Raw genomic sequence first — 57,671 nt, 5'->3', positions numbered from 1 at the left:
TTGATCGCCCTGGGTTACACCATGGTGTACGGCATTCTGCGTATTATCAATTTTGCCCACGGCGATGTGCTGATGGTCGGCGCGCTGAGCGCCCTGTCCACCCTCGGCGTGTTGCAACATCATTTCCCTGGCCTGTCACCCTACATCATGCTGTTGCTGGCGGCGCTGGTTGCCATGACGGTCTGCGCGCTGGTGTCGATGAGCATTGAACGGCTGGCCTACCGCCGCCTGCGGAATGCCCCGCGTCTGGCACCGCTGATCAGCGGGATTGGCGTATCGCTACTGCTGCAAACACTGGCGATGCTGATCTGGTCGCGTAACCCGTTAATGTTCCCGCAACTGCTGCCAATGTCACCTATCGCCCTGACCCAGGGTAGCGCCGAACACGCGCCCGCTGTGATCACCGGTACCGGTATCGCCACGCTGGTGGTCGCGGTGCTGGTGATGGCCGGGTTGCTGTTGCTGGTCGAGCACTCGCGCTTTGGCCGCGCCATGCGTGCCACGGCAGAAAACCCGCAGGTCGCCGGCCTGATGGGCATCGATCCCAACCGTATCATCATTCTGACCTTTGCCCTTGGTGGCGCGCTGGCGGCCGTGGCGGGCATCATGATGGCCAGCAACTATGGCAATGCCGGTTTCTCCATGGGCTTCTTGCCGGGCATCAAGGCCTTTACTGCTGCTGTGCTGGGCGGTATCGGCAACCTGCGCGGTGCAATGCTCGGCGGATTATTACTGGGGCTGTTTGAGGCGCTGGGCACCGGTTATCTCGGCGAACTGACCGGCGGCACCTTCGGCAGTAACTATCAGGACGTATTTGCCTTCCTGATATTGATTGCCGTGTTGGTATTGCGCCCATCCGGGCTGTTGGGCGAACGCGTCGCCACTCGCGCCTGAGGACACAAGATGACTATTCTGACCGAGACTCTGCACACCGCCTCCCCGCACCGCGCCAGACTTGGTGTGGCTCTGTTTATGCTCGGCCTGCTGCTGGCCCCCTGGGTGGCCGGGTCCGTCGGCGGTAACTATTGGGTACGGGTGATCGACTTCGCGCTCCTGTATCTGATGCTGGCACTGGGTCTGAACATTGTGGTCGGCCTCACCGGCCTGCTGGACATGGGATTTATCGCTTTTTACGCGGTCGGCGCCTATCTGACCGCACTGCTTTCATCACCGCACCTCACTCAGCAATTTCCGCTGCTGTTGCAGTGGTTCCCGGAGGGGCTGCATCTGTCGATTCTGTTGTTGATCCCACTGGCCGCGTTGCTGGCCGCGTTGTGCGGCATTCTGCTGGGAGCGCCCACGCTGCGGCTGCGTGGGGACTATCTGGCGATCGTCACGCTGGGCTTCGGTGAGATCGTGCGTATTTTGATGCGTAACCTGGACCGCCCGCTCAACATCACCAACGGCCCAAAGGGGATTTCCGCTATCGATCCGGTCACGCTGTTCGGCCTGAAGTTTTCCGGTATGCATTCGTGGTTCGGCATCCGTTTTTCATCCCTGTATCTCTATTACTACCTGTTCGCCGCCCTGCTGTTGCTGATCCTGTTTATCTGCCTGCGCCTGCAGCATTCGCGGGTTGGCCGCGCCTGGACCGCTATCCGCGAAGATGAAGACGCGGCACGGGCGATGGGCATCAACACCCGTAACTTCAAACTGCTGGCTTTCGCCATCGGTGCCACCTTTGGCGGTGTCGCCGGTGCACTGTTTGCGGCGTTTCAGGGCTTTGTCTCACCGGAATCCTTCACCCTGCAAGAGTCGATTGCCGTATTGGCGATGGTGGTGTTGGGCGGTATGGGCCACATACCCGGCGTGATCCTCGGCGCATTGCTGCTGGCTGCCCTGCCAGAACTGCTGCGCAGCACCATGGGCCCCCTGCAACAGGCGCTATTCGGTCAGGTGTGGATTGACCCCGAGATTATTCGCCAACTGTTCTATGGGCTGGCACTGATCCTGGTGATGCTGTATCGCCCGGCGGGCCTGTGGCCGGCACGTCATCAACCGGGAGCCGCCTCATGACGCCACTTCTCACACTCAGTCACGTCAGTAAAAACTTTGGTGGGCTAACCGCGGTGGATGACGTCAGCATCAGTATTCGTCAGGGCGAGATCTACGGGTTGATCGGCCCAAATGGTGCGGGCAAAACCACCTGTTTCAACCTGATCACCGGCCTGTATCGCGCCGACAGCGGCGAGTTTCGCCTGCAGGATCGTCGCTACAAGCCGCAGGCCATCGACAAGGTGGCACAGGCCGGTATCGCCCGCACCTTCCAGAACCTGCGGTTGTTTAATGAAATGAGCGTCCTGGAAAACGTGATGGTCGGTTGCCATCTGCGCACCCGCAACGGTCTGTGGGCGGCAATTTCACGCCATCGGCGCGCCCGCGAGGAAGAACACGCCACGAGGGAGAAATCTCACGCGCTGCTGGAATACGTCGGCATTAGTCAGTTCGCCCATTACCGCGCCGGCGATCTTTCCTATGGCCACCAGCGCCGGTTGGAAATCGCCCGAGCCTTGGCCACCGAACCTAAATTGCTGGCGCTGGATGAACCGGCAGCCGGCATGAACGCCGCCGAGAAGGTGGCGCTACGCGAGCTACTGCAACGTATCCGCGAGAGTGGCAAAACCCTGTTGTTGATCGAACACGACGTCAAGCTGGTGATGGGACTGTGCGATCGCCTGACGGTGCTCGACTACGGCAAGGTGATCGCCGAAGGCGAACCGGCACAGGTACGGCGTGAACCGGCGGTGATCCGCGCTTATCTGGGAGGGTCGGCTCATGTCTGAACCCTTATTGACAGTCAAACAGTTAAAAGTGTCTTACGGTGGTATTCATGCGGTTAAAGGCATCGATTTCACGGTAAACAGCGGCGAACAGGTGACCTTGATCGGTGCCAACGGTGCAGGCAAAACTTCCAGCCTGCGTGCGCTAACCGGCCTGCAACCGTTCGAAGGGGAAATCCTGTTCGACGGGCGCTCTATTCGCGGTATGCCACCGCATCGCTTATTGCAACAGGGCCTGGTGATGGTCCCGGAAGGACGCGGTATTTTCGCCCGTATGACAGTGCGGGAAAACCTGCAGCTTGGTGCTTATTCACGCCATGACAAACCGGCTGTACGCCAGGATCTGGAACAGGTTTGTACTCTTTTTCCGCGTCTGCGTGAACGGCTGCAACAGCAGGCCGGGCTGCTCTCCGGCGGTGAACAGCAGATGGTGGCCATCGGTCGGGCGTTACTCAGCCGTCCGCGCCTGTTGGTGCTGGATGAGCCTTCGATGGGGTTGGCACCGATCGTGGTTGAAGCCATTTTTGAGGTCATCAAAAACCTTTCTCGTGACGGTGTCACGCTATTATTGGTGGAACAAAATGCCCGACTGGCACTGGCATCCACTGACCGTGCCTATGTATTGGACAGCGGCAGTCTGAGCCACTGTGGCCGCTCTGCCGACATGCTGGATGATGAAAAAATCAAACAAGCCTATTTGGGCGAATAACCGTTTTTACTTTTAATCACACCGGGAGTTTTACATGAACAAGATAACTCGCTTGAAGCCGTTGGCGCTGGCCGCCGCCGTTCTGGCCAGCCTGGGCGCGGCATCGCCGGTTCTGGCCGATGAAACTATTCTGATCGGGCTGGCAGGTCCGCTGACCGGCCCTTCCGCCCGTATTGGCAAGGATTTGGAGAATGGCGCGCAATTGGCGATCGCCGATGCCAATGCCCAGAAACCGATGCTGAAAGGCAAGCTGGTCACCTTTAAACTGCTGTCCGAGGACGATCAGTCCGATCCGCGTACCGCCGTTGCGGTAGCCCAACGCCTGGTGGACGAAGGTGTCGCCGGCGTGGTCGGGCACTGGAATACCGGCACCAGCATTCCGGCGGCCCGCATTTACCACGACGCCGGTATTGCTCAGGTCGCCCCGGTCGCCACCGGCCACGGCTATACTCAACAAGGGTTCGATACCAGCTTCCGCGTGATGGGCCATGATGACGACGGCGGTAATTATGCCGGTGAATATGCGGTCAATGTACTGAAAGCCAAACGCATTGCGGTGATTGACGATCGCACCGCGTTCGGCCAGGGGCTGGCAGATGAGTTTATCAAGTCACTGGCGGCTCAGGGCGTCCAACCGGTAGCGCGGGAGTATGTCGACGACAAAACCGTTGATTTCAGTGCGGTGCTGACCACCCTGCGCAGCAAGAACGCTGATCTGATCTTCTTCGGCGGTGTGGACTCGCAGGCCGCCCCGCTGGCCCGCCGCATCAAACAACTGGGGATGAACACTCAACTGATGGGCGCAGGCGGTTTTGTCAGCCAGACTTTCCTGACGCTGGCACAGAAAGAAGGTGAAGGCGTGGTGGCACTGGAGCCGGGCCTGCCGCTGGAACAGATGCCGGGCGGCAAAGCCTTTGGGCAGGCCTACCGTGACCGCTATAAAACCCATATCGAACTGCATGCGCCGTTCGCCTACGACGCCACCCGGGTATTGATTGCCGCCATCGAGCAGGCGGGGTCCGCCGATCCGGCCGATTATCTGCCGAAGCTGCGCGCCATTCATTATCAGGGCGTCACCGGCAGCATTGCATTCGACGCACAGGGCAACCTGCAACAGCCGAGCTTCACCCTTTACCGGGTGGTTGACGGCAAATGGCAGCCGCAAAGCGTACTGGGCGGCGCAAAAGCACCATAACCATCCGCAAGGCAATGAGGAGCAAGGCAATGAGCGAAGCAAAAAACGAATTGGGTATTCTGGCCCGGCGCCGCATAGAGGCGGAAATCATCAAGCCAATCTACCAAATCCTGGTGCGTGAGATCGGCAAAGAGCGAGCGCAGGCGGTGATAGGCGAAGCCATCGAAAACGCGGCCATTGAGGCCGGTAAAAACTTTGCCGCGCAGGAGCCGAATGGCGCTGATTTGCAGAGTTTCGCCGCCTTGCAATACCTGTGGGAAAAAGACGATGCGCTGCAGGTGAAGGTGATCAACCAGGACCCGCAGCATTTCGACTATAACGTCACCCGCTGCCGTTATGCCGAGATGTACCACCAGATGGGACTGGGCGAAATCGGCCACCTGCTGTCCTGTGCCCGCGACAGCCAGTTTATCGTCGGCTATGCGCCGGATGTCGAGCTGCAGCGCACCCAGACCATTATGTCCGGCGCGTCCTGCTGCGATTTCCGCTACACCGCCAAATCGCAGGGAGAGAAAAAATGACGCCTCAGGTACCTCAGGTAAATGGCGAACGCCTGTGGCAAAGCCTGCTCGACATGGCCCGGTTCGGCGCCATCCCGAAAGACGGCGTCACCCGCCTGGCGTTGAGCGAAGAAGACCGTCAGGCACGCGACCAATTGCGTGACTGGGCGAAGGAAGCCGGTTGCAGCGTGCGGGTTGATCGCATGGGCAATATGTTTCTGCGCCGTGAGGGGACTCGCCCGGAGTTGGCACCGGTGATCACCGGTTCTCACGTTGACTCCCAACCCAACGGCGGCCGTTTCGACGGGATTTATGGCGTGCTGGCCGGTCTGGAAGTGATCCGCACCCTTAACGATCGCCAGATCGCCACCGAGCGAGCGATGGAAGTGGTCAACTGGACCAACGAGGAAGGCGCACGTTTCGCCCCGGCGATGATTTCCTCCGGGGTGTTTGCCGGAGTGTTCGACCTGGCTTACGGCCTGTCGCGCAGCGATGCACAAGGCATCAGTCTCGGTGAGGCGTTGCAGCACATTGGCTACGCCGGGGAACACCCGGTGGGTGGCATGCCGATCCACGCCGCCTTTGAGCTGCATATTGAGCAAGGCCCGATCCTCGAGGCGGAAAACATTGAGATTGGCGTAGTGACTACCGCACAAGGTCAACGCTGGTATGAACTGGAAATCACCGGTTTTAGCGCCCATGCCGGCACAACGCCGATGGATCGCCGTCGTGACGCCCTGCTCGGTTTCGCCACTCTGGTTATGGCAGTCAATACCATCGGCAAGAATTTCATGCCGGACGCACGAGCCACCGTGGGTATGGCTCAAATTACGCCCAATTCACGCAACGTGGTCCCAGGCAAAGTGTTCTTCAGCATTGAGTTCCGTCACCCGCAAGAGGTGGTGCTGGAACAGATGGAACAACAGCTGTTGGCGGCGGTGGCCGAGGTCGGCACCCAGGGGCTGAGCGCCAGTGCCGAGCGCATCTTCCAGTATCAACCCATACGCTTTGATCAGGGCTGTATCGACAGTGTCCGCCAGGCAGCACTGGCGCTGGGCTATTCGCACCGCGATATGGTTTCCGGTGCCGGGCACGACGCCTGCTACCTGAGTCGGGTGGCACCCACGGCGATGATTTTCATTCCCTGCGTGGAGGGTATCAGCCACAACGAACTGGAAAATATCTCGCCTGCGTGGGCGACCGCCGGGGCCAACGTGTTGCTTAACGCGTTGCTGGCGCAAACCCGCGCCTGATCCCGCAGCCCCGGTGTATCGGCCGGGGCCTGGAAAAAAATATTCAACAAACTGGTTGAATATTAGCCCACCTGTTCTATATTCAACCATATGGTTAAATTATCTTCCTCACAGCTGGACGCCATTTTTCGTGCACTTTCCGACCCGACGCGGCGCGCGATACTGCGTACCCTGGCCGGTGGTGAGCACAGCATTGGTGAACTGGCTGCGCCGCTGCAAATGTCATTTGCCGGCGCTTCCAAGCATATCAAGGCACTGGAGCTTGCTGGGCTGGTGCAGCGTACCGTGCAAGGAAGAAACCATATCTGCCGGCTTGAACCCGAGCCAATGGCACAGGCCATGCAATGGCTGAAAACCTACGAGCATTTCTGGACAGAGCGGCTGGACGCGTTGGAAATAGCGCTGCTGCAGCCCGAACCGCATCCTCCCAAGGAGTGAACTATGAACGACTACGGCATGATTATTGAAACCGGCACGCTGCGCATTCAGCGGCTGCTGCCCGGCCCGATCGAACGGGTCTGGGCCTATCTGACGGAATCCGACAAACGCGCCACCTGGCTGGCCGCCGGCGACATGAAGCTGGAGAACGGTGCCCAGGTTGAGCTGGTGTTTCGCAATTCCGATCTGACCGGCGAGCATGAAGCCACACCGGCCAAATATAAAAACCTTGGCTGCAGCGTCAGCAATATCGGACATATCACCTGCCTGTTCCCGCCGCGGCTGCTGAGTTTTACCTGGGCAGAACAGGGGCAGAACCGTCCTTCCGAGGTGACCTTCGAGCTGACCGAACAGGGTAACGCCGTACTGCTGACGGTCACCCACCGTCGCCTGGCCAACCGTGACGAAATGCTCAGCGTGGCCGGTGGCTGGCACACCCATCTGGATATCCTGGTCGATCGCCTGCACGATCGTCAGCCACAGCCGTTCTGGAGCACCCACGCCAAGCTGGAGGAAGAGTACCGGGCCAGACTGTAATCAGCCCTCATCCCGGCGTCTGAAGGCCAGATAGCCGGTCACCAGCGTAAAGCCACCGACCAGCAACACCAACAGGATAAAACCGTGGTGATTGCTGGCCAGTGGGATCCCGCCCACGTTCATCCCGAAGAAACCGGCAACGATATTGATCGGCAGCGCCAGGACGGTGATCACCGTCAGGGTGTACAGCGTGCGGTTGTTCTGCTCCATCTGCTTGGCGCCGATCTCCTCTTGTAACAGACGAATGCGCTCGGTCAGGCTGGCAAGGTCGTTCAACACCACGGTGAACTCTTCAGTGAACTGGCGCAGATCCTGAACGACGTCGCGGCTCAACCAGGTCGGCGGGCGATTCAACAGGCGAAACAGTGCCGCCGGTTCCGGTGCCAGCAGGCGTTGAAAGCGCAACAACATACGCCGCATGCGCCCCAGTTCGGTACGGTTACGCTTCACATGGCTGCTCAACAGGCGATCTTCAATGGTGTCGACATACTGGTTGGCCTGCCGCACTACCTGCTCCAGAACTTCTTCCTGTTCTTCCAGCAAATGTGCCAGCAACTCGGTAGACGACGCCAGTTGCAACGGCCCCAGCCGCCCCAACAGCCGTTCAATCAAACGCAGCGGCTTGTGCCGTGCCGTGACCACCAACCCGCTGCGACAATATAGCCACAGCGTCGCGATCTCCGGGCTGTTCTCTTTGGGATGAAAAATCACGTCGTTGAGAACGGCGAACAGGTCATCTCCCTGACGCTCAATGCGGGTGGTATGGGAACCGTGGCGGATCTCGTCGAAGAAAAAGTCGGAAATTGCAAAGTGGTTTTTCAGCCATTTTTCCGCGGCCGCATGGTTCAAATTGAGATGCAACCAGATAAAACCCTCACCCGGCAACAGCGCCTGACAGGCCTGGCAAGCCTGCTGCGAAGACACCCGCTGCGGCGGCTCGGCCGTACGGAACACGTGGCCGTAAATCAGCCCGGTAACCTCATCATCAAAATCAAGTTTGTGTAATTTTTCCGCAACCGTTTGAGCCATAAACCTTTATCCTGAATAACCACACCCATTAATTAATCGGCTTCCGCCTTTATATCAACCTTTAAATGCCAATGTTAATTATTTTCACTTTTCCCGATGATTAATATTAGCGTCATAAAAAAGTCACATTATTTCCCAATACTTTGATGGCAACAGCGTACCGCAGCGTCAGTATTCTAATGAAGTCTATCGGGAAGGTCCTTTATGAGCGATAACAGCGCCGTTCAGGCGGGTGTGCCATCCGCGTCCAGTCTGCCAAAGATCTACCAAAAGAACAGTCGACTCACTGTTCTTTTTTTTGTTTTTTTATTAGTTCTGGGGATAGCTTTTGCCGGAGTGAATTTATTTAACGACGTCAGCGATGCCGGTGCGGTATATACCAGTTATCTGCCGTTCCTGTTATTGGGGTTAGCGTTATTGATTGCGTTGGGCTTTGAATTTGTTAATGGTTTTCACGATACCGCCAATGCGGTGGCCACCGTTATTTATACCCATTCATTGTCGCCGATGGTGGCCGTAGTCTGGTCAGGGTTCTTTAACTTTCTCGGCGTATTGCTCTCCAGCGGCGTGGTCGCATTCGGTATCATTTCGCTGCTGCCCGTCGAGTTGATCTTACAGGCCGGCACCGGCAACGGTTTCGCCATGGTCTACGCCCTGCTGTTTTCGGCGATTATCTGGAACCTCGGCACCTGGTGGCTCGGGTTGCCTGCGTCGTCGTCTCATACTCTGATTGGATCAATCATCGGCGTTGGCGTGGCCAATGCCCTGATCCACGGGCGCACCGGCACCAGCGGTGTCGACTGGGGCCAGGCGATTAAGGTGGGTTACGCACTGCTGCTTTCACCGGTGATCGGCTTTGTGTTTGCCGCCCTGCTGTTACTGGCGCTGAAAGTCTTTGTCAAAAATCGCCAGTTGTATACCGCCCCCAAGAATGACTCGCCGCCGCCGCTGTGGATCCGCGGTTTGCTGATCCTCACCTGTACCGGAGTTTCCTTTGCCCATGGCTCCAACGACGGACAAAAAGGCATGGGGCTGATCATGCTGATCCTGGTCGGCACCATGCCCATCGCCTACGCGCTCAACCGTTCAATGCCGCCAGAACAAATCCCACGTGTAGCGGCGTTGGCGGAAGTCACCAAAAACCAATTGCTAAGCCAGTTCCCGGCGGTCAGCCAGGCACAGCCCCGTGAGGTGCTGACCGGGTATGTACGCACCAATGAACTGACGCCAGAAGTGGTGCCCGCGCTGGCGCAACTGACCGGTGCCATCGGTGACCAGGTTCGTCAGTACGGTTCGGTCGATAAAATCCCCGCGCAGGCGGTTTCCAACACCCGTAACGATATGTATCTGGCATCGGAAGTCATTAAACACCTGAAGTCTGAAAAACAGCTGCAAATATCCGCTGACTCGCAGCGCAATCTGGATGCCCTGAAAAGCGATCTGGACAGCGCCACCCGCTTTATCCCGTTCTGGGTCAAGGTGGTGGTGGCGATTGCTCTCGGGCTGGGCACCATGGTCGGTTGGCGGCGCATCGTGGTCACCGTCGGTGAGAAGATCGGCAAAAGTCACCTGACCTATGCCCAGGGCGCCAGCGCCGAACTGGTGGCAATGACCACTATTGGCGCCGCGGACATCTTCGGATTACCGGTCTCCACCACTCACGTTCTGTCATCCGGTATCGCCGGCACCATGGCGGCCAACCGCTCCGGTCTGCAAATGTCTACCCTGCGTAATCTGCTGATGGCCTGGGTATTGACGCTGCCGGCCTCGGTGCTGCTTTCCACCGGGCTGTACTGGATCTTCAACCATTTCTAAAACCGGGCTAACACGGAGAATTAATTATGGCTATGCATGAATTTGACCGCGACGAGAGTTTCAATCAGCGTCTGTTGCAGGAGTTCTACGACAGTTACGACGAAGAGCTGGAGATGGAACTGGACGACCTGCGCTTTGACGACAGCGAAGTGGACAGCGACCAGAAGAAAGCCTGGCGCAAACAGTATTTCCGCGAGCTACTGCGGCTGCAGGGTGAGCTGGTCAAACTACAGGACTGGGTGATGCGCACCGGCCACCGGCTGGTGATCATTTTTGAAGGTCGTGACGCCGCCGGCAAAGGTGGCGTGATCAAACGTATCACTCAACGCCTGAACCCACGCACCTGCCGCGTGGCCGCGTTGCCGGCACCGAACGATCGCGAACGCACCCAGTGGTATTTTCAACGCTTTATCGCCCACCTGCCGGCGGCGGGTGAAATGGTGCTGTTCGATCGCAGCTGGTACAACCGCGCCGGGGTGGAAAAAGTGATGGGCTTTTGCAATGACGAGGAATATGAAGAGTTTTTCCGTAGCGTGCCTGAGTTCGAGAAAATGCTGACGCGCAGCGGCATTCAAATCGTCAAATACTGGTTCTCGATCACCGACGATGAGCAGGAGCTGCGTTTTCTCAGCCGCATCCACGATCCGTTAAAGCAATGGAAGCTCAGCCCGATGGATTTGGAGAGCCGCCGCCGCTGGGAAGACTACACGGAAGCCAAGGAAATCATGTTAGCGCGCACTAACATTCCGGAAGCGCCATGGTGGGTGGTTCAGGGGGTCGACAAGAAAAAGGCGCGTTTGAACTGCATCAGCCATCTGCTGGAACAGCTGCCCTATGAAGAGGCGGAAGGCAATGTGATCACCCTGCCACCGCGCAAACGCAGCCCGGATTACAACCGCCATCCGGTGCCAGACACCATGGTAGTACCTGAAGTGTATTGATTTACCCAGGGAGGCGGAACACCGCTTCCCTGCCTTTTGCCCGCAATAACGTCACCGCTGGATTCTCATCCCGTTACAACGCCACCCTATTTTCTCCACATTTGCTGTGCAGACTCTTGCTGATATTCATTCACCTGTCAGGACACAGTCACGGTCGCCATGTCTTTATTTAATGCCCTTATTCGTCGCCTCCACCCCCGTCGCTTCGGCGCCATTCTGGTTCTCTTTCTGTTGTTGGTTACGTCTGCCGCGCAGGCCACTGCACCGCTGGCGCTGCACTCGACATCGGTGTTGGTAGTCAATCAACGCACCGGCAAAACGCTGTATCAGAAACAGGCCAATCGCGTGCAACCCATCGCCTCGCTAACCAAGCTGATGACCGCCATGGTCGCTCTGGACAGCAAACGCCCATTGGGCAACAGGATGCAGGTCACCCCCGCCGACCGGGATTTACTGAAAAAAACTCACTCACGTCTGACCATCGGTTCCACCCTTAGCCGTCGCGATATGCTGCACATCGCACTGATGTCGTCGGAGAATCGCGCCGCGTCGGCACTGAGCCGCAACTATCCCGGTGGTCGCAAAGCCTTTGTGGCGAAAATGAATCAGAAAGCGCGGGCTATCGGCATGAAACATGCGCGCTTCTACGATCCGACCGGGCTGACACCACGCAACGTCGCCAGTGCCAATGACCTGCTGAAAATGGTTAACCACGCCTACCGCTATCAGACCATCCGTCGTTTCAGTACCGACAAACAGCAAATCGTGCGTCCTGGCCGCGGTCAATTGGTCTACCGTAGCTCCAACGGTCTGATCAATAATCCCGCCTGGAAAATCCAGTTGCAAAAAACCGGTTTCACCGACGAAGCCGGCCACTGTCTGGTGATGCGTACCCTGATCAACGGGCAACCGGTGGTGATGATCCTGCTCGGATCAAAGCAGCGTTATGGCCACTATAAAGACGCCATTCGCCTGAAGGCCTGGCTGGAATCCTGATCTGATTCGGGCGCGTCAATCACGCGCCCGTTTACCATTCTGAGCATATCTAAATCCGTTTTTTATCAATGGAATATCCTATCCAAAATCAGTATTAAGCCTGTTGGATTGGGCATGCTATTTGTCATGGATAATTGATGATAAAGGAGCAGGAAAATGGCTTATGCCCTGAGCGTGTTGGAAAAAAGTCCGATTGCCGAAGGAGAAACTGCCGCCCAGGCGCTGACGCGTACGCTGCATTTGGCGCAGCAGGCGGAAATTTGGGGCTATCGTCGTTTCTGGCTGGCCGAGCATCACAATACCGTGCAGTTGGCTTGCCCTTCGCCCGAAGTGTTGATCGCCTATTTGCTCGGACAAACCTCCCGTATTCGCATAGGCTCTGGTGGCGTCATGCTGCAACACTACAGTGCTTACAAGGTGGCGGAAAACTTCAATCTGCTGGCGACCCTGGCACCGGGTCGGGTCGATCTGGGGGTGGGCAAAGCGCCCGGCGGGCTACCGCTCTCCACCCAGGCACTGCAGGCCGCCCACGATCAACAGAATAAGCCGGACTTCCCGCAACAGCTGGCTCAGCTCAGTGCCTACCTGAATGATGACGCGCAACCCGGCCTGAGTGCCACACCGCAACCAGTCCAGCCCGCACAGCGCTTCCTGCTGGGGGCCAGCAGCGAAAGTGCCCAACTGGCTGCCGAACACGGCTGGGCCTTTGTGTTTGCCGCACAGCTCAATGGCAATCCGGACGATATTCAGCGCGCGTTGGCACATTACGCTGAGCAGAGCGGTGGACGTAAAGCTCTGCTGGCGGTCGCAGTGATCGTCGCCGATACGACCGAACAGGCCCAGGCTTTGGCGGCCGGGATCCAGCAATACCGGGTGCATGTGGCCGGAGGACAAAGCGTGACGGTCGGCAGCCTGGAGCAGGCAGAGAGTTATGTTCAGCAGGCCGGGGCTACCGATTACCGCATCGAACCACGTGAAAGCCATATTTTGCTTGGTACCGCGCAGCAGGTGCGCAGTCAGTTAGACCAATTACACCGGCAATATGGCGTGGAAGAGTTTGTGATCGATACGCCGATCAGCGCTCCCGCTGCCCGCCTGGCCTCTTTGCAACTGCTGGCGCAGGCCTGATCAGTTCACTACCGCGCCCGAGCCTATAGCGACCGCCAGATCCTGCGCCAGTGTCTCCAACTGTGCCGGGATCAGGTTAGCCAGACTGACACGGATCGCCGGGCCGCTTTTCAGGCGGAACGGCTCGCCGCCCTGCACCAGCCAGCCGCGCTGTGCCATGATTTGGCCGGCGGCGGCTTCCGAACGCACCGGCAGCCAGATATGTACCCCTTCCCCCGCTGGCAATGGCGCACCGGTCAACGCCTGCAACCGTTCCGCCAACGCATCGCGCCGCTGTTGATAAGCTTGCTGCGCGCGAACCAGCAAACCCTCACGCTGCGCCTGCGTCCATAATTTGACGGCAATTTGCTGCAGGATATGACTGACCCAGCGTTCACGAATGTATTGATCGGCACGCATCGCCTGTAGCAATTGCGGCTTGCCGCAGGCCAGCGCAATACGTAGATCCGGGCTGAGGAATTTACTCAGCGACAGCACATACAGGCCATTGTCGGCAGTACAGGGCAAATGCAGCGGTTGTTGCGACAGCGGCCCCCAGAAGTCATCGACGATCGCCAGACAGCCCGGGTTTTGCGCCAGAAACTCACGCCAGTGATTGGCGCGGGCTGCGCTAAGCGACATGCCGGTTGGGTTCTGCGCACGCGGTGTCAGGATCACTGCGCAACCCTGCGGGCCGGCGTCTTTCTCCGGCAATCGGCACCCTTGCTCATCCACCAGCAACGGCAAGGGTTTGAGACGAAGATGCCGCAGCAGCGTCAGTAACGGCGGCCAGCAGGGATCTTCCACCCACACCGACGCCCCCGGTGCCGCATGGCTGCGCAACGCCTTTTCGATGGCGTCCAGCGCACCCGAAAACACCGCTGTCTCACCCAGAACCGCACCCTGTTGGCTCAACCAGTCACCGGCAAGCTGACACAAAGCCGGTAAATCACCGCTAACGTCATAGCCATTCTGCTGCGGGAAGATGTCATCCACACTCATTGACAGTGCCGGTAGCAAAGCCCCATCCAGGTTGCCGCTGGCCAAATCACGCATGCCCTCGGGCACTTGACGGATATGGCGCGCCGCCATCAGGGGTTGCTCAAGCACCTGCGTACCGGCACGCCCGCGGGTGGCGACCAAACCGGCATCCCGCAGCTTGGCATACGCACTGGCGACGGTATTGGGATTCACCCTCAGTTGGCCCGCCAGTTGACGCACCGGTGGCAACAGGTCACCCGGCTGCAAATCCCCCTGTTTGATCTGCGTGCTGATCTGCTCAGCAATCTGGACAGCGCTGCCGCCTTTTGCATACAATGAACCCATACATAAGACCTTTTTGTATTAGTTCAAAATAGATTACCTGTTTCGAATGGAAAAGTTAAGGGGTAAAAATGGAAAAACATTACGTGCTCGATATTCAACACGGCGGAAAAGCGTTTGCCCGTTTGCAAATGTTCACCCCCTGGGCTGCCGACCAACTGCAGCAGGCTCAGGCGCTGTTCCCTGCCGAGCAGGGCTACCAATTGCACATCAGCCAGGTCAAAGAGCGTCGGATAGTTTATCAAAGCGGCATCAACGGCATCACCATCCTTGGCGATACGCTGGAACTGGAAGCTTATCCCCACAGCACAGAGGTACAGCAATGAAAAAAGTTGTCGCTATCAGGCATGTGAATTTTGAAAACCTCGGTATTCTGGGTTCACTGCTTTCACTGCGGGGCTATCAGATTGATTACTACGATGCCGGCCGTGACGATATCCGGGCCATCGATAATGAGGAGACCGACCTGCTGGTGGTGCTCGGCGGACCAATCAGCGCTGCGCAGCATTTTGCCGGCCAGCAGCATTACCCGTTTCTCAACGACGAATTAGCACTGGTGACACAACGACTCCAGCAAAAACGGCCTACGCTAGGCATCTGTCTTGGCGCACAGGTGATGGCTCAGGCTTTGGGTGCCGATGTTATTTCGCTGGGTGTCAAAGAGATCGGTTTCGAACCCTTGACGTTGGCAGCGCATGAAGACTCCGTGTTGGCGCCCCTGGGGACAACGCCGGTACTGCATTGGCACGGCGATATGTTTATGATCCCAGAGGGCGCGACCTGCCTGGCCGGTACCGAAGTGTGCCCTAATCAGGCATTTGAATATCAGGATTTCGCGCTTGGGCTACAGTTCCATCTGGAAGCCGATCATCACGATCTGGAACGCTGGCTGGTTGGCCATTCCTGCGAGCTGGAGTTGGCCGGTATCCTGCCGCAGCGCCTGCGTCAACAGGCCGCTCGCTACGGCACAGAATTAGAACAGCGCGCCCGCCAGGTATTTGCGCGGTGGCTGGATAAAATCGAACCAAGGAAGTTATAGATGCAGCAAGTTTCTCAATTACAGCCACCGCAGATTGATGTGATCAGCATTCAATCGCAGGTGGTTTACGGCAGCGTCGGCAATGGTATCGCCTATCGCACCCTGTTGAAAAAGGGGCTGGAAGTGCTACAGGTACCCAGCGTCCTGTTCGGTTGCCCGCCCTATTACGGCGCCCCCAGCGGCGGTGTGATCCCTGCCGAGTGGTTCAGCGGCTTTCTGGAAGATTTACTGACTCGCGGCGTGATGAAACGCACCCGGGCGGTGATCATCGGTTATCTGGGCGATGTCGGCCAGTGCCACATGCTGGACAGCTGGCTGCGACGCGTACGTGCTATCAACCCGCAAATAAAAATCTATATCGATCCGGTAATGGGCGATTACGGCGAAGGCGTGTATGTGGATAAGCGCATCGTCAGTTGCTATCGCTCCCCCTTCCTGCAGTTGGCCAATGGTCTGACCCCTAACGGTTTCGAACTGGAGCAGCTGTGCGGGCACCCACTGACCAGCCTGGAACAAACACAGCATGCCGCACAGGCATTATTGAATGACACCACCGAGTGGGTCCTGGTGACCAGTGCACCTGGCGTGGCAGAAAACGACGATCAGGTTGGGCTACTGCTGGTCAGTCGCAGTCAGGTGCAAAGCTATACCCATCCTAAAATTCAATCGAAGGTTAAAGGCACCGGGGACATGTTTGCCGCGTTGCTGGTCAGCCACCTGCTGCACGGTGAAAGCCTCAATGACGCGATTGTCTCGGCTAGCGGCGAGGTCTGCGATGTGCTGACTGAAGCGGAGCATTTCGGTTGGGAGGAAATTGGCAGCCTGCGTGCCTTGAAATAGGCCGGGATGATGGGGCAGCCTGCTGCCCCTCTGGTGACTATTTAACGTTTTTTCTTTTTATTAAAATCCAATTCGAAAGCAAACACCGCGCTCTGAATTTTTCTTTCCATCGCCAGGCCCAGTTTCATAAAGCGGCACGACAGACGCGAGAAACGCACCAGTTGGTCGTCGTCATCCAGTTCCTGGTCTTCGTTGATCACCACCAGTTCCATATTAACCTTGAAACTGCCGTAGCTGCCAAAATCCAACAACGCCTTTTTGAACTGGAATCCAGGCTGAAGGTTTTCCGGCAGCGGACCGTCAACGCGCAAACCAACACCCCCCGCAGAAAGATCGTGGATCCTCAACTGATACTCGCTACCGTCGGCGTATTCGCCGCTGCAGAGAAACTCACGCCAGTGGGGGGTTGTCACGCGAAACTGACGGCGGCGCTGGATGTACACCAGTTCCTTTGGCAGGCGGGTTGAACAGGCATTAACGCCCTGATGGTTGGTAAATTCAGCCTGGCCTACGGAGAATTCGATCTTTGCGTCATGGCTTTCAATCACAATGGTACATTCACCGTCGACCGTCGTGTCCGCCTCATCGCCGCTGAACACAATATTATCCGGCCCGACGCTCAACAGCAGACTTTGAAACTGCTGTTGGTCATTGACAACCTTCAGTGGCGTGCGCTGTTTACAAATCTCACGCAGTATCGCCAGTACCTCAAAACGCTCCTGCTTGATAAACAATCCGTTATCATTCTGCTCCACTCGTCGCTCCTGACTCTTCCCAATGACGCTTTACACGTTCCTTACAGTTATCATCACTGGGAATATTCCTAAAGTCAAATTTGCCAACGATGCCAGGCCTGTGGCAGCAGTCTGGCGAAGCGTTCCGCCCAGGCTTGCTGACCCTGTTGATCGGCGATCAAATCCTGGCGGATCTCAATGCCAACGTAGGGAAGCTCCCGCCGCTCGGCGTGCACCGGCAGGGTGTAATCCGTTGCATCGGTCATGGCGTAAGGCTCGTTAACGCCGACCTGTAAATCCCCTTCCTCCCGCAGCAGCTCTGCCAGCAGCAATGCAAACTCCGGCTGGCGGTTAAACAGCAGCCCCACCTGCCACGGCCGCTCGTTGCCTTTGAATACCGGGGTGAAACTGTGCATGGCGATAATCGCCGTCGGCAGCCCGTTGCGCTGGCGTTGATCCAGATTGTCGGTTATCGCCTGGTGATAAGGCCTAAAAATCTCATGCTCGCGCGCCTGCGCATGTCTGGCATCAATACCGACATTCCCGGGGATCGGGGTCAATTCTGACAGTGACGGGATCGAACTGGCGATGCCGGGCGTGCGGTTACAGTCAATGACCAAACGTGAGTAACGCTGATGAATCAGCGTAGTGTCCAACTGACGGCTGAGATGGCGCGAAACGTTTAATGCGCCGATGTCTCAACCAATGTGACGGTCGATTTCACCGGGTGGCAGACCCAAATTGCCCAACTGCTGCGGTATCGCCTGACCGGCGTGATCGCACAGCAATAAAAAGGGCGCGACGCCCCTGGGCGTTTCAATCGCCACGGCGGCGGGATCTTCGGCGGATAATAAAGACGAGACAAACGACTGTGGCATGCAAGACTCCGGCGGAGGAACAAAGCCTTATCTTAGGCTAAATCCCACCGCCGACGCCAAGCTTCGGGTTAGATCAAAAATGCATGAATGAGAAGTCGATCATTCTATGCAGGCATCCTGCGGCTGGTGCACCGCAATATACCGTTGGAACCGTGCGGGTTTAAGCCGGGTGAGATCAACCAGCACCAAGCCGTCAATGCAGTTATTGAAGGCCGGATCGGTGCCGAAATCAATAAACTGCACCCCGCCCGGCTCACACAGCTCGGTATATTGTTTATACAGCGTCGGGATCGAGCAGCCGATGTTGCTCAACAGGCTTTTCAGCCGAACCAGATCTTCCTGATAGTTATCGCCGGCAAACTGCGCCAACACCTGCGGCAGCGAGGCCGGATAAGGCTGGCGCGACTGCGCCAACGCATGATTTGGCGAGAAATACAGCCGGTAGAAGGCAATCAACAGGTCACGCGCCGTCACCGGCATACCGCCGGAAATGGAAACCGGACCAAACAGATAGCGATACTGCGGGTATTTTGCCAGATATGCGCCAATGCCTAACCACAGATAGTCCAGCCCACGCTTGCCCCAGTAAGCCGGTTGAATAAAACTGCGTCCCAGTTCGATACCCTGCGCCAGGATCGGGGCCATCTCGCGGTCATAATGGAACAGGCTGTTACTGTAGATACTTTCCAGCCCCTTGCGCTCCAACTGCTCGGCGGTAGGAATAAAACGATAGGCACCGACAATTTCCAGTTCCTCGGCATCCCACAGTACCAGGTGGTAATAGTCGTCGTCATAGCTGTCCAAATCACGACGGCGGCCAGATCCTTCACCCACCGCACGGAAGGCAATCTCACGCAGGCGACCGAGTTCACGCAGGATAGGCGCACGCGCCTCGCCCTGACGGCGATACAGGAAGATAATTTTACCGTCCGGAGTGACCCCAAGACGTTCACAGTTTGCCAGCGCCTTTTTCAGTTCCAATCGGTCCTCTGGCAGAGCGATAGGCGATTCACTGGCGAACAGCCCTTCCTTACCCTGGCCCAGACGATAAACATGGCGACGGAAGCGTTCGGCCAGATCTTTGGCGCTGGTATGGCCGTCATGCCAGTTAGTAAAGGGAATACGGCCACCCACGCGGATTTTGATGCGTCCGCCCTGCTGCTGGAACATTTCGCGTACCAGCAATAACGTAGAAAGCGGTCGGTAAACCAGCGAGGTGAAATAGAACAGGTTGCTGTTACGCGCACTTATGTGGATCGGCACAATCGGCGCTCGCGCCTTGGCCGCCAGACGTAAAAATCCGGTATGCCAGTGGCCGTCACGAATGCCTTTCGGGCTCATGCGTGACACCTCCCCGGCGGGGAACAGGATCAGCGCGCCCTGCTTATCCAACTGTGCCTGCATGCCTTCAATTTGCTTGCGGTTGGTCTTGTTGCCCACGTTGTCCACCGGTACAAACAGGTTGCGCAGCGGTTCTATGTAGGTCAACAGTTGGCTGGCGACCACTTTGACATCCGGTCTTACCGCCGCCACCGCACGCAGCAGCACCAGGCCGTCCAGCGAACCGATCGGGTGGTTAGCCACCAGCACCACCGGCCCCTGGCTCGGGATGTTTTCCAAATCGCCATCGACCAATTCACAGCTGAGGTTGAAGTAGTCCACCACTTGCTCGATCAGATCCAGCCCCTTCAGGTGCGGATAATCGGCGGCAAACTGTTTGAATTCTTTTTCGAAGAGTAAAGTTCTCAGCAGGCTACGCTGCCAGGCAGGGGTCTTGCGGTGTGGAAATGCATCATGCAACAGAGAGTCCAAGCTAAACATCGCGTTATCTCCTGGCTTAGTCGCTGCAAACTTAAGCCAGCGCCATGACCCTAACATGTCAGTAACATGACAAAAAAATGAATCCCTCAGCTATCAGTTATAGCAAATTATTGAAAAATTGGTGGCGAAGGGACCCCCATCGCCACGCCGCCGCATTTTATGCCGCCGAAGTTAAGGCTTCGATGCGCTGATTCACCACTTCACGTAACCGCAGAAGCGGCTCCGCCTGATGGGGATAGCGTTTAAAAGTGATGTGCATCCCCAGTTGTTGTTCAATCAAAGCTTCTACCGTCGCACGATCGGTCAGGCTTTCCAGCAGTTGCAGGGCTCGCATGTCCTGCAGGCCCTGATGCAGTACCCGTAAACGCAGTGACTCCACCGGCGTCAGATTTTCTCCGGGATAAACCACAAAGGCATCCCCTGAGGGGAACGCATTGCGGCAATCCGTCACCGCGTAGGGATTGAGCTTCTCCCGCGAATGCCCGCTGTTATAGAAATTGAAGCCCCAATGCAGAAAACCGGCGATGTTGTACCGGTAAAGCTGGATACCCAAAATGCGGTTGCGCGCCGAGGGCTGGGCAAAGAAACGGTTGGCCACCTCGGTTTTTTGCACGCAGCAATAATAAGCCCACAGGCCAGGTACCCGGTTTTCGATAAAAGGTTCGATATGGTCGGTGGCGGCCACCGGCGTTTCCACCAGCCCCTGTTGGTAAAAAGCATAATCTGACAAGGCATCAAAAGTATGGAACCCGGCCAATAGCGGCTGCAAGGTAGCGCTGGCAGCTTGGTAAACAGCGATATTTTCCAGCGTCGGCTCATCCGAGATGTGAAACCACACCCGTTGTTGTAACTGCCGCTCGCGGAACCAGCCGGTCAGTGCCGGCAACAAGGCTTGCAGGAACTGTTGATACTCTTCGGCATGGGCATCGGTATGCCAGCCGAACAGCGGGCTAAGCGTGCCGTCTGTCTCCACCATGATTTTTGGCGCATGGGCGGCCCCCCACTGGGTAAACAACGGGGCAATTTCAAAGTGTTCAATGCCCTCCTCCTGCGCCATATCCACCCATTGGGCCAGACGCTGGAAATCAAACCGGTAGCCCTGCGCAGACCGCTGCACACCCACCAGTTGCACCGTGGTACGCTCACCGCCGACGGCAGTATCCAGCGGTGGCGTGAAGATCGGCGTCAACAGCATATTTACCCCACTGTTAACCGCGGTACGGACAAAGTTGCGCGTCGCCAGCCAGTATTCGGGGCTGAATACCGCAAAATGGTAATAATCTGCCAGGCAATCGGAATGCAGCCATTCGGTGTGCAACAGGGTTTGCGGTGGCAGTGCGGCCGCCACGATATGCAGCGTCAACTCAGCACTGGCCAGTACGTCCTCGCTGGCCACATCAAACAACGTCAGTGTCAGGGGATAATCGCCGCCCGCCACCGGTATCGTCGGTGGGGTTAAGGTCAACCACAGGCTGCCGTAATAATTGCAGGCGGCAAAGAAACGCCGATCGACCAGCGGTACCAGCGGATCGGGAAATAACCCTGGTTCGGTACGCAGATAGTTTTCATCGGTCTCGGCATAACAGGGAAAGTGGCTGGGTACCAACTGCACCTGACGCACGCTGATATACTCCGACAATGGTCCCTCAATACGGTAGCCTAATTCACGTCGCGTTTCGTTATCGGCCCGCTGCAGGTAATAAACCCCCTGCCAACACATCATTTCGTTATTCAGCCCGCTGAGTTTATTTATCTGTGTGATCTGCGGAGCATTATGGCTGTGAAATATTTTTTCCAGGCAATGAGTAAAGGTCAATGAAAGACGCATAACAGTAATCTCGCTTTAATTAGAAAATACCGAGGGGCGATTTTCAGGCTAAACCCTTTTATCGATTCAAACAATAGCCCTCTTTCAAAAACCGACTGCAAGAGGCTTCGAATGAAGTCATATACGATTTTTTTGTTTATTTGCATCACAAAAATGAAAGATAACCCGGCATGCACAATAAAAATGTTTTTAATCCCCATTATGGTGCAAGGGTTATCACTTATTCCTATGACGCCAGCAGCCCATAATTGCTGCGCGGCAGGGCTAAAACCGGCCGGAAAGGTTAACGAATTGTGAACAAATAACGCTTTCGGTTTAGCCTGCAACCCTTTCGGTTTTAACAACAACGAAACATTAACGCCCCATTTTTGGGCAGATCGGGGTGTATTGACACATTGAAAGTTAAGGGATAGAAAGAATTCACATTACGAAAATATTGATTCGTCGTTCACCAAGGGGAAAGCAATGTCACCGATAAAAAATACCGGTCGTCTTCTGGCACACTCTGCCATTGCGGCTGCATTATTATTGCCAACCATGTTATATGCCGCCGATCAAATAACTTTGCGCTACGCCGTATGGGACAGAAACCAATTACCTGCCGAGCAAGAGATTGCCAAGCGATTTGAAAAAGAAAACCCTAATATTAAAATCGCTATAGAATTAACCCCCTCGGCGCAGTACTTTGTCAAATTAGATTCCGCTGCTGCCGGTGGCGTCGCACCAGATATATTCTGGATAAACATGCCTTATTTTGTGCAATACGCCAAGAATGGCATCATGCAACCCTTAACACCCTATATTACCGGCAGCAGCGTGCAATTGAATAATATCGTCGCCAGTTCGGTTAAAGCCTATCAGTATGACGGCCAGCAGATGGCCATTCCCCGCGATGTTGACTCGATCGCGGTGTGGTACAACAAAAAACTGTTCGATCAGGCCGGTGTCAGCTACCCCACCAACGACTGGAGCTGGGATGACCTGAAGAGCAAAGCGACCGCACTGAAAACCGGCTTGAAAGGCAGCGCCTTCCCACTGGTCATGGATCTGAGTATCGACGGCCAGGACAGCTATATGAACCTGCTGTTCCAGAACGGCAACCACATTGTGCCAAAAGACGGCCAGCCGACCGACATTGCCAACGACAAGTCGATCTGGGTCTATCAACAGCTGCAATCCATGATGAAAGACGGATTGATGCCCAGCGCCCAACAGATGAGCGAAGTCAAAACCGAAAACATCTTCCAGTCCAACCGTGCGGCGATGGTGTATGCCGGTTCCTGGCTGGCGGCCCCCTTCGCCAACAATCCGCTGATTAACGATCATATTGGCGTGGTGATGATGCCGAAAATCGAGCGCCAGTCTGGCGTGGCGCACAGCCTGGCGTTTGCCATGTCCGCCAACAGCGCGCACAAGCAGGAAGCCTGGAAATACATTGAGTTTATGAGTTCCGAAGCCTCACAGACTGAGTTGGCGAAAGCGGTGATCCCGGCCAACAAACTGGCGGCCAAAGCCTGGGCGGCGGCGATCACCAAGGTCGATGTGACGCCTTACATTGAAACCCTCAACGTCACCGAAGCTTACCCAACTGCCGGGACCAACACGCCGAAATGGCAGAACATGTGGATCGCCAGCCTGAAGAAAATCTTTATGGGCGCGGAAGCCAAACCTGAAATGGACAAGTCGGTTAAGAAGATTGAACGCGTGATGGAGCAGTAATCACCCCGTGCCGGTGGCGCCTGCCCGAAGGCGCACCGGCCGCGGAATACCGCAGAGCAGTTACAGGTGAGGAAAGGCAACATGTCGCTGGCAGAAAGCTACGGTGCCCTAAAACAACAAAAAAGTACCCCACGACCGGCACTCAGCCGCCTGGAGCGTGCCGAGCGCTTCTGGGGCTGGGTGATGATCTTGCCGTTGCTGATTGGCTTGACGGTGTTTTACCTGGTCCCCTTTTTACAGAACATCTTTTACAGCTTTACCGACCTCAACCAGTTTATGCGCTGGAGCACCCTCAGCGTCGATAACTACGTCAATCTGTTTGAAGACGACGACTTTTACATCGCCGCCGCCAACACCTTGTTCTATGTGGTGGTGTGCGTGCCGATCAGCCTGAGCCTGTCACTGCTGCTGGCGATTGGCCTGAACCAGAACATCCGCGGCAAGGCGTTGTTACGCACCCTCTTGTTCCTGCCGGCGGTCACCATGCCTGCCGCAGTGGCAATGGTCTGGCAATGGCTGTTCAACAAGGACTTCGGCCTGATCAACCAGGCGACGGGCCTGCTGGGTATTTCGCCGGTGGCCTGGCTGTCCGATCCGGACGTGGTGCGCATCAGCGTTTCCATCATCATTATCTGGTCGTCGCTGGCACTGAAAATCATCATTTTGCTGGCCGGGTTGCAAAGCATTCCACGCCAACTGTATGAGGCCGCCGACATCGACGGTATCAGCACCCTGCGCCGCTTCTTCTGCATTACCCTGCCGATGATGGTGCCCACGCTGTTCTTCGTCTCGGTGATGAGTTTTATCGAGATCCTGCAAGTCTTTGACGTGGTGTTCCTGATGTTTGACCGCGCGTTGGTGGAAAGCGACGTGATGACCGTGACCAACCTGTTCTACAAATACGCCTTTTATCTGCAGGAGAAAGGTTACGCCTCCGCCATCACCGTGGTGCTGTTCGCCGTCACCCTGTTGATCACCCTGATTCAAATGGTGATTGGCAAACGCCTGAAAGTCAGCTGAGGAGCCATGACGATGAGCATAAGTAAAAAAACGCTGGTGTATCTGTTTATGGTTCTGGCGGCGCTGGCCTCGGTGGTGCCCTTTATCTGGATGCTGGTGACCTCGCTGAAAACTCAGGCCGAGAGTATCCAGATCCCACTGACACTGTTACCGGCGCGCCCGAGCCTGCAGGCCTATGGCAAGGTTATGCGCGAAATCCCCTTCACCGACTTCTATGTGAACTCGCTGCTGGCGACCTTTTTCACCGTCACGCTGCAGATGGTGATCGCCACCATGGCCGCCTACGGCTTCTCACGCCTGCACTTTCGCGGCCGTGATGCGGTATTCCTGGTGTGTATTTCGATCCTGATGGTGCCGGGTCAGGCCTTTCTGATCCCGCAGTTCCTGGTGGTACAGAAACTGGGGCTGGTAAACAGCATCACCGGGCTGGTGCTGCCGGGTATTTTCAGCATTTACGCTACCTTCCTGCTGCGCCAGTTCTTCCTGGCGGTGCCAAAAGAGATGGAGGAAGCGGCGCTGATCGACGGTTACAGCTACTTCGCTATCTTCTGGCGCATCATGCTGCCGCTGATCCGCCCCGGCATTATCGCCTGCATCATCATCAATGGCCTGTGGAGCTGGAACAACTTGATGTGGCCACTGATCGTCAACACCACCACCGAGAAACTGACGCTGCCGGTCGGGCTGGCGTCGCTGTCCAGCCGCGCCGGGGTGGAATACCCACTGCTGATGGCCGGTGCGCTGATGGCGGTGATCCCGATGCTGATGCTGTTCATTCTTTTCCAACGCTACTTCATCCAGGGCATCGCCAGCGCTGGGGTAAAAGGCTAACTGCGAACACAAGGTAAAAAACATGGCCGGTATACAGTTAAACAATGTGAAGAAGGTCTACCCCAACGGATTCAATGCGTTACAGGGTGTCGATCTGGACATTAAAGACGGCGAGTTTATGGTGTTTGTCGGGCCCTCCGGCTGCGCCAAATCCACCCTGCTGCGGATGATAGCCGGGCTGGAGAGCGTTAGTGAGGGTCAGATCATGATCCACGATCGCTGCGTCAACGACACCATGCCCAAAGATCGCGGCATCGCCATGGTGTTCCAGAACTACGCGCTGTATCCGCATATGACGGTCTACAAAAACATGGCGTTTGGCCTGATAGGCAAGGAAAGCAAGGCCGAGATCGACCGCCGGGTGCGTGATGCCGCCGAAAAGCTGGAGATCACTAATCTGCTACAACGTAAGCCGGGTCAGTTATCCGGCGGCCAGTGTCAGCGCGTGGCGGTCGGCCGTGCCATCGTGCGTAAACCCAAGGTGTTTTTGTTCGATGAGCCGTTGTCCAATCTGGATGCCAAGCTGCGGGTCACGATGCGCGTACAGCTGATCGAACTGCATAACCAACTGAAACAGGAAGGTGTCGCCGCCACCATGGTGTATGTCACCCACGATCAGGTAGAAGCGATGACCATGGGGGATCGCATCTGCGTGATGAACCGAGGGGCCATTATGCAGGTGGATAAGCCGATCAACCTTTACCACCAGCCCGCTAACCGCTTTGTCGCCGAGTTTATCGGCAGCCCTTCGATGAACCTGCACGATATGGCGATTACCCGCAGCGCGCAGGGCATCGGGCTGCGTATCGGCAATCAGCACCCTCTCGAACTGCCGGCGGTGCTGCAACAGCAGTTGGCAAATTACCCCCATGCGCGTGTGTGCCTCGGCATTCGCCCGGAGTGCCTGCGGCTGTGTGCACCCGGTAGCAGCAATTGCTTCCCGGCGAAGATTGTCACCATCGAACGGATGGGCAATGAAGAGTTACTGCACTGCGAACTGGCCGGGTTGCGCTTTGTGTTGCGCATGGCGTCACAGCCTGACTGGGAACCACGTCTGGGGGAACAGATCCACCTGGCTTTCGATCTGTCCCGCGCGCACCTGTTTGACGAAATCAGCGGCCAAAACCTCAAATAACTAGATCGGAGAATGTGCAATGTCGTCAGCTCAACAACATGGTTATGCCGGTCGCCCGGTTCGGGTGCTGGTGATTGGTGCCGGGGCACGCGGGGAAATTTACTCGCGCTATGCGTTGGCGCACCCGGATTTAATGCAGGTGGTGGCCGTGGCAGAACCGCGAGATGTCTACCGCCGGCAGTTTGTCGAACAACATGCCATAGCGGCGGACAAGGTGTTCACCGACTGGCAGCAGGCCGCGGACGCCGGCAAATTGGCCGATGCGGTGCTGATTTGCACTCAGGATACTTTGCACCTCGAACCGGCGCTGGCCTTTGCCAAACAGGGTTACGCCATGCTGCTGGAAAAACCGCTGTCGCCGGATGCCAGTGAATGCCGCACTATCGTCGAGGAAGTGGTGCGCCAGAAGCTGATTTTCTCGGTCGGCCACGTGCTGCGCTATACGCGCTATACCCAAAAGCTGAAACAACTGCTGCGCGATAACGTGATTGGCGACATCGTCAGCCTGCAGCACCTGGAGCCGGTGGGTTACTGGCATCAGGCCCATTCCTTCGTGCGCGGCAACTGGCGCAACGACGGTGAGGCGGCCTTTATGTTGCTGCAGAAGTCCTGCCACGACATCGACTGGATCCGCTACATCATGGAATTGCCCTGTGAGCAGATCAGTTCCTTCGGCGGCCTGCGCCACTTCCGCCAGGAAAACCAACCGGCCGGTGCGGCGGACAACTGCCTGGACTGCGCGGTGGAAGCCAGCTGCCCTTACTCCGCAAAACGCATTTATCTGGGTGACAACCACAAGGCAACGCCGGGTTTTCTGCGGGTATTAACACCCGAGGTCGATCAGCCGCATCTGCAGGCGGCACTGCGCGACGGTCAGTATGGTCGTTGCGTCTACCGCTGCGACAATAACGTGGTCGACCATCAGGTGGTCAATATGCAGTTTACCGGTGGCCGTACCGCCTCCTTCACCATGACCGCCTTTACCCGACTGGAAGATCGCCAAACCCGTATTTTTGGTAGCCACGGTTGTCTCGAAGGTGACGGACGTTACATCCGTATCACCTCTTTCGTCGACGACAGTGAAAAGGTCTACGACGTCGATGAAGCCGAAGATCTGCACGCCATGGCCGGCCACGGCGGTGGCGATTACTACCTGATGCAGCATTTTATCGACGCGATCCGTACCAACGATCCTTCCCAGATACTGTCCGGTCCGGCAGAAACGCTGGAAAGTCATCTGATGGTGTTTGCGGCGGAGCGCGCGCGCCGTGAATCCGCCGTTGTCACCCTGAGCGGAGCCTGAATACGTGGAAATATCCCAGATACGCTACGGTTTCGACATCGGTGGTACCAAGATCGAAATGGCGGCCTACGACCGGCAGCTCAGGCAGGTGCTGTGCCAGCGGATCGGCACCCCCACCGGCGATTACCGCGAATTTTTGTCCTGCATCCATCAATTGGTCGAGCAGGCCGATAGAGAGTTGCACACCCAGGGCAGCATCGGCATCGGTTTACCGGGCGTGACCGATCCGCGCAGCCGCCGACAACTGGCGGTGAATGTGCCCTGCCTGACCGGCCACTGTCTGGCGGACGACCTGGCGCAAGCCTTGGCAAGACCGGTTGAAATTGAAAACGACTGCCGCTGCTTTGCCCTTTCCGAAGCCAGTACGCCGCAAACCGACCATCTGGCGCTGGTGTTTGGCGCCATTATCGGCACCGGGGCTGGGGGTGGATTGGTGATGAACAAACAGTTGCATAAAGGACGCAACGGGCTGGCCGGGGAATGGGGGCACACCCCTATCTCCGCCCAATTGGCACAACGCTACGACTTACCGCTGTTCACCTGCAACTGTGGGCTAACCGGCTGCTTTGAGCGCTATGTTTCCGGCAGTGGTCTGTTGGCGTTGAGCCGCCATTTCGGTCATCCGGCGGATAACGTCCCGGCGTTAATCGCCAGTTTTCGACAGGGAGACCCTCTGGCACGGCGGTTGATGGCCATGTACGTCGATATTCTGGCCAGCGCACTGGCCGGCCTGCAACTGCTGCTGGACGTGGACGCCTTCGTGCTCGGCGGCGGACTGTCCAACGTTGGCGAGTTGTACTCCCTGCTGCCGCCAGCCATGAGCCATTGGTTGTTGCCCGGTACCGAACCGGCGGCAGTCTACCCACCGGTGCACGGCGACAGCAGCGGCGTACGCGGCGCCGCATTATTACGCCAAAGCTGGCAATAAAAAAGAGTGAAAAGGCCGTCAGGAAAAAATCAATGGCACAGCTTTCATCCTGCTTTCGGCAAATTAACCCGGGCGGTAAGTTGCCGCCTGATAAATAACGGATTACGGCTTTTCACTTTATTTCCCGGCAGCTTTCGGTTGAGGGCGAACCGAAAGGAAGTTTCCATATAAACAATTGATACATATAGTTTTTTATAAAATAACCGGTTGCATTTCACTGTTTCGTTTGCTGTAATTCGCCACGAACAACTGAAAGCACTCCTGCCAGATTAACTGCGACGCATTGCGCCGCGGCCGGGTATGGCTACAGCTAAATCAGGAGTCACGCGTTAATGATCAATACCCTAAAACGACGGGAATTAATTATCGACCAGCTTTGTCGCGAAGGCTCGGTACGCGTCGAACAACTCAGTGCCCAGTTTGCCGTTTCCAGCGTCACTATCCGCAGCGATCTGCGTCAACTGGAAAAAAGCGGCTGTGCGGTCCGGGCGTACGGCGGCGCAATGCTCAACAAGCAGTTCGCCTTCGATCGTCCGTTACAGGACAAGGGCCGCATCAATCGCGACGTGAAATACACCATTGCCTGTGCAGCGGCAGCCCTGGTCAACGACGGCGACGCCATCATTCTCGACTCCGGCTCCACCACCAGCCAAATGGCGCAGCAGTTGGTCGGTAAAAAAGATCTGGTGGTGATGACCAACGCGTTGAATATCGCTTTCGAACTGGCCAACAACGAACAGGTTGATCTGATGGTGGTCGGCGGCAGCGTACGGCGTAAATCCTGGTCTCTGTACGGCCCAGCCGCCGAACAGCACATGCGCCAGTTCCGTTTCGACAAGCTGTTTCTCGGCGTCGACGGTTTTGATTTGCAAAGCGGCATCACCACGCCGAACCCCGGCGAAGCGCAACTTAACCGCGCCATGTGCGACGTCGCACGCGAAGTGATCGCCGTGGCGGATGCCAGCAAGTTCGGTCGCACCAGTTTTTGCATGATCCGTGAAATCGGCCAAATCCAGCGTTTGGTCACCGACAGCCGCATCCCGGAAAGCTACCTGAATGCGCTGAACCATTTAGGGGTCGATGTGATTATCGCCGACCGTTAACCGAGGTTTTTTAAGGAGTTTTCAACATGAACGGTTATTTTGCTTACGATGCGGGCTGGCTGGAACAACGACACGCGTTGCATACCGCACGTGAGATTTGGCAGCAGCCGGATTTATGGGCCGCCCTGCACCAGCAGTTACAGCAGCAACAAGCGCTGTGGCAGCCTTTCCTTGACCCGCTGCTGGCTAACCCTCGCCTGCAGATTGTGCTGTGCGGCGCGGGCAGCTCTGCCTTCGCCGGCCGCGCGTTGGCGCCCTGGCTGCGTGAGAAAACCGGCCGTGACGTGGTGGCCTACGGCACTACCGATATTGTCGCCAACCCGCACCAGTACCTCGATCTTACGCGCCCTACGCTGCTGGTCTCTTTCGCCCGATCCGGCAACAGCCCGGAGAGCGTGGCAACGGTGGAACTGGCAGACCAACTGCTGCCGGAAAGCTATCACCTGATGCTGGTGTGCAACCCGGACAGCCAATTGGCGCAATATGCCCATCAGCGCGACAACGTCTGTTCATTGGTGATGCCACAGGGCTCCAACGATCAAAGCTTCGCCATGTCCTCCAGCTTTAGCTGCATGATGCTGTCTGCCGCGCTATTGCTCGGCCCGCAGTCCCTGGCCGAGGCCCAGCGGCCTCTGACGGCGATGGTCGCACGCTGCAATGAACTGCGTGAAACCCTGCAGCCTCAGGTGAAAGCATTGGCGGCCAGCGGTTTCCGGCGTTATATCACGCTGGGTGGCAGTTGCTTCACCGGGCTGGCAGAAGAGGCTTCGTTGAAGATGCTGGAGCTGACGGCCGGACAGATTGTCACCCGCTACGATTCGCCGCTCGGCCTGCGCCATGGCCCCAAGTTTATGGTCGATAACCAGACCCTGGTCCTGCTGATGTTCTCCAGCGGCGACTATGCCCGTCAGTACGATCGCGATTTGTGGAATGAGCTGCAACGTGACGGGCTGGCAATGCAGATGGTCGGCCTGGCCGGCAGCACCCAGCCGCTGTGCGACATGATACTGAACCTCCACCACGCCGAAGATGACGTCTGGCTGCTGTTCCCTTACCTGTTATTCACCCAGATGCTGGCATTTGAAAGTTCGCTGGCGCTTGACCTGACGCCAGATAACCCGTGCCCGACCGGTGAAGTTAACCGGGTAGTGAAAGGCGTCACCATTTACCGTTATCCGTCATCTGTGGCGTAAGGAATCTCTATGTACCTGATATCCAACCGCGAAATGCTGCTGAAAGCGCAGCGCCAGGGGTATGCCGTACCGGCGTTCAACGTTCATAATCTGGAAACCGTGCAGGTGGTGGCGGAAACCGCCGCCGAACTCCGCTCGCCGGTGATCATGGCCGGTACACCCGGCACCTTCAGCTATGCCGGTACTGACTATTTGATTGGCATCTGCCAGGCGGCCGCACACCGTTACGATCTGCCGTTGGCGCTGCATCTGGACCACCACGAAGAAATGGATGATATCGAACACAAGGTCAAAAGCGGTATTCGTTCGGTGATGATCGACGGCTCACACCTGCCATTCGCGCAGAATATTGCCAAGGTGGCCGAGGCCGTGGCGCTGTGCCACCGCTACGGGGCCAGCGTAGAGGCCGAACTGGGCCGCCTCGGTGGGCAGGAGGACGACCTGATTGTCGATTCTACCGACAGCTTCTTTACTGACCCGGCCGCCGCGCGTGAATTTGTCACCGCGACCGGTATCGATTCGCTGGCCGTGGCGATTGGTTCCGCCCACGGGTTGTACCATGGCGAACCCAAACTGGATTTTGATCGTCTGGCGCTGATCCGCGAGCAGGTCGATATCCCGCTGGTGCTGCACGGCGCCTCCGGCATTCCTGAAGCCATGGTAAAACGCGCCATTTCACTGGGGGTCTGCAAGGTCAACGTGGCGACCGAGCTGAAAATCGCCTTTGCCGACGCGGTGAAGAGCTATTTCTCCCAGCACCCGGACGCCAACGATCCACGCAAGTACATCGTGCCCGGCAAACTGGCGATGAAAGAGGTGGTTGCCGAGAAAATCCGCATCTGCGGCAGCAGCGGCATGCTGTAACTCAGAATAAAGCACCAAGCCTGGCCGCCGTTTCAGATTCAACTGCGGCCATAACCATTTTTTTAACGTGACAGAGTTCACAGTACACCGGCTACATTCTCCTGCTAATCATTAAGCCGCCTTCACCATGATCTAAATCATAGTTTTTCCCACCCCCCACCCTATTATTAAATCCATCGGCACTAAAAATTAAGAATAGTATATAAGATATTAAAGAAGGAAAATCGAAAGTTTTTGTTTGCGGATGAAGTCAGGCATATCTGTTTAAACTTTATTTAATTGGAATCACTTATTTTATCAGTTCATTTTAAAAAGGAATTAATAATGAAAAACTCTATCATGGCATTGGTGTTACTGGCCCTCCTCCCTGCTACCTTACAGGCAGCTCAGGGCGGCACCATCCGCTTTACGGGTAAAATCACCTCCCCGGCCTGCACTATCAAACATCAAGATGAAGGAATCATCTCCAGTTGCTTTGGTCAAACCTCGACGAACGGCAATGGCTATATCATCACCCCATTAAATAAAATATCACCTGAACTAGTTTCCAACGTGACAACCGAAATGATTAATAATAACGAAAAACTAAAGAACATCACAATAAGCTATAAATAACCTGCGGTACTTTTATTAATAACCTACGTTACTTTTATTAATCACCTGCGGTATTTGTTTAGTATTAATTTTGATTCAATTAAATAAACTTATTGAAGATTTATAAATTTATTTTATACATTTGAGGCATAAATCTACACACCACATTCATTCTCACAGTATGGGCGACCTCAGGTTGCCCATCTGTATGTCCGGAATCCGCCATCGCTCCCCCGCATTTCATGTAATAATCGGCTCATCAAACAAGAGGAGTGTTCACATGCAAACTTTTTTTATTGACCGTATGGCGACGCCAGTGGGTGAACTGGTGCTGATTGCCGATGAGCAGGACCGGTTACGCGCCATCGACTGGACTGAGCATGAAGTACGCCTGATGAAGCTGCTGAATACTCACTACCGTGCCGATCGCTTCCAACTGGTAGACAAATCCAATCCTGGTGGCCTGACCGATGCCATGCAGCGCTATTTTTCTGGTGAGCTGGATGTCATTGATCAGTTGCCGGTGATGACCGCCGGCACCGAATTCCAGCGTAGTGTGTGGCAGCAACTGCGTCAGATCCCATGCGGTGAGATCATTACCTATGGCGAATTGGCGAAACGCATCGGTCGCCCGACTGCCTCACGTGCAGTAGGTATGGCCAACGGCTCCAACCCCATCAGTATCGTGGTCCCCTGCCACCGGGTGATCGGTTCGCAGGGCGCATTGACTGGTTATGCCGGCGGCGTTCAGCGAAAACAATGGCTGTTAAAGCATGAAGGCTATTTGCAAAACGAACTGCTTTAACCCCCCCGCAGCCGGACATCGCAAGATACCCCGGCTGCGCAAAGCGTTACGTATTGCTGTAAGTGGCAAGGAAATCAAAACATTTCAGGCAACTACAGAACAATCTGCGGCATGCTTGCTCAAATTTCGCACAGAATGCCCCCGTTGTTATTAATGCTACCCTTATCACCTGCAAGAAAAGATGTTAAAATTGACGCATATCAATTATTGAATGAGCGTAATCTATGATCCCGGAAAAACGCGTGATTCGTCGTATCCAGTCTGGTGGTTGTGCGATCCATTGTCAGGATTGCAGTATCAGCCAACTGTGTATTCCTTTTACTCTTAATGCTCATGAGCTGGACCAGCTCGACAACATTATCGAAAGGAAAAAGCCTATCCAGAAGGGCCAGACCCTGTTCAAGGCGGGCGACGAGCTGAAATCGCTGTACGCTATCCGCTCCGGGACCATCAAGAGTTACACCATCACCGAACAAGGTGATGAGCAGATCACCGGCTTCCACCTGGCGGGCGATCTGGTTGGCTTTGACGCTATTGGCGGCCTGAAACACCCAAGCTTCGCTCAGGCGCTGGAAACCTCCATGGTGTGTGAGATCCCCTTCGAAACCCTGGATGACCTGTCCGGCAAAATGCCAAACCTGCGCCAGCAAATCATGCGTCTGATGAGCGGCGAGATTAAAGGCGACCAAGACATGATCCTGCTGTTGTCGAAGAAAAATGCCGAAGAGCGCCTGGCGGCTTTCGTCTATAACCTGTCGCGCCGTTTTGCGGAACGCGGTTTCTCACCCCGTGAGTTCCGCCTGACCATGACCCGTGGCGATATCGGCAACTACCTTGGTCTGACGGTAGAAACCATCAGCCGCCTGCTGGGCCGCTTCCAGAAAAGCGAAATCCTCAGCGTTAAAGGCAAATACATCACCATCGAAAACGTCGACGCCCTGTCGGTGCTGGCCGGTACGCCACGGATTAACGTGACCGTAAACGCCTGATCCTAAGCTGGGTTGGTAATTCAACAGAATTATTGACCCAGCACATCTCTGCCACTGTTCTGTTTTTCAATGTTGGGTTACTCTGTAAATTAACAGACTGTTGAATTTCAGCTGTAAGGAGGCCCTATGGCGAAGTATCAGAATCTTCTGGTGGCTATTGACCCCAATCAGGACGACCAGCCGGCACTACGCCGGGCGGTATACCTGATAAAACGAAATGGCGGGCGCATTAAGGCCTTCCTGCCTATTTACGACTTCTCTTACGAGATGACGACCTTGCTCTCCCCGGACGAAAGAACGGCGATGCGACAAGGTGTTATCAGCCAACGTGCCGCGTGGATCAACGAGCAATGCCGTTTTTACCTCGACGAAGGCGTCCCTATAGAAATCAAAGTGGTCTGGCATAACCGTCCTTATGAGGCGATTATTCAGGAAGTGATCGCCGGTAAGCACGATCTGCTGCTGAAAATGGCGCATCAACACGACCGGCTGGAATCCGTAATTTTCACCCCAACCGACTGGCACCTGCTACGCAAATGCCCTTGCCCGGTGTGGATGGTCAAGGATCAACCCTGGCAGGAAGGCAGCAAAGCCGTGGTGGCGGTTAATCTGGCCAGCGAAGAACCCTACCATGACCCATTGAACATCAAGCTGGTGCAGGAAACCGTTGAACTGGCACAAAACGTCAACCAAACCGAAGTGCATCTGGTCGGCGCCTACCCCGTTACTCCCATTAATATCGCTATCGAGCTGCCTGATTTTGACCCCAGTGTCTACAACGATGCCATTCGCGGGCAACACCTGATCGCCATGAAGGCGTTAAGGCAGAAATTCTGCATTAAAGAAGAATTTACCCACGTTGAGAAAGGTCTGCCGGAAGAGGTGATCCCCGATTTGGCCGAGCACTTGCAGGCAGGTGTGGTGGTGCTAGGTACCCTGGGCCGTACCGGCATTTCGGCGGCGTTTATTGGCAACACGGCAGAACATGTGATCGATCATCTGAAATGTGACCTGCTGGTGATTAAGCCGGAAAACTTCAATTGCCCGATCGAAGCTGATGAGGACGATGAGCACGACGACGAAGATTGATGTTTAGCGCATAAAAAAACGGGCCCTGACAGGCCCGTTTTTATTGGCTTTCGTTACGCCTGCAACGCACGCAGAATCGCTTCCACACTCTCTTTGGCATCGCCAAACAGCATCTGGGTGTTCTCTTTAAAGAACAGCGGGTTCTGCACGCCAGCATAACCGGTGTTCATCGAACGTTTAAAGGCAATCACGTTTTGCGCTTTCCACACTTCCAGCACCGGCATACCGGCAATTGGGCTGCGTGGATCTTCCAACGCGGCCGGGTTCACCGTATCGTTGGCGCCGATCACCAGCACGGTGTCGGTGTCCGCGAAATCGTCATTGATTTCGTCCATTTCCAGCACCACGTCATAGGGTACCCTGGCTTCGGCCAGCAGCACGTTCATGTGGCCCGGCAAGCGCCCGGCAACCGGGTGAATACCAAAGCGCACCTTGATGCCGCGTGCACGCAGTTTCTCGGTGATTTCTGCCACCGGGTACTGCGCCTGCGCCACCGCCATGCCATAGCCTGGAGTGATGATCACCGAAGTGGAGTTCTTCAACTGCTCGGCCACTTCTTCCGCGGTGGTTTCGCGATACTCGCCCATTTCTTCCGCATTACCGGTCGAAGAGCCATCGGTACCAAACCCGCCGGCGATCACGCTGATGAACGACCGGTTCATCGCCTTACACATGATGTAAGACAGGATGGCACCCGAAGAGCCCACCAACGCACCGGTCACGATCAGCAGATCGTTGCTCAGCATGAAGCCGGCCGCCGCTGCCGCCCACCCCGAATAGGAGTTGAGCATCGACACCACCACCGGCATGTCAGCACCGCCGATGGATGCCACCAGATGCCAGCCAAACGCCAGTGCAATAGCGGTCATCAGCACCAGTGCCACCGCCTGCCAACCCACGCTGTCGGCACGAACAAACACCACCAGCAGCAGGAAGGAGACCACCAGTGCCGCCAGGTTCATTTTGTGGCGATTTGGCAGCGCCAGCGGTTTGGATGAGATGATGCCGCGCAGTTTACCGAAGGCCACAATCGAACCGGTGAAGGTAACCGCACCGATAAAGATACCGAGGAACACTTCGGTCAGATGGATATTCTCCATCACCGGTTCCATCGCAGCACCGTGATCCAGGTAGCTGTTTAACCCCACCAGGACCGCAGCCAGGCCCACAAAGCTGTGCAGCACCGCCACCAGTTCTGGCATTTCGGTCATTTCGACCTTTTTCGCCAGATAGACCCCGATGGAACCCCCGATAATCATCGCGATGATGATCCAGCCCACGTTGCCGGAGTCCGGCCCGAGGATGGTGGCGATCAGCGCAATTGCCATCCCGGCGACGCCAAACAGGTTGCCGCGTTTTGACGTTTCATGGCGCGACAAGCCAGCCAGGCTACAAATAAACAGGATAGCGGCGACAATGTATGCAGCTGTAACTAATCCTCCAGACATATGCTACCCCTTAGTTCTTGCGGAACATCTTCAGCATGCGCTGAGTGACGGTGAATCCACCAAAAATGTTGATGCTGGCGATCAGCACGGCGATAAAGGAGAGGAAACTCACCCAGCCGCCATGGCCAATCTGCAATAACGCACCGACCACGATAATCCCTGAGATCGCATTGGTGACCGACATCAACGGGGTATGCAATGCATGGCTGACGTTCCACACCACGTAGTAACCCACCACGCAGGCCAGCGCAAACACGGTAAAGTGAGACAGGAACTCTTTCGGTGCGGCGTTGGCCAGCCAGCCAAACAGGATGATGGCTAACGCCATCAGGCCATATTTCAGCCACGGCGAAACCGGTTTTGCCGCCGGTTTGGCAACGGGGGCGGCGGCCTGCGCCGGTTTAGGCTGGGCAGAAACCTGGATAGGTGGTGCCGGCCAGGTGACTTCGCCACTGCGTACTACGGTAACGCCGCGGATCACGGTGTCTTCGAAATCTACGTCGATTTCGCCGTTCTTCTCTTTCGACAGCAGCTTCAGCAGGTTAACCAGGTTGGTGCCGTAAAGCTGTGAAGACTGGGTGGGCAGGCGGCTTGGCAGATCGGTATAACCAATGATTTTCACGCCGTTGTCGGTAACGGTCACTCGGTCGGCGACGGTCAGTTCACAGTTACCGCCGTTTTGCGCCGCCAGATCGACGATCACGCTGCCGGGCTTCATTGAAGCCACCATCTCTTTGGTGATCAGCTTCGGTGCAGGTTTACCCGGGATCAGCGCGGTGGTGACAATGATGTCGACCTCGGCCGCCTGAGCGGCAAACAGTGCCATCTCGGCCTTGATGAAGGCTTCGGACATCACTTTGGCATAACCGTCGCCGCTGCCCGCTTCTTCCTCAAAATCCAGCTCGAGGAATTCGGCCCCCATGCTCTGTACTTGCTCTTTGACTTCCGGACGGGTGTCGAAGGCGCGAACAATGGCCCCCAGACTGCCTGCGGCACCGATCGCCGCCAGACCTGCAACGCCGGCACCGATGATCATGACCTTGGCTGGTGGAACCTTGCCCGCGGCGGTGATCTGGCCGGTGAAGAAGCGGCCGAATTCGTGTGCGGCCTCAACAATCGCGCGGTAACCGGCGATGTTGGCCATTGAGCTCAGTGCATCCATGGACTGCGCACGTGAAATACGCGGCACCGAGTCCATAGCCATTGCGGTGACGTTACGTTCAGCCAACTTCGCGATCAGCTCCGGGTTTTGCGCCGGCCAGATAAAGCTGACCAGGGTGCTACCCTCACGCATTAACGCGATCTCGTCCTCAAGCGGTGCGTTAACTTTCAAAATCAGATCCGACTGCCAAACATCGGCCGTGTCGGTGATCGTTGCCCCAGCGGCTTCATAAGCGCCATCGTCAAAACTTGCCAGTTTGCCCGCCCCGCTTTCAATCGCGACGGTAAAGCCCAGCTTCAGCAATTGTTCCACCGTTTTCGGCGTTGCTGCGACCCGGGCTTCATTGGCCAACCGTTCTCTTGGTACACCAATACGCATAATGTTCCCTTCTCACCTGTCTTTGATGATGTTTATTATCTTCCTACCCATAGCGATGGCCCCGGCCGACAAGCTTTTTGTTAACCTTGTCGGCAGCGAATTAAGACGCCATCTATAACCTACTGAAAATATGATCGATGATCCATAATTGCTTACGCATTCAGGTCTGTTTTTACATAAAAACGCAGGCAACGACATGACAAATCGCAATTTAAAGTTAAAAAGCCCGCTGGAATACCGTTTTTACGGCCATATTGTGGCAGCCATCAGGTTGAGAACTTCCGGCGTTGCGCGGCAGTAACGCATAAAAGTTATAAAATTGTGAATAATTAACACTTATGACATCAAAGGCTTTATTATTGAAACTTATGACGATTCTGCGCAAAATAACGGGCACGCTCGTTCAAGGGATTTGTCTCATGGGATAACATAAAATGCTGAGACACTGCTCGAGATTACATGTAATAATCGGCGGCTGAATTACACCTAAACAGTTCAGCACGTTATCAACGTTAATGCGCTAGGCGAAAGGATTTTTTATGAAGCTGAAGAACACGATCATCGCATCAGCCTTGTTATCACTCACTGCGCTGTCTGCTCAGGCGGCACAAGAGTTAACTCCTGAAAAAGCAGCGGCGCTGAAGCCGTTTGATCGCATCACGATTACCGGCCGCTTTAATGCCATCAATGAAGCCGTTGATGCCGTATCCCGCCGTGCAGACAAACTGGGCGCAGACTCCTTCTACATCCAGGACAGCAATAACAGCAATAACGGCGGCAACTGGCGCGTCACCGCAGATCTTTATCATAAAGATGCGCCGGAAGTGAGCAAAGAGCCGAAGTACCGCGTGATTAACGGCGTTACAGAGCTGCCGAAAGAACAAGCCTTCCTGCTGGAGCCGTACGACACGGTGAGCGTCAGCGGCTTCTACCGCAGCCAGCCGGACATCAACGATGCCATCACCAAAGAAGCGAAAAAGAAAGGCGCAGCCTCGTTCTTTATCGTACGTCAGGTCGATGCCAATCAGGGCGGCAACCAATTCATTACCGCCTATATCTATAAAGCCGATGCCCCTAAACGTGCAGTACAGAGCCCGGATGCCATCCCGGCCGACTCTGAAGCCGGTAAGGCCGCACTGGCTGCCGGTGGCGCTGCTGCTGCCAAGGTTGAAATCCCGGGTGTTGCCTCTTCCGGCTCACCAAGCCGTGACGTGGGCCGTTTCTTCGAAACCCAGTCTTCTACCGGCAAACGTTATACTGTCACTTTACCGAACGGTACCCAGATTCAGGAAGTGAACAACGTGACTGCTGCGCAGATGGTGCCGTTTGATTCTGTGACCTTCACTGGCCACTTCAACAGCATGACCGACGTTTCTACCGAAGTTGCTAAACGTGCTGCCGAGAAAGGCGCCAAGTACTATCACGTGACCCGCCAGTGGCAGAACAAGAGCGGCGGTAACCTGACCGTCAGCGCTGACCTGTTCAAATAAGTTTCACTTTGCGGTTTACCATCGGGCAGCCATTGAGCTGTCCGTTTTTTTTGGGTCGCGCAGCGCCCTGCCAGTTGAATAGTTTTTTGTAAATTACGCATACTTAATCATTGCATCCATCCGCATCCATCCGTAGAATTTGCGCCAATTTTTAGGGCTATTGTCTACTCGTTCAGTAATTGCCATTACGTTGTTACTGCCAAGCAGTTCCCTCCCAGTTGTTTATTCTGCGTTCAGGATCCGTCATTGGAAAAGAAATTAGGTCTTACCGCGTTAACCGCATTGGTGCTGAGCTCAATGCTGGGTGCCGGGGTTTTCAGCCTGCCACAAAACATGGCGCAGGTCGCCAGCCCGGCGGCCCTGCTGCTGGGTTGGGCGATTACCGGCGTCGGCATCCTGTTTCTGGCTTTTGCCATGCTGTTGCTTACCCGCCTGCGTCCCGATCTGGACGGCGGCATATTCACCTATGCGAAAGAAGGTTTTGGCGAGCTGGTCGGGTTCTGTTCTGCCTGGGGCTATTGGCTGTGCGCGGTGATCGCCAATGTCTCTTACCTGGTGATCGTGTTTGCCGCGCTGAGTTTATTCACCGATCGCGGCGGTGAGGTCATTCTCGGCGACGGCAATACCTGGCAAGCGCTGCTGGCGGAGTCCGTATTGCTGTGGATCGTCCATGCGCTGGTGCTGCGGGGTGTGCAAACCGCCGCCAGCATCAATCTGGTCGCGACCCTGGCCAAGCTGTTGCCGCTGGGGATGTTTGCCGTGTTGGCCGCGATGGCGTTCAACATGGACGTCTTCACGCTGGATTTCCACGGCGTTGCTCTCGGTAAACCGGTGTGGGAGCAGGTAAAAAATACCATGCTGATTACCCTGTGGGTATTTATCGGTGTGGAAGGTGCAGTGGTGGTTTCTGCGCGGGCACGTCATAAGAAGGATGTCGGCCGTGCCACCATGCTGGCAGTGATCTCCGCATTGGCGGTGTATCTGTTGGTGACATTGTTATCACTGGGCGTGGTGCCGCGCAGCGAATTGGCCGAGATGCGCAATCCTTCTATGGCGGTGCTGATGGTCGATCTGATTGGCCCCTGGGGTGATGTGATTATCGCGGCCGGGCTGATCGTTTCGGTCTGCGGGGCTTACCTGAGCTGGACGATTATGGCCGCCGAAGTGCCGTTGCTGGCCGCTCAACACGGCGCTTTCCCGAAGATTTTCCGCAAGCAGAACAAGAACCACGCGCCCTCGGCTTCGCTATGGCTGACCAATATTGCGGTTCAGTTCGCTCTGGTGCTGATCTGGCTGACCGGCAGTAACTACAATTCTCTGCTGACTATCGCTTCGGAAATGATCCTGGTGCCTTATTTCCTGGTCGGTGCCTTCCTGTTCAAGGTGGCGATCCGTCGTCAGGACAAACGGCTGATGTTCGCCGCGACAGGCGCCTGCCTGTATGGAATCTGGCTGCTCTACGCTTCAGGATTGATGCACTTGCTGATGTCGGTGCTGCTGTATGCGCCGGGGCTGCTGGTGTTTATCTATGCCCGCAGCGGACATGATGACGTCAAATTGCTGAATCAACTGGAGAAAAGCAGTATTTTTCTGTTGCTGGTGGCCACGGTACCGGCCGGCTGGTTTATGCTGCAGTAGGTGAAGAATGGCCGGGTGGGATCACCCGGTCAGTAACTTTGAGACTGGTGCAGACTGATGGTCATGCGTTCCCCAACCTGAGAGATAATAACCCCCTCAACGCACTCTTGCTGAATGGTCGCCAACTGCTGCATATCCAGAGCATAGGGCAATTTAATGTCGAATACTGCCAACCCCTGCTGCTGCGCCAGATCGATCAGGCGCACGATGTTGGTTTCGTCGCTGACCTGGGTGGAAACCACCTGCAGCGCCAACGCTTCCAACTGCTCTTTCCGCGTTTGTGAAGCGGAAGCCTGAGATTTCAATACCATGCCAAAAAATGGCATCACGCCATAGATTGCATCAACAAAGCGCCAGTGCTTCTTGCACGATGCGGACAGAAAATCCATGTAATCAAAGCAGATTCTCTCACTGCGGGCGACGGGTGCAAGGTGACTGCTGTTCATCCCTTCCTCTCATTGCCAGTGTATTACATCCTGAAATGGATAATCGATGCGAAGCTTTAACGAATTTCCGCCGTATAATGGCATAATTCCCCTATTGTTTGCCAGTCTGTCCAGGAGCTTTAATCAATGGAACATCACAACTCAGCCCCGGTGCTGATTACGGGCGGCGCACGCCGGATTGGACTGGCGCTGACCAGGTCATTCTTGCAACGCGATATTCCCGTGATCATCGCCTATCGCAGCGACTACCCGGCACTGAGCGAGCTGAAAAGACTGGGGGCAATCTGCATTCAGGGCGATTTCGCAACGCACGACGGCATCTACCGTTTTGCTGAGCAGGTTCGTCAGGTCGCTCCCAAACTGCGCGCGGTGATCCACAACGCCAGCGCCTGGCAGGCCGAATCGCCGGAAGTGCCGCCGGAGCAGGTTATGGCGGCCATGCTGCAAATTCACGTTTATACCCCTTATCTGCTCAATCAATTGCTGGAGCCCTGCCTGCTGGGCCAGGGACAAGCCGGTGCGGATATTATCCACCTGACCGACTATGTGGTGGAGAAAGGCAGCGATAAACACATTGCCTATGCCGCCAGTAAGGCCGCACTGGACAATATGACCCGTTCATTTGCCCGCAAGCTGGCGCCAGAGGTCAAAGTCAACGCCATCGCACCGGCGCTGATTATCTTCAATCCGGGTGATGACGAGCCGTATCGTCAGCAGGCGCTGGCAAAATCACTGATGAAAATCGCCCCTGGCGAGTGTGAAGTGGTCAACCTGGTGAACTACCTGCTGGAAAGCCGTTATGTCACCGGCCGTACCCATGGCGTAGACGGTGGCCGTCCACTGCGCTAGCGCACAGATCTGCATGGTATATCGCGGCCCCCCGCGCTATGCTGAATTTCGTTATTCTGATAAAACCGCTGAATATGCATAAAATTGTTTTTGTGGAAGACGATCCGGAAGTCGGCAAACTGATTGCCGCCTATCTGGGCAAGCACGACATTGATGTATTGATTGAGCCACGCGGCGACAGTGCGCAGGCACGCATCGAGTTGGAACAACCGGATCTGGTGCTGCTGGACATCATGTTACCCGGCAAGGACGGCATGACGCTGTGTCGCGATCTGCGCCCGACCTTCCCCGGCCCAATTGTGCTGCTCACCTCACTCGACAGCGACATGAACCATATCCTGTCGTTGGAAATGGGCGCTAACGATTACATCCTGAAAACCACGCCACCGGCAGTATTACTGGCGCGGCTACGTCTGCATCTGCGTCAGCATGGCAATCAGCCAAAGGAAGAATCGACTCAGCCGATCACCCAACACAACGCCTTGCACTTCGGCTTGCTATGCATCGACCCGGTCAACCGTCAGGTGACGCTGGGCGAAGAGATCATCACCCTTTCCACCTCAGATTTTGATCTGCTGTGGGAACTGGCCACCCATGCCGGGCAAATCATGGATCGCGAAGCCCTGCTGCAAAACCTGCGCGGCGTGAGTTATGACGGTCTGGATCGCAGTATCGACGTGGCGATTTCCCGCCTGCGACGCAAGCTGTACGATAATGCGCTGGAGCCCTTCCGCGTGAAAACCGTGCGCAATAAGGGCTATCTGTTCGCCCCGAATGCCTGGGAGTTCGTGCAGCAATGAGAAAGCTTTTTGTGCAGTTCTTCCTGCTGCTTTTCGTTTGCTTCCTGGTGATGGCGATGCTGGTGGGGTTGGTGTACAAAGTCACCGCCGAACGCGCCGGCCGCCAGTCGATGGACGACCTGATGAAAAGCTCGCTGTACCTGATGCGCAGTGAACTGCGGGAAATTCCGCTGAAAGACTGGAACAAGACCATCGCCACGCTGGACTTGAACCTGTCGTTTAAACTGCACATTGAACCGCTCGGCAAACAGGATCTGAGTGAAGATCTGATGAAGCGGCTACGTCTTGGGGAAATTATCGCCCTCGACGACCAATACACCTTTATGCAGCGGATTCCACGCAGCCACTACGTGCTGGTCGTCGGGCCGATCCCTTATCTGTTCTATCTGCATCAAATGCGGTTGCTGGATTTGGCCCTGCTGGTGTTTATCGGCATGTCGCTGGCCCTGCCGGTATTTTTGTGGATGCGCCCGCACTGGCAGGACTTGCTCAAGCTGGAAAACGCGGCTCAGCGCCTCGGTGCCGGGCATCTTGATGAACGCACCCATTTCGATCCCACCTCCAGCCTCAATCGGCTCGGGGTGGCGTTTAATCAGATGGCGGATAACGTCAATACGCTGATCGCCAGCAAGAAACAGTTGATCGACGGCATCGCCCATGAGCTGCGAACACCGCTGGTACGGTTGCGCTACCGGCTGGCGATGAGCGATAACCTGACCGAGAGCGAGCAGCAGGCGCTGAACCGCGATATCGGTCAGTTGGAGTCACTGATCGACGAACTGCTGACCTATGCACGTCTCGACCGTCCGCAGGTGGCACTCAATATAGAACCTCTCGATTTACCCAAGTGGCTGGAGGACAAGGCTGACGACCTGCGCCTGATCCACCCGGAACGGGAAATCGAGTTGGATATCCCACACGTCGGCGATTTTGGCGGCGTCGATTTACGGCTAATGGAGCGAGTGCTGGATAACCTGGTGAACAATGCGCTGCGTTATAGTGAAAAACGTCTGCGTATCGGCCTGTGGTTTGACGGCGACAACGCCTGTCTTCAGGTAGAAGACGACGGCCCGGGTATTCCACCGGAAGAACGTGAACGGGTATTCGAACCCTTTGTGCGGCTCGATCCCAGCCGCGATCGCGCCACCGGCGGCTGCGGGTTGGGCCTGGCCATTGTTCATTCTATCGCCGTGGCCTATCAGGGCCAGGTGTACGTAGACGCCAGTTCGCTCGGCGGGGCCAGTTTCCGCTTCTGTTGGCCGCTAAAGCCCACTTTCAATTTAAAAGCAGACCCGGTGTAACCCTGTTTACGCGGCAGCATGAAAACGCGAAAGAGTTATCCGGTTTACAATAAAATGGAGCTAAACGATGACATCTGCACATTCCCCTTCTTCCTACGACGAGCTGCGTGCCATTTTCACCCGACTGTCGCGCTTCGGCCACCTCTCCGCCATTGCCGGCTGGGACATGCAAACCATGATGCCACCAAGTGGCAGCAAAGCGCGTTCGGAAGCGCTGGCCGAGCTGAGCGTGCTGCAACACCAAATTTTAACGGCGGAAAAAACCGGTCGTTTGTTTGAACGCGCACAGCAAGAAACGTTGGATGACATCGATCTGGCTAATTTGCTGGAGATGCGCCGTCAGTACGACAACGCGGTGCTGGTACCGGAATCGCTGGTCGAAGCCAAGTCGCTGGCTGGCGCACGTTGTGAGCACGCCTGGCGTTCCCAACGCCCGGCCAACGACTGGGAAGGTTTCTCGGAAAACCTGCGTGAAGTGGTCAAACTGAGCCGGCAGGAAGCGCAGATCCGCGCCGAAGCGGCAGGCTCCAGCCGTTATGATGCCCTGCTGAACCTGTATGAACCGGGGATGCGCAGCAGCGACATTGACCGTATCTTTGGCGATCTGAAAACCTGGCTGCCCGATCTGCTGCAGAAAGTGGTAGCCAAACAGGCTCAGGAACCTTGCCAGGTTCCGCAGGGGCCGTTCAATGTGGAAACTCAACGTCAACTGAGCCTGAGCGTGATGAAACTGCTTGGCTTTAACTTCGACGGCGGCCGGGTGGACGTCAGCGCACACCCGTTCTGCGGCGGTGTACCGGAAGATGTGCGCATCACTACTCGTTATAACGACAAAGAGTTCCTGACCGCTCTGCTCGGTATCGTGCATGAGACCGGTCATGCCCGTTACGAACAAAATCTTCCGCGTGAATGGTTGGGCCAACCGGTGGCGCAGGCACGCTCTACCGCTATTCATGAATCACAAAGCCTGCTGTTTGAAATGCAGCTGGCGCGCGGCAGCGATTTCCTGAAAATTCTGCGCCCGCTGGTCGTCAATCAATTCGGCGAACAACCGGCGCTGGAAGAAAGTAACTTCATCCGTCTGAATCAACGAGTGAAGCCAGGTCTGATCCGCGTAGACGCTGACGAAGTCAGCTACCCGGCGCACGTGATCCTGCGTTATGAAATTGAGAAGGCCCTGGTCGAAGGCGAGATTGAGGTGGAAGACATCCCGGCGCTGTGGAACGAAAAAATGCGCGGCTACCTGGGCCTGGACACCGTCGGCAACTACCGCAACGGCTGCATGCAGGATATTCACTGGACCGATGGCGCATTTGGTTACTTCCCGACTTATACCCTTGGCGCCATGTATGCCGCGCAACTGTTCAATAGTGCGCGTGAAGCGCTGCCGACGTTGAACAGTGACATCGCCGAAGGCAATCTGAACCCACTGTTCCACTGGCTGAAACAGAATATCTGGCGTCACGGTAGCCGTTTCCCTACCGATACCCTGATCGCCAATGCGACCGGTGAAACCTTGAACCCGAGCTATTTCCGCAAGCATCTGGAAAGCCGTTACCTATAATATCTTCCCCAGGCACGGCTAACCCCGTGCTTTTCCCCCTGTTTTGCCGCAAGTATTCCATAGCGCACTCCCCCTACCCAAGACACCCTGGCCGCAGAGTGCGGGTTGGTTACCTCCTATATGTATGTTGTAACTAAAGTGAGGTTGAAAGGCCGCCAAACCCGGTGGATTAACCGGCCACTATCCACGATGTACATTAGGTTACACGCCGAAACCAATCACTCACGGAAAGCCTCCCGCCGTTTGCCTACTATCTTGTCACCGGCCCCGCAGTGGGCTTGATACATGATGAGTAATTTAAGGAATCAACAATGAAAAAAGTATTAGCTCTGGTTGTTGCCGCTGCAATGGGTCTGTCTTCTGTTGCCTTCGCTGCTGACGCTGCCACCACCACGACTACCGCACCAGCGGCAACGGCTACCACCACCATGGCTGCACCGGCCAAGACCACTCACGTGAAAAAACATCACGCGAAGAAAGCACCGGTTCAAAAAGCCCAGGCGGCTAAAAAGCACCACAAAGCCACCGCCAAGAAAGCGCCGGCTCAGAAAGCCCAGGCAGCCAAAAAACACCACAAAAAAACCAGCCATAAGAAAGCGGCGTAACAGCAATCTGATGTGAGGCTCCCCTCACCAGTCAAGACTTGAGTTGTCCAACACCCGGTTCGCCGGGTGTTTTTTCATCGGGGGTTCTCATCATGCTGCGTCGCTACTTATTTGAAATCATTCTGACCACGCTGATCCTCTGCGGACTGATCGCCGCCTTTTTTTACCTGTAACCGCCCCCCTCCTCTGGATAAGAAATTATTGAAAAATCAATCACTGCCCATCCACACGGCGACTAAATCAGTCTATAGTTACCATTCAGTGTGTTTATGGATGACCCGTATTTTCCAGGCAAGAAACCTATGCGCATAACCGTTTTGCTGTTGCTGTGCTCATTCCCACTCGCACTTCCCCTTTCAGTACGGGCTGATAGCCCATCCGACGCGTCGGCCGCTGAGCAAATTCGCTTATTTTTTGGTAAAGATGAACGCATAAAGGTCACGGAAACCGACGGGTGGCCATGGCAAGCCATTGGGCAGGTGGAAACCGCCAGCGGTAACCTGTGCACCGCCACGCTGATCTCTCCTCATCTGGCACTCACCGCCGGCCACTGTGTGCTGGCGCCACCAGGTCAATTGGATAAGGCCATTGCGCTGCGTTTTGTTTCCGGTAATAAGACCTGGAAATACCAGACCGACAATATTGAGACGTTGGTGGATCGCAAGCTGGGGAAAAAACTCAAGCCAGATGGTGAGGGTTGGATTGTGCCGCCGGCCGCGGCGGCCTATGACTTTGCGCTAATCCGCCTAAAGGATAAAAAGCCCTTGCCGATTAAACCCCTGCAGCTGTGGCAAGGTGACAGTAAGGCACTGACTCTGGCAATGAAGCAGGCCAAACGGCTGATTACCCAGGCAGGATATCCGGGAGATCATCTGGATGACCTCTACAGTCACCAGAACTGCAAAGTGACAGGCTGGGCGCAACAGGGCGTGCTTTCGCATCAGTGCGATACCCTGCCCGGCGATAGTGGTTCACCGTTACTGCTGAAAACCACCGACGGCTGGCGGCTTATTGCCATTCAAAGCTCCGCACCGGCAGCCAAAGATCGTTACCGCGCCGATAACCGCGCTTTGGCCGTCACCGGTATCCGCGATGCGCTGGACGCACTGGCTACGGGGAAATAAATCGTTATGTTCCGGCGTGGGATCCCGCGCCGGAATCAAGGGCAATTTGTTGCCCCAATGGCTTAGCCCGAAAGCTGCTCGATAGTCTGCAGGATACGCTTGTCCGAGATCGGATAAGGCGTGCCCAGTTGCTGAGCGAACAGGCTGACGCGCAGCTCTTCGATCATCCAGCGCACTTCTTTCACTTCGTCATCCTGGAGGCGTTTCGGCGGCAGCTTGTTCAGCCACTGTTGCCAGGCCTGTTGCACCTGTTCCACCCGCAGCATTTGCGCGCGGTCGCGGTGCGGATCGGTCGCCAGCTTCTCCAAGCGGCGTTCAATCGCCTGCAGATAACGTAGCGTATCCGGCAGGCGCTTCCAGCCGTTATTGGTCACGAACCCACGATAAACCAGCGCACCGAGCTGGGTTTTGATATCCGACAGCGCCAGCGCCAACGAGATATCAACCCGGCCTTTCAGGCGCTTGTTGATGTTGAACACCGCCGTCAGGACCTGTTCAACCTGTTTGGCGACACCCACCACCGTTTCGTTCAGTTCGCCACGCACCAGTTCCTGCAGACGGGCGAAGTTTTCCTCCTGCCACACCGGTCCACCGTGTTCAGCAATCAGTTTGTCGATGCCGCACGAGATGCAATCATCGATCAGATCCAGCACTCTGCCGTAGGGGTTAAAATACAGTCCCAGCTTGGCTTTGTTAGGCAGTTTTTCATGCAGATATTTGACTGGCGAAGGAATATTCAGCAACAGCAGGCGACGCGTACCCTGCCACATCGCCTGCTGCTGCTCTTGCTCGCTGTCGAACAGGCGGATTGCCACGCTGTCTTTTTCGTCCACCAGCGCCGGGTAGGCCTTCATCGAATAACCACCGCGTTTCTGTTCATAAAACTCCGGCAGTTTGCCGAAGCTCCAGATATGCAGATTGCTTTGCTCCAGCCCATCGTCTGCCACCGCCGACAGCGTTTCCTGCACCTTGTCCTTCAACTGCAGTTTCAGCGCCGTCAGATCTTTGCCTTCGCGCAGGGTTTTGTGCTTTTCATCCACCACCCGGAAAGTCATCTTAAGGTGATCGGGCACCTGATCCCATTGCCAGTCCTCACGTGACACCGTCACGCCAGTCATGCGCCGTAACTCTCGCTCCAGCGAATCCAGCAGCGGCAATTCCAGCGCGGTCACCCGCCCCAGGAAAGCCTCGGCGTAGTTGGGCGCCGGCACAAAGTTGCGACGTACCGGCTTCGGCAACGACTTGATCAGAGCAATGATCAGTTCACGGCGGATTCCCGGGATCTGCCATTCAAAGCCCTGCTGCTCTACCTGATTCAGAATAGGCAGCGGAATATGTACCGTAACGCCATCCGCGTCGGTGCCCGGTTCAAACTGATAACTCAGGCGCAGCTTGAGGTTGCCCTGGTACCAGGTGTTTGGGTAATCGAGCGCACTGACCTGATTGGCACCGTCTTTGATCAGCATTTCTTTTTCAAAGCTGAGCAGGTCTGAGTTTTGCTTACCGGCGTTTTTCCACCAGTTATCGAAATGGCGTCCGGACACCACATCGTTCGGAATGCGCTGATCGTAAAAGGCGAACAGGGTTTCGTCGTCCACCAAAATGTCACGGCGACGTGATTTGTGTTCCAGCTCTTCCACTTCGGCACGCAGCTTCAGGTTAGCGCCAAAGAACGCATGCCGCGTCTGCCAGTCACCTTCCACCAGCGCATGGCGAATAAACAGCTCACGGCACAGCAGCGGATCGATGTTGCTGTAATTGACCGCTCGTGCAGCCACAATCGGCAACCCGAACAGCGTCACTTTTTCGCTGGCCATTACCGCCCCCTGGGATTTAGACCAGTGCGGTTCACTGTAGCTGTGTTTCACCAGGTGCTGAGCCAACGGTTCTATCCACTCCGGCTCGATGCGCGCGGCAATGCGTCCCCACAGGCGGCTGGTTTCCACCAGTTCGGCCACCATGGTCCACTTCGGTGGCTTCTTGAACAGGCCGGAACCCGGGAAGATCGAGAAACGCGCATTGCGGGCACCGGTGAACTCCTGCTTGTCAGCATCTTTCTGGCCGATGTGCGACAGCAATCCGGTCAGCAGCGCGGTATGCACGCTGCGGTAATCGGAAGGCTCGCTGTTAACCGGCAGCCCCAGCTCTTTCACCACCTGACGTAGTTGGGTGTAGATGTCCTGCCATTCGCGCACCCGCAGGTAGTTCAGGAAGTCATTGCGGCACAGCCGGCGGAACTGGCTGGAGGAGTGCTCTTTTTGTTGCTCTTTCAGCCAGTCCCACAGGTTCACGTAAGCCAGGAAATCCGAGTCTTTGTCGGCAAAGCGACGGTGTTTTTCGTCCGACGCCTGCTGTTTGTCCATTGGCCGCTCACGCGGATCCTGGATCGACAGCGCTGCGGTGATGATCATCACCTCACGTACGCTACCGCTCTTCTGTGCTTCCAGCACCATACGTGCCAGCCGTGGGTCGATCGGCAACTGTGCCAGTTGACGGCCCTGCGCGGTAAGCTGGTAATGACCATTCTCTGCGGTTTTAATCGCGCCCAGTTCTTCCAGCAGGCGCACACCGTCCAAAATATTGCGCTTGTCCGGCGCTTCCACAAACGGGAAAGCGGCGATATCCCCCAGCCCAAGCGAGGTCATCTGCAGGATCACCGATGCCAGGTTGGTCCGCAGGATCTCCGGGTCGGTAAACTCCGGTCGCGACAGAAAATCCTGTTCCGCATACAAGCGAATACAAATACCGTCCGACACGCGGCCACAGCGGCCTTTACGCTGATTGGCAGAGGCCTGCGACACCGGCTCGATCGGCAGTCGCTGTACCTTGGTACGGAAGCTGTAACGGCTGATACGCGCGGTACCCGGGTCAATCACATACTTGATGCCCGGAACGGTCAGTGAGGTTTCCGCCACGTTGGTTGCCAGCACGATGCGCCGACCGTGGTGCGACTGGAACACCCGGTTCTGTTCGCTGTTCGACAGCCGCGCATACAGCGGCAAGACTTCGGTATGCGGCAGATTCAGGCGGTTCAAGGCGTCGGCGGTGTCGCGGATTTCGCGCTCACCGCTCATAAAGATCAGGATATCCCCCGGCCCTTCGCGGCCAAGTTCGTCCACCGCATCGAAAATCGCCTGCAGTTGATCGCGGTCGGTATCGTCGGCGTCATCCACCACCGGACGGTAACGAACCTCCACTGGATAAGTCCGGCCGGAAACTTCAATAATCGGCGCGTTGTTGAAATGGCGCGAAAACCGCTGCGGATCGATAGTTGCCGAGGTGATGATAACTTTCAGATCTGGGCGTTTCGGCAGCAGCTCACGCAGGTAACCGAGAATAAAATCGATGTTCAGGCTGCGTTCATGCGCCTCATCGATAATCAGCGTGTCGTACTGCATCAACAGCCGGTCCTGCTGAATTTCCGCCAGCAGGATGCCGTCGGTCATCAGCTTGACCAGGGTGTTTTCCCCGACCTGATCGTGAAAACGCACCTTGTAACCGACACTGCCGCCCAACGGGGTTTCCAGCTCGTCGGCAATGCGGTTGGCCACGGTACGCGCCGCCAGACGTCGTGGCTGGGTATGGCCGATCAGCCCTTTCACCCCACGCCCCAACTCCAGGCAGATCTTCGGCAACTGCGTGGTTTTCCCCGAACCGGTTTCACCGGCGACAATCACCACCTGGTGGTCACGGATCGCCTGCAGAATATCCTGCTTTTTCTGGCTGACTGGCAGGTTGGCCGGGTAGGTTATTTTTGGGCAGCTCGCGGCACGGGACTGCGCCTTGTGCAACGCCAGTGCGATGTCACTTTCGATTTCAACGGCGGCCGCCAACAGAGCATCGGGATTTTTGATTTTTCGTGCGCCCTGCAGCCGACGTTGCAGGCGTTGTTGATCACGGAGCATCAGCTCGCCCAGTTGGGCAGACAATGCCGCGAGCGGAGATTTCACGTTCGGTATTCCTTGTTTCATCGCTGCTGTATCAAGCTTTAGCAACGTTTTGATAATGGGTTAGCCAGTTTTTAGCTTTGGACGCGCAGAATATCACAAGCCGCTTTTTCCCCATAATCCGGCCGCTTATGGCCCGACAGGTCATTCAATAAAATCGAACAAAGGCCTCGAAATATTGCGCTATCACTGCTGGAAAAATGTGAATAGAGTGTACTGCATGCAAGGGACGCACCGTCCTGATGTCACTGTCATAACGTAAGGAATTACCGATGAGCAAAGTATTGGTTCTCAAATCAAGCATCCTGGCGGGCTACTCTCAGTCTAATCAACTGGCCGATTTCTTCGTTGAACAGTGGGCAAGTGCTCATGGCAACGACACCATCACCGTTCGTGACCTGGCTGCACAGCCAATCCCGGTACTGGACGGCGAACTGGTGGGTGCATTGCGTCCTTCCGATACCCCGCTGACCCCACGTCAGACCGAAGCGCTGGCCTTGTCCGATGAACTGATCGCTGAGCTGCAGGCCAATGACACCATCGTTATCGCAGCGCCGATGTATAACTTCAACATCCCTACCCAGTTGAAAAACTATTTCGACCTGATTGCCCGTGCCGGCGTGACCTTCCGTTACACCGAAAACGGCCCGGAAGGCCTGGTGAAAGGCAAACGCGCCATTATCCTGACCAGCCGCGGCGGCATTCATAAAGACACCCCAACTGACCTGATTGAACCTTACCTGCGTCTGTTCCTGGGCTTTATCGGCATCACCGACGTTGAGTTCGTGTTCGCTGAAGGCATCGCTTACGGCCCGGATGTCGCGACCAAAGCGCAGGCCGATGCCAAGGCCGTGCTGACTCAGGTGGTTGCTGCCTGATGTCCCTCGCAGGGGATTATCCCCCTGCGAGGCCACAACAGAAAGACCCAAGTCCTGTCACACCTGTTCTACCCTCATAAAAATCCAATGCTGTATTTTATTGCGCGCCTGATGGCGCGCTTTTTTTATTTCTTCAACCACTGGCCGTTAATACCGCGTACGTATTCTCCGGCAGGTGCTCGCGTTACCAGCTTCTGCCCGGCCATGCGCGCCACATCGTCGATGGCGATATGATTGCCGTCCGCCACTTGTTGGTATTTTTCGGTGCGACCGGCATTAATGCTTTTCACCAGCGTCAGCGTTTCGGCGTCCTGCTTCACCGGCGCGATATAACCGCTGAGCGTTTCCCCTACGCGGCCCTGCTGTTTGGCTTCATCCAACGTCAGCGCCATCGCCATGCTGCTGAACAACCACCCGGCGCCCAATAAGCCTAAATAACGTTTTTTCATGTTGGCTCCTAGAAAAGGCCGCTTTGGGTTTTCAGCAGATTATCAACGTCCTTATCCACCTTGATGTGAATTTCATGTTCGATCTTCACGTTCATGTTGATGGTGATCGGATCTTTAGGCGTCGCGACCTCAATACGCGGCACGCAGCCACTCAGCATAGAGGTGCCCAGCACGGCGAGCAGCAATGGCCCGCTAATGATTTTCATGGTTGTTCCCCAGGTTTTGAGAGGGCCTGTTCCAGCCACTCCTGTAAATTGTCGCCAAAGCGCAGACTGCGCCACAGCTGAAACACGTTTTCCTGATGGCTATAGTTCAGGATAACCTCTCGTTTGGCACTTTTTTGCGGGTTGACCCCGTCGATACGCGCCTTCAGCGTCAGTTCACCGAGATTGTCCAAATCGACCCTGGCCTTGGAGCGGTTAATCTCCATATAGCGCAGCCAGTCGATTGCCGCGCCGGTCGCCAGATTATTACTGCCGATAGCATCGGCCATGTCCTTGTCCAACCGCAGAGTCAGCATGCCGGCGTTGGCGATCCACCCGTTGTGCACCAGCCATTTGGGGTGATTCAGGTACAACGGCAGCTCACCGTCCACCCGCCCGGACATGGCAAACTGTTTGGGTTTCAGCGCGGTAAACAAGGCGCTGAGATCGACCTTATCCAGTTTCAGTACCGCAGCATCGTGCTGCGGCATGCGCAGCGCTGACAGGCTGATACGGCCATTCAGCGCGTCCACCCCGACGTTGCTCAGCGTCAGCGGAGCCTGCTCGCTGTAAGGATAGGTACCTTGAAGATCGGCGCTAATATTCTGCATTTCGAACAGGTTGCTGAACGACTTGATACGTAACGTCACCGGTTGCTTGGCACCAAGTTGCCACAGATGATTTTTCAGTCGGTAGGACATCACAAAGTCCAGGCCGCTCATCTCACCGTCTTTCAGCCACATGCCGCCATTTTTCACCACCCAGTGCCCACCAGCCTCAAAGCCCTGAACCCGGGCGGCGGAGAACGCGGACTGGGCATAAAACTCGCCGTCACGCAGTTTGATATTCAGATCCGGCGAGATCAGCGGTTGGAACACTTTCAGCGATTGTTTCGGCCACCAGCCCTCTCCACGTAACCGCTCACCGTCCCAGCGTCCCCGCAGAGCTATCGGCCCTATCTGTTCCGCCTGCAGCTTGCCTTGTAACTGGAAGCTGTCCGGCGTCTTGCCCTTGAGCTGCAGCGCCAGCACCGGGGCTGGCAGGTAACCGCCGTTGGTGAAGCTGACCTTGCCCGAGACCAGTTGCAGTTCACCATTCAACGCCGGTGCCTGCGGGTCACGCTGCCAACGCAGCGGTTGGCTGAGGCTGAGCCGCGGCGCATCCACCGTCACCATGCTGTATTTCAACTGATCGAAACCGGTAGAAAGGCGATCCAGTACCAGGGTGGTATCCTGCCAACTGCCGCTGCCGGCGACATCCCAGGCGGCCTGCAGCGGTGGCAACTGACCGTTACCCCAGTAGCGCCATTGCCAGTTGCCATGGTCCGGCCAAAAGTCCTGTGCCTTACCGTCCAGATGCAGCTTAAAGCGGCCCCAGTAGCTGTCACTGGCGTTAATGATCGCCTGCAGCCGGCCGGTGATACCGGCGGCAGTGACTTTCACACCGGCCAGCGGCAACCGCGCCTCTTCCAGTTTCATTTCCGGCGTGGCGTTGCCCCACAACCGCAGTAGTGAACCTGACTGCAATACCAGCGTCGGGTTAAGAATGGTGCCGCTGAGGATGCCGGGAATGGAGGCGGTCATTGAAAAGTCGGCCAGATTTGCCTGACCGGTCAGTTGGAAGCGTAAATCGCTGTCAATCAACCCGACCTTACCCGGCCCCAACGTCAATACCGCGTTGCCTTTGCCGTTATGACCGTCGGTAATGACGTTTAAACGAGCGCTGATCTGGGTTTCATCAAAGCCTTTGCTCCAGTTATGCAGCGCAATGCTCAGGCCACCGTTAAGCGGTTGCTGGCTGTATGGCCATCGCCACTCCCCCTGTTTAATACTGACCTGCTGCGGGTTGATTTCCCACGGCAAGCTCGCCAGCGGTTTATCGGCTCCCTTTTCCGTCAGTGTCAGCACCCCCTGCTGCTGCTGCCAGCGCATGTCCAGCAGCAAAGGTTTTTCGAGGTAAGCGGTCTGTATTTCGCCCTGCAGTGCTCCTTGCGTCGGCATACTGTCCAAATCCAGCGGAATGGCTATCTTGCCGGTCAGATGCAGCGGCTGTGGGCTGTTTGGCGCCTTGAGCCTCAGGCTGTTCAGAGTCAGTTGCTGATGGGGATCCAACAGCGCGTCAACGCTGATGTTAGGGCCCTGATACTGCAGACGCTGGCCTTCTGCGGTGGCATGTACCTGCAGTTTGCCGGCGTAGTACTGCCATGGCAGCACCGAGAGATCCTTGATGGTGATATCCAGCAGTGGCAGTTGCTTTTGCAATTGGTCTAGCGCCAGAGGCGCACTGTTGGCGTCACCGGCGGGCAATTTTGATAAACAGGCGCTATCGACGTTCAGCTTGTCGCTGACGAGTTGCCAGCGGCCCTGCTGATAAGCCAATCGGGTTGGGCCGACGGCGGCAAGTAAACAATCCTGGGCTAAAAAGCGGGCGCCATCCAACTGCAAGGCTCCCTGCCGCCACTGTAGTTTGCCCTGCAAAACCAACTGACTGCCCTGCGGCAACCAGTGTGAGAGCACACGCGGCAGCCAGCGCGGCAGAGTTTGCCACAGCGCCAGCAGCAGGATCAGCATACTTACCACAATCCCTATGAATACTTTCAATCGCTTAGTCATTAAATGATTGTTTCATTCCTGAGTTAGCCGCCCTTTGCCCGGGCCAAAGACCCTTTAGGCTAAGTCTATGCCTGAATTGGCAATAATGATGGCATGAATTTGACATAGGGTGAAGCCGAGACCGAAGAAGATGCCCCGTACAGGGGCTTTTATAGCCATTGATGCGGGTGCTGTAAGTTTTAGTTACATATTCATCACATGAATATGACCTGTTTCAGACTTTTGTTATTGTCGTTAGATTTGATCATTAATAGTCTTGCAAGCATTCTAACAAAAGTCAGCAACCAGCTAACTGTACTAGAGAAGCCATTCCCCACACCCCCGTGGGGATTTTTTTTGGCTCAGGCCAACGAAGTTATTTCACCCCGTATTCGCCACGAATATCCGTCATGCTCCAGCGTCGCCAACTACCCTTAATTAATACCGCCGCTATTGATAACGCTTACCCGTTTTTAGCGTTACCGTAATGGGCTAACCAATTGTAGAATTTACTAAAATCTGTTAAGTTGATCACAAAATCAAGCTGGAGAAACCACGATGAAACTGGCGATATACAGCACTAAACAATATGACCGTAAATATCTCGAACTGGTGAATCAGCAGTTTGGCTACGAGCTGGAGTTCTTCGACTTCCTGCTCAGTAAAAAAACCGCCAAAAACGCCGCCGGTTGCAAAGCGATCTGCATCTTCGTCAATGACGACGGCAGCCGTGAAGTCCTTGAAGAGCTGGCGGCATTGGGCGTCGAAATACTGGCCCTGCGCTGCGCCGGTTTCAATAATGTGGATTTGGATGCCGCTAAAGAATTGGGCATCAAGGTCGTCCGCGTGCCGGCCTACTCGCCGGAAGCGGTTGCTGAACACGCCGTGGGTATGATGATGTGCCTTAACCGCCGTATTCACCGCGCCTATCAACGCACCCGCGATGCCAATTTTTCGCTCGAAGGGCTGATCGGCTTCAACATGCATAACCGCACCGCCGGGGTGATTGGCACCGGTAAAATTGGTATCGCCACCATGCGGATCCTGAAAGGGTTCGGCATGAAGCTATTGGCTTATGATCCGTACCCAAGCGAGCAAGCACTGGAGCTGGGCGCTGAATATGTCGATCTGAAAACGCTGTACGCCCAGTCCGACGTAATCACCCTGCACTGCCCGCTGACGCCGGAAAACCATCACCTGCTGGACAGCGACGCTTTTGCGGTGATGAAAGACGGTGTGATGATCATCAACACTAGCCGCGGCGCTCTGATTGACTCCTCGGCAGCCATTGACGCCCTGAAGCAGCAGAAAATCGGCGCACTGGGGATGGACGTGTATGAGAATGAGCGCGACCTGTTCTTCGAAGACAAATCCAATGACGTGATCCAGGACGATATCTTCCGTCGCCTGTCAGCCTGCCATAACGTGTTGTTTACCGGTCATCAGGCTTTCCTGACCGAAG

General features: G+C 55.9%; 51 protein-coding genes and 1 pseudogene (2 of these 52 running past the window's edge). 39 read left to right on the top strand and 13 right to left on the bottom strand.

Annotated elements, in window-relative coordinates:
- From BEI65_RS08585 to BEI65_RS08545, 9 genes are all read left to right on the top strand, one after another.
- Nucleotides 1-894, top strand: partial view of a branched-chain amino acid ABC transporter permease gene (locus tag BEI65_RS08585; RefSeq protein WP_085116918.1) — the 3' portion only. 57 nt of this gene lie to the left of the window's left edge; 894 of the gene's 951 nt are visible here — the last part of the coding sequence; its start codon lies off the left edge, out of view; it ends in the stop codon at nucleotides 892-894.
- Nucleotides 895-903: 9 nt separating this feature from the next.
- Nucleotides 904-2,016, top strand: coding sequence for an ABC transporter ATP-binding protein (locus tag BEI65_RS08580; protein WP_085116919.1), 1,113 nt, complete (start codon nucleotides 904-906; stop codon nucleotides 2,014-2,016).
- Complete coding sequence (locus BEI65_RS08575) at nucleotides 2,013-2,783, top strand: ABC transporter ATP-binding protein (protein ID WP_085116920.1); 771 nt, start codon at nucleotides 2,013-2,015, stop codon at nucleotides 2,781-2,783. Before BEI65_RS08580 ends, BEI65_RS08575 begins: the two co-directional genes overlap by 4 nt.
- A complete protein-coding gene (locus tag BEI65_RS08570; RefSeq protein WP_099062962.1) occupies nucleotides 2,776-3,489 on the top strand; it encodes an ABC transporter ATP-binding protein in 714 nt (237 codons plus the stop codon). Before BEI65_RS08575 ends, BEI65_RS08570 begins: the two co-directional genes overlap by 8 nt.
- Nucleotides 3,490-3,523: 34 nt before the next feature.
- A complete protein-coding gene (locus BEI65_RS08565; RefSeq protein WP_099062961.1) occupies nucleotides 3,524-4,684 on the top strand; it encodes a branched-chain amino acid ABC transporter substrate-binding protein in 1,161 nt (386 codons plus the stop codon).
- Nucleotides 4,685-4,713: 29 nt separating this feature from the next.
- Nucleotides 4,714-5,205, top strand: a complete 492-nt coding sequence (locus BEI65_RS08560) for an L-2-amino-thiazoline-4-carboxylic acid hydrolase (protein WP_099062960.1) — start codon at nucleotides 4,714-4,716, stop codon at nucleotides 5,203-5,205.
- Complete coding sequence (locus BEI65_RS08555; protein ID WP_099062959.1) at nucleotides 5,202-6,437, top strand: Zn-dependent hydrolase; 1,236 nt, start codon at nucleotides 5,202-5,204, stop codon at nucleotides 6,435-6,437. Before BEI65_RS08560 ends, BEI65_RS08555 begins: the two co-directional genes overlap by 4 nt.
- A gap of 90 nt (nucleotides 6,438-6,527) precedes the next feature.
- On the top strand, nucleotides 6,528-6,875 hold the full coding sequence (locus tag BEI65_RS08550; protein ID WP_099062958.1) for a helix-turn-helix transcriptional regulator: 348 nt from the start codon (nucleotides 6,528-6,530) through the stop codon (nucleotides 6,873-6,875).
- A gap of 3 nt (nucleotides 6,876-6,878) precedes the next feature.
- Entirely contained in the window at nucleotides 6,879-7,412 is a 534-nt protein-coding gene (locus tag BEI65_RS08545) for an SRPBCC family protein (protein ID WP_099062957.1), read from the top strand.
- Here BEI65_RS08545 and BEI65_RS08540 read toward each other — a convergent pair whose 3' ends face one another.
- Nucleotides 7,413-8,441 (bottom strand): transporter, encoded by a 1,029-nt coding sequence (locus BEI65_RS08540; RefSeq protein ID WP_099062956.1) that lies wholly within the window; start codon nucleotides 8,439-8,441, stop codon nucleotides 7,413-7,415.
- 204 nt (nucleotides 8,442-8,645) lie between these two features.
- On the opposite strand from BEI65_RS08540, the gene BEI65_RS08535 reads away from it, so the two are divergent.
- The 4 genes from BEI65_RS08535 (at nucleotide 8,646) to BEI65_RS08520 (ending at nucleotide 13,321) form a co-directional block, all read left to right on the top strand.
- Nucleotides 8,646-10,256, top strand: coding sequence for an inorganic phosphate transporter (locus BEI65_RS08535; protein ID WP_099062955.1), 1,611 nt, complete (start codon nucleotides 8,646-8,648; stop codon nucleotides 10,254-10,256).
- A 26-nt stretch (nucleotides 10,257-10,282) separates the two neighbouring features.
- Entirely contained in the window at nucleotides 10,283-11,197 is a 915-nt protein-coding gene (ppk2, locus tag BEI65_RS08530; protein WP_099062954.1) for a polyphosphate kinase 2, read from the top strand.
- 159 nt (nucleotides 11,198-11,356) lie between these two features.
- A complete protein-coding gene (pbpG, locus tag BEI65_RS08525; protein WP_099062953.1) occupies nucleotides 11,357-12,193 on the top strand; it encodes a D-alanyl-D-alanine endopeptidase in 837 nt (278 codons plus the stop codon).
- A gap of 156 nt (nucleotides 12,194-12,349) precedes the next feature.
- The gene (locus tag BEI65_RS08520; RefSeq protein ID WP_099062952.1) at nucleotides 12,350-13,321 is read left to right on the top strand and encodes an LLM class flavin-dependent oxidoreductase; all 972 of its coding nucleotides are present in this window, start codon (nucleotides 12,350-12,352) and stop codon (nucleotides 13,319-13,321) included.
- Here BEI65_RS08520 and BEI65_RS08515 read toward each other — a convergent pair whose 3' ends face one another.
- Nucleotides 13,322-14,626 carry an aminotransferase class I/II-fold pyridoxal phosphate-dependent enzyme gene (locus BEI65_RS08515; protein WP_099062951.1) on the bottom strand — a complete coding sequence of 435 codons (1,305 nt, stop codon included), beginning with the start codon at nucleotides 14,624-14,626 and terminating at the stop codon, nucleotides 13,322-13,324. It lies immediately after the preceding gene.
- A gap of 68 nt (nucleotides 14,627-14,694) precedes the next feature.
- On the opposite strand from BEI65_RS08515, the gene BEI65_RS08510 reads away from it, so the two are divergent.
- The 3 genes from BEI65_RS08510 to pdxY are packed head-to-tail and all read left to right on the top strand — an operon-like array spanning nucleotide 14,695 to nucleotide 16,502.
- Complete coding sequence (locus BEI65_RS08510; protein WP_099062950.1) at nucleotides 14,695-14,949, top strand: hypothetical protein; 255 nt, start codon at nucleotides 14,695-14,697, stop codon at nucleotides 14,947-14,949.
- On the top strand, nucleotides 14,946-15,662 hold the full coding sequence (locus tag BEI65_RS08505; RefSeq protein WP_099062949.1) for a glutamine amidotransferase: 717 nt from the start codon (nucleotides 14,946-14,948) through the stop codon (nucleotides 15,660-15,662). The genes BEI65_RS08510 and BEI65_RS08505 overlap by 4 nt, the downstream gene beginning before the upstream one ends.
- A complete protein-coding gene (gene pdxY / locus BEI65_RS08500) occupies nucleotides 15,663-16,502 on the top strand; it encodes a pyridoxal kinase (protein ID WP_099062948.1) in 840 nt (279 codons plus the stop codon). It begins immediately after the preceding gene.
- Nucleotides 16,503-16,543: 41 nt separating this feature from the next.
- Here pdxY and BEI65_RS08495 read toward each other — a convergent pair whose 3' ends face one another.
- From BEI65_RS08495 to BEI65_RS08480, 4 genes and pseudogenes are all read right to left on the bottom strand, one after another.
- Nucleotides 16,544-17,257 carry a flagellar brake protein gene (locus tag BEI65_RS08495; RefSeq protein WP_099062947.1) on the bottom strand — a complete coding sequence of 238 codons (714 nt, stop codon included), beginning with the start codon at nucleotides 17,255-17,257 and terminating at the stop codon, nucleotides 16,544-16,546.
- 74 nt (nucleotides 17,258-17,331) lie between these two features.
- Nucleotides 17,332-18,114, bottom strand: a pseudogene (locus tag BEI65_RS08490) (N-formylglutamate amidohydrolase).
- A gap of 99 nt (nucleotides 18,115-18,213) precedes the next feature.
- The gene (olsF, locus tag BEI65_RS08485) at nucleotides 18,214-19,935 is read right to left on the bottom strand and encodes an ornithine lipid synthase OlsF (RefSeq protein WP_099062946.1); all 1,722 of its coding nucleotides are present in this window, start codon (nucleotides 19,933-19,935) and stop codon (nucleotides 18,214-18,216) included.
- Nucleotides 19,936-20,092: 157 nt separating this feature from the next.
- The gene (locus BEI65_RS08480; RefSeq protein WP_099062945.1) at nucleotides 20,093-21,763 is read right to left on the bottom strand and encodes a DUF4091 domain-containing protein; all 1,671 of its coding nucleotides are present in this window, start codon (nucleotides 21,761-21,763) and stop codon (nucleotides 20,093-20,095) included.
- A 465-nt stretch (nucleotides 21,764-22,228) separates the two neighbouring features.
- Here BEI65_RS08480 and BEI65_RS08470 point away from each other — a divergent pair, with 465 nt between their 5' ends.
- The 13 genes from BEI65_RS08470 to uspE all read left to right on the top strand — a co-directional run bounded on the left by BEI65_RS08470 (nucleotide 22,229) and on the right by uspE (nucleotide 35,336).
- Entirely contained in the window at nucleotides 22,229-23,482 is a 1,254-nt protein-coding gene (locus BEI65_RS08470) for a sugar ABC transporter substrate-binding protein (RefSeq protein ID WP_099062943.1), read from the top strand.
- An 81-nt stretch (nucleotides 23,483-23,563) separates the two neighbouring features.
- On the top strand, nucleotides 23,564-24,502 hold the full coding sequence (locus tag BEI65_RS08465) for a carbohydrate ABC transporter permease (RefSeq protein WP_099062942.1): 939 nt from the start codon (nucleotides 23,564-23,566) through the stop codon (nucleotides 24,500-24,502).
- A 12-nt stretch (nucleotides 24,503-24,514) separates the two neighbouring features.
- A complete protein-coding gene (locus tag BEI65_RS08460) occupies nucleotides 24,515-25,333 on the top strand; it encodes a carbohydrate ABC transporter permease (protein ID WP_099062941.1) in 819 nt (272 codons plus the stop codon).
- Between the two features lie 22 nt (nucleotides 25,334-25,355).
- Complete coding sequence (locus BEI65_RS08455) at nucleotides 25,356-26,468, top strand: ABC transporter ATP-binding protein (RefSeq protein ID WP_099062940.1); 1,113 nt, start codon at nucleotides 25,356-25,358, stop codon at nucleotides 26,466-26,468.
- 19 nt (nucleotides 26,469-26,487) lie between these two features.
- Nucleotides 26,488-27,771, top strand: a complete 1,284-nt coding sequence (locus BEI65_RS08450) for a Gfo/Idh/MocA family protein (RefSeq protein ID WP_099062939.1) — start codon at nucleotides 26,488-26,490, stop codon at nucleotides 27,769-27,771.
- A gap of 19 nt (nucleotides 27,772-27,790) precedes the next feature.
- Nucleotides 27,791-28,699: an ROK family protein gene (locus BEI65_RS08445; RefSeq protein WP_099063047.1), complete on the top strand. Its 909-nt coding sequence runs from the start codon at nucleotides 27,791-27,793 to the stop codon at nucleotides 28,697-28,699.
- Between the two features lie 332 nt (nucleotides 28,700-29,031).
- A complete protein-coding gene (agaR, locus tag BEI65_RS08440) occupies nucleotides 29,032-29,802 on the top strand; it encodes a transcriptional repressor AgaR (protein ID WP_099062938.1) in 771 nt (256 codons plus the stop codon).
- Nucleotides 29,803-29,828: 26 nt separating this feature from the next.
- A complete protein-coding gene (locus BEI65_RS08435; protein ID WP_099062937.1) occupies nucleotides 29,829-30,995 on the top strand; it encodes an SIS domain-containing protein in 1,167 nt (388 codons plus the stop codon).
- A gap of 9 nt (nucleotides 30,996-31,004) precedes the next feature.
- Complete coding sequence (locus BEI65_RS08430) at nucleotides 31,005-31,859, top strand: tagatose bisphosphate family class II aldolase (protein WP_099062936.1); 855 nt, start codon at nucleotides 31,005-31,007, stop codon at nucleotides 31,857-31,859.
- A gap of 324 nt (nucleotides 31,860-32,183) precedes the next feature.
- Nucleotides 32,184-32,474 (top strand): hypothetical protein, encoded by a 291-nt coding sequence (locus tag BEI65_RS08425; protein WP_099062935.1) that lies wholly within the window; start codon nucleotides 32,184-32,186, stop codon nucleotides 32,472-32,474.
- Between the two features lie 259 nt (nucleotides 32,475-32,733).
- A complete protein-coding gene (gene ogt, locus BEI65_RS08420) occupies nucleotides 32,734-33,258 on the top strand; it encodes a methylated-DNA--[protein]-cysteine S-methyltransferase (RefSeq protein ID WP_099062934.1) in 525 nt (174 codons plus the stop codon).
- Nucleotides 33,259-33,482: 224 nt separating this feature from the next.
- Nucleotides 33,483-34,247 carry an FNR family transcription factor gene (locus BEI65_RS08415; RefSeq protein ID WP_012145310.1) on the top strand — a complete coding sequence of 255 codons (765 nt, stop codon included), beginning with the start codon at nucleotides 33,483-33,485 and terminating at the stop codon, nucleotides 34,245-34,247.
- Nucleotides 34,248-34,373: 126 nt separating this feature from the next.
- Nucleotides 34,374-35,336, top strand: a complete 963-nt coding sequence (gene uspE, locus BEI65_RS08410) for a universal stress protein UspE (protein ID WP_099062933.1) — start codon at nucleotides 34,374-34,376, stop codon at nucleotides 35,334-35,336.
- Nucleotides 35,337-35,389: 53 nt separating this feature from the next.
- Here the strand turns inward: uspE and pntB are convergent, their stop codons facing one another.
- The gene (gene pntB, locus BEI65_RS08405; protein ID WP_085116973.1) at nucleotides 35,390-36,784 is read right to left on the bottom strand and encodes a Re/Si-specific NAD(P)(+) transhydrogenase subunit beta; all 1,395 of its coding nucleotides are present in this window, start codon (nucleotides 36,782-36,784) and stop codon (nucleotides 35,390-35,392) included.
- A gap of 10 nt (nucleotides 36,785-36,794) precedes the next feature.
- Nucleotides 36,795-38,324 carry a Re/Si-specific NAD(P)(+) transhydrogenase subunit alpha gene (gene pntA, locus BEI65_RS08400; RefSeq protein WP_099062932.1) on the bottom strand — a complete coding sequence of 510 codons (1,530 nt, stop codon included), beginning with the start codon at nucleotides 38,322-38,324 and terminating at the stop codon, nucleotides 36,795-36,797.
- A 539-nt stretch (nucleotides 38,325-38,863) separates the two neighbouring features.
- Between pntA and ydgH the strand changes: the two genes are divergently transcribed.
- Both ydgH and BEI65_RS08390 read left to right on the top strand, forming a co-directional pair.
- A complete protein-coding gene (ydgH, locus tag BEI65_RS08395) occupies nucleotides 38,864-39,814 on the top strand; it encodes a DUF1471 family protein YdgH (RefSeq protein ID WP_099062931.1) in 951 nt (316 codons plus the stop codon).
- Between the two features lie 246 nt (nucleotides 39,815-40,060).
- Entirely contained in the window at nucleotides 40,061-41,452 is a 1,392-nt protein-coding gene (locus BEI65_RS08390; protein WP_099062930.1) for an amino acid permease, read from the top strand.
- Nucleotides 41,453-41,481: 29 nt separating this feature from the next.
- On the opposite strand, the gene BEI65_RS08385 is transcribed toward BEI65_RS08390, so the two are convergent.
- Nucleotides 41,482-41,898 carry a hypothetical protein gene (locus BEI65_RS08385; RefSeq protein ID WP_099062929.1) on the bottom strand — a complete coding sequence of 139 codons (417 nt, stop codon included), beginning with the start codon at nucleotides 41,896-41,898 and terminating at the stop codon, nucleotides 41,482-41,484.
- 126 nt (nucleotides 41,899-42,024) lie between these two features.
- On the opposite strand from BEI65_RS08385, the gene folM reads away from it, so the two are divergent.
- The 6 genes from folM to BEI65_RS08355 all read left to right on the top strand — a co-directional run bounded on the left by folM (nucleotide 42,025) and on the right by BEI65_RS08355 (nucleotide 48,141).
- Nucleotides 42,025-42,747, top strand: coding sequence for a dihydromonapterin reductase (gene folM / locus BEI65_RS08380; protein WP_099062928.1), 723 nt, complete (start codon nucleotides 42,025-42,027; stop codon nucleotides 42,745-42,747).
- Between the two features lie 74 nt (nucleotides 42,748-42,821).
- A complete protein-coding gene (gene rstA / locus BEI65_RS08375) occupies nucleotides 42,822-43,547 on the top strand; it encodes a two-component system response regulator RstA (protein WP_099063046.1) in 726 nt (241 codons plus the stop codon).
- Nucleotides 43,544-44,848, top strand: coding sequence for a two-component system sensor histidine kinase RstB (gene rstB / locus BEI65_RS08370; protein ID WP_099062927.1), 1,305 nt, complete (start codon nucleotides 43,544-43,546; stop codon nucleotides 44,846-44,848). The genes rstA and rstB overlap by 4 nt, the downstream gene beginning before the upstream one ends.
- A gap of 67 nt (nucleotides 44,849-44,915) precedes the next feature.
- Nucleotides 44,916-46,412, top strand: a complete 1,497-nt coding sequence (locus BEI65_RS08365; RefSeq protein ID WP_099062926.1) for a carboxypeptidase M32 — start codon at nucleotides 44,916-44,918, stop codon at nucleotides 46,410-46,412.
- 311 nt (nucleotides 46,413-46,723) lie between these two features.
- Entirely contained in the window at nucleotides 46,724-47,017 is a 294-nt protein-coding gene (asr, locus tag BEI65_RS08360; protein WP_099062925.1) for an acid resistance repetitive basic protein Asr, read from the top strand.
- A gap of 302 nt (nucleotides 47,018-47,319) precedes the next feature.
- The gene (locus BEI65_RS08355) at nucleotides 47,320-48,141 is read left to right on the top strand and encodes a serine protease (protein ID WP_099062924.1); all 822 of its coding nucleotides are present in this window, start codon (nucleotides 47,320-47,322) and stop codon (nucleotides 48,139-48,141) included.
- A 62-nt stretch (nucleotides 48,142-48,203) separates the two neighbouring features.
- Here BEI65_RS08355 and hrpA read toward each other — a convergent pair whose 3' ends face one another.
- The gene (gene hrpA / locus BEI65_RS08350) at nucleotides 48,204-52,091 is read right to left on the bottom strand and encodes an ATP-dependent RNA helicase HrpA (RefSeq protein WP_099062923.1); all 3,888 of its coding nucleotides are present in this window, start codon (nucleotides 52,089-52,091) and stop codon (nucleotides 48,204-48,206) included.
- 269 nt (nucleotides 52,092-52,360) lie between these two features.
- Here hrpA and azoR point away from each other — a divergent pair, with 269 nt between their 5' ends.
- The gene (gene azoR / locus BEI65_RS08345; protein WP_099062922.1) at nucleotides 52,361-52,966 is read left to right on the top strand and encodes an FMN-dependent NADH-azoreductase; all 606 of its coding nucleotides are present in this window, start codon (nucleotides 52,361-52,363) and stop codon (nucleotides 52,964-52,966) included.
- A gap of 125 nt (nucleotides 52,967-53,091) precedes the next feature.
- Here the strand turns inward: azoR and BEI65_RS08340 are convergent, their stop codons facing one another.
- From BEI65_RS08340 to BEI65_RS08330, 3 genes are read right to left on the bottom strand one after another with little or no spacing between them, the layout of a single operon-like run.
- Nucleotides 53,092-53,415 (bottom strand): YdbL family protein, encoded by a 324-nt coding sequence (locus tag BEI65_RS08340; protein ID WP_099062921.1) that lies wholly within the window; start codon nucleotides 53,413-53,415, stop codon nucleotides 53,092-53,094.
- A gap of 8 nt (nucleotides 53,416-53,423) precedes the next feature.
- Nucleotides 53,424-53,621, bottom strand: coding sequence for a YnbE family lipoprotein (locus BEI65_RS08335; protein ID WP_099062920.1), 198 nt, complete (start codon nucleotides 53,619-53,621; stop codon nucleotides 53,424-53,426).
- Nucleotides 53,618-56,230: a YdbH family protein gene (locus BEI65_RS08330; protein ID WP_099062919.1), complete on the bottom strand. Its 2,613-nt coding sequence runs from the start codon at nucleotides 56,228-56,230 to the stop codon at nucleotides 53,618-53,620. The genes BEI65_RS08335 and BEI65_RS08330 overlap by 4 nt, the downstream gene beginning before the upstream one ends.
- A gap of 537 nt (nucleotides 56,231-56,767) precedes the next feature.
- Here BEI65_RS08330 and BEI65_RS08325 point away from each other — a divergent pair.
- Nucleotides 56,768-57,671: the 5' portion of a 2-hydroxyacid dehydrogenase gene (locus tag BEI65_RS08325; protein WP_099062918.1), read on the top strand. 89 nt of this gene lie beyond the right edge of the window; the window shows 904 of its 993 coding nt (coding positions 1-904); it begins with the start codon at nucleotides 56,768-56,770; its stop codon lies beyond the right edge, outside the window.

Source organism: Serratia sp. BW106 (genome assembly GCF_002607755.1).
In the GTDB taxonomy this organism is placed as follows: domain Bacteria; phylum Pseudomonadota; class Gammaproteobacteria; order Enterobacterales; family Enterobacteriaceae; genus Serratia; species Serratia proteamaculans.
This window is presented reverse-complemented; position numbering and strand designations above follow the sequence as displayed.

Coding starts and splice junctions, on each gene's coding strand:
- rstA (WP_099063046.1), top strand. CDS start 42,822: ATGCATAAAATTGTTTTTGTGGAAGACGATCCGGAAGTCGGCAAACTG.
- BEI65_RS08385 (WP_099062929.1), bottom strand. CDS start 41,898: ATGAACAGCAGTCACCTTGCACCCGTCGCCCGCAGTGAGAGAATCTGC.
- BEI65_RS08450 (WP_099062939.1), top strand. CDS start 26,488: ATGTCGTCAGCTCAACAACATGGTTATGCCGGTCGCCCGGTTCGGGTG.
- BEI65_RS08330 (WP_099062919.1), bottom strand. CDS start 56,230: ATGACTAAGCGATTGAAAGTATTCATAGGGATTGTGGTAAGTATGCTG.
- BEI65_RS08565 (WP_099062961.1), top strand. CDS start 3,524: ATGAACAAGATAACTCGCTTGAAGCCGTTGGCGCTGGCCGCCGCCGTT.
- BEI65_RS08455 (WP_099062940.1), top strand. CDS start 25,356: ATGGCCGGTATACAGTTAAACAATGTGAAGAAGGTCTACCCCAACGGA.
- BEI65_RS08540 (WP_099062956.1), bottom strand. CDS start 8,441: ATGGCTCAAACGGTTGCGGAAAAATTACACAAACTTGATTTTGATGAT.
- BEI65_RS08555 (WP_099062959.1), top strand. CDS start 5,202: ATGACGCCTCAGGTACCTCAGGTAAATGGCGAACGCCTGTGGCAAAGC.
- BEI65_RS08365 (WP_099062926.1), top strand. CDS start 44,916: ATGACATCTGCACATTCCCCTTCTTCCTACGACGAGCTGCGTGCCATT.
- olsF (WP_099062946.1), bottom strand. CDS start 19,935: ATGTTTAGCTTGGACTCTCTGTTGCATGATGCATTTCCACACCGCAAG.
- BEI65_RS08520 (WP_099062952.1), top strand. CDS start 12,350: ATGGCTTATGCCCTGAGCGTGTTGGAAAAAAGTCCGATTGCCGAAGGA.
- ydgH (WP_099062931.1), top strand. CDS start 38,864: ATGAAGCTGAAGAACACGATCATCGCATCAGCCTTGTTATCACTCACT.
- BEI65_RS08465 (WP_099062942.1), top strand. CDS start 23,564: ATGTCGCTGGCAGAAAGCTACGGTGCCCTAAAACAACAAAAAAGTACC.
- BEI65_RS08470 (WP_099062943.1), top strand. CDS start 22,229: ATGTCACCGATAAAAAATACCGGTCGTCTTCTGGCACACTCTGCCATT.
- rstB (WP_099062927.1), top strand. CDS start 43,544: ATGAGAAAGCTTTTTGTGCAGTTCTTCCTGCTGCTTTTCGTTTGCTTC.
- pntA (WP_099062932.1), bottom strand. CDS start 38,324: ATGCGTATTGGTGTACCAAGAGAACGGTTGGCCAATGAAGCCCGGGTC.
- BEI65_RS08510 (WP_099062950.1), top strand. CDS start 14,695: ATGGAAAAACATTACGTGCTCGATATTCAACACGGCGGAAAAGCGTTT.
- BEI65_RS08570 (WP_099062962.1), top strand. CDS start 2,776: ATGTCTGAACCCTTATTGACAGTCAAACAGTTAAAAGTGTCTTACGGT.
- ppk2 (WP_099062954.1), top strand. CDS start 10,283: ATGGCTATGCATGAATTTGACCGCGACGAGAGTTTCAATCAGCGTCTG.
- BEI65_RS08480 (WP_099062945.1), bottom strand. CDS start 21,763: ATGCGTCTTTCATTGACCTTTACTCATTGCCTGGAAAAAATATTTCAC.
- ogt (WP_099062934.1), top strand. CDS start 32,734: ATGCAAACTTTTTTTATTGACCGTATGGCGACGCCAGTGGGTGAACTG.
- BEI65_RS08425 (WP_099062935.1), top strand. CDS start 32,184: ATGAAAAACTCTATCATGGCATTGGTGTTACTGGCCCTCCTCCCTGCT.
- BEI65_RS08505 (WP_099062949.1), top strand. CDS start 14,946: ATGAAAAAAGTTGTCGCTATCAGGCATGTGAATTTTGAAAACCTCGGT.
- pdxY (WP_099062948.1), top strand. CDS start 15,663: ATGCAGCAAGTTTCTCAATTACAGCCACCGCAGATTGATGTGATCAGC.
- asr (WP_099062925.1), top strand. CDS start 46,724: ATGAAAAAAGTATTAGCTCTGGTTGTTGCCGCTGCAATGGGTCTGTCT.
- BEI65_RS08435 (WP_099062937.1), top strand. CDS start 29,829: ATGAACGGTTATTTTGCTTACGATGCGGGCTGGCTGGAACAACGACAC.
- BEI65_RS08355 (WP_099062924.1), top strand. CDS start 47,320: ATGCGCATAACCGTTTTGCTGTTGCTGTGCTCATTCCCACTCGCACTT.
- pntB (WP_085116973.1), bottom strand. CDS start 36,784: ATGTCTGGAGGATTAGTTACAGCTGCATACATTGTCGCCGCTATCCTG.
- pbpG (WP_099062953.1), top strand. CDS start 11,357: ATGTCTTTATTTAATGCCCTTATTCGTCGCCTCCACCCCCGTCGCTTC.
- folM (WP_099062928.1), top strand. CDS start 42,025: ATGGAACATCACAACTCAGCCCCGGTGCTGATTACGGGCGGCGCACGC.
- BEI65_RS08560 (WP_099062960.1), top strand. CDS start 4,714: ATGAGCGAAGCAAAAAACGAATTGGGTATTCTGGCCCGGCGCCGCATA.
- BEI65_RS08415 (WP_012145310.1), top strand. CDS start 33,483: ATGATCCCGGAAAAACGCGTGATTCGTCGTATCCAGTCTGGTGGTTGT.
- BEI65_RS08340 (WP_099062921.1), bottom strand. CDS start 53,415: ATGAAAAAACGTTATTTAGGCTTATTGGGCGCCGGGTGGTTGTTCAGC.
- BEI65_RS08460 (WP_099062941.1), top strand. CDS start 24,515: ATGAGCATAAGTAAAAAAACGCTGGTGTATCTGTTTATGGTTCTGGCG.
- agaR (WP_099062938.1), top strand. CDS start 29,032: ATGATCAATACCCTAAAACGACGGGAATTAATTATCGACCAGCTTTGT.
- BEI65_RS08515 (WP_099062951.1), bottom strand. CDS start 14,626: ATGGGTTCATTGTATGCAAAAGGCGGCAGCGCTGTCCAGATTGCTGAG.
- BEI65_RS08580 (WP_085116919.1), top strand. CDS start 904: ATGACTATTCTGACCGAGACTCTGCACACCGCCTCCCCGCACCGCGCC.
- azoR (WP_099062922.1), top strand. CDS start 52,361: ATGAGCAAAGTATTGGTTCTCAAATCAAGCATCCTGGCGGGCTACTCT.
- BEI65_RS08430 (WP_099062936.1), top strand. CDS start 31,005: ATGTACCTGATATCCAACCGCGAAATGCTGCTGAAAGCGCAGCGCCAG.
- uspE (WP_099062933.1), top strand. CDS start 34,374: ATGGCGAAGTATCAGAATCTTCTGGTGGCTATTGACCCCAATCAGGAC.
- BEI65_RS08545 (WP_099062957.1), top strand. CDS start 6,879: ATGAACGACTACGGCATGATTATTGAAACCGGCACGCTGCGCATTCAG.
- BEI65_RS08550 (WP_099062958.1), top strand. CDS start 6,528: ATGGTTAAATTATCTTCCTCACAGCTGGACGCCATTTTTCGTGCACTT.
- BEI65_RS08335 (WP_099062920.1), bottom strand. CDS start 53,621: ATGAAAATCATTAGCGGGCCATTGCTGCTCGCCGTGCTGGGCACCTCT.
- BEI65_RS08575 (WP_085116920.1), top strand. CDS start 2,013: ATGACGCCACTTCTCACACTCAGTCACGTCAGTAAAAACTTTGGTGGG.
- BEI65_RS08535 (WP_099062955.1), top strand. CDS start 8,646: ATGAGCGATAACAGCGCCGTTCAGGCGGGTGTGCCATCCGCGTCCAGT.